General features: G+C 43.7%; 40 protein-coding genes and 1 pseudogene. 31 read left to right on the top strand and 10 right to left on the bottom strand.

All coding sequences use genetic code 11. From position 1 onward, the window contains the following. Positions 1 to 221: 221 nt before the first annotated feature. Together tpiA and AX677_RS02580 are read left to right on the top strand one after the other, a co-directional pair. Positions 222 to 980, top strand: a complete 759-nt coding sequence (gene tpiA, locus AX677_RS02585; RefSeq protein WP_002900651.1) for a triose-phosphate isomerase — start codon at positions 222 to 224, stop codon at positions 978 to 980. A gap of 65 nt (positions 981 to 1,045) precedes the next feature. Continuing rightward, positions 1,046 to 4,603, top strand: coding sequence for a GBS Bsp-like repeat-containing protein (locus AX677_RS02580; protein WP_060976075.1), 3,558 nt, complete (start codon positions 1,046 to 1,048; stop codon positions 4,601 to 4,603). 33 nt (positions 4,604 to 4,636) lie between these two features. Here the strand turns inward: AX677_RS02580 and AX677_RS02575 are convergent, their stop codons facing one another. From AX677_RS02575 to AX677_RS02560, 4 genes are read right to left on the bottom strand one after another with little or no spacing between them, the layout of a single operon-like run. Next, positions 4,637 to 5,872, bottom strand: a complete 1,236-nt coding sequence (locus AX677_RS02575; RefSeq protein WP_060976074.1) for an aminoacyltransferase — start codon at positions 5,870 to 5,872, stop codon at positions 4,637 to 4,639. Between the two features lie 14 nt (positions 5,873 to 5,886). Beyond that, on the bottom strand, positions 5,887 to 7,101 hold the full coding sequence (locus tag AX677_RS02570; RefSeq protein ID WP_060976073.1) for an aminoacyltransferase: 1,215 nt from the start codon (positions 7,099 to 7,101) through the stop codon (positions 5,887 to 5,889). Next, entirely contained in the window at positions 7,101 to 7,910 is an 810-nt protein-coding gene (gene yidA / locus AX677_RS02565) for a sugar-phosphatase (protein ID WP_060976072.1), read from the bottom strand. Before yidA ends, AX677_RS02570 begins: the two co-directional genes overlap by 1 nt. A gap of 1 nt (position 7,911) precedes the next feature. Then, complete coding sequence (locus AX677_RS02560) at positions 7,912 to 9,213, bottom strand: HD domain-containing protein (RefSeq protein WP_060976071.1); 1,302 nt, start codon at positions 9,211 to 9,213, stop codon at positions 7,912 to 7,914. A gap of 115 nt (positions 9,214 to 9,328) precedes the next feature. Between AX677_RS02560 and AX677_RS02555 the strand changes: the two genes are divergently transcribed. The 3 genes from AX677_RS02555 (at position 9,329) to AX677_RS02545 (ending at position 13,577) form a co-directional block, all read left to right on the top strand. Beyond that, positions 9,329 to 9,715 (top strand): DUF1934 domain-containing protein, encoded by a 387-nt coding sequence (locus tag AX677_RS02555; protein WP_060976079.1) that lies wholly within the window; start codon positions 9,329 to 9,331, stop codon positions 9,713 to 9,715. 285 nt (positions 9,716 to 10,000) lie between these two features. Then, positions 10,001 to 12,697 carry a cation-translocating P-type ATPase gene (locus AX677_RS02550; RefSeq protein ID WP_060976070.1) on the top strand — a complete coding sequence of 899 codons (2,697 nt, stop codon included), beginning with the start codon at positions 10,001 to 10,003 and terminating at the stop codon, positions 12,695 to 12,697. An 88-nt stretch (positions 12,698 to 12,785) separates the two neighbouring features. Further along, positions 12,786 to 13,577 carry a DUF2785 domain-containing protein gene (locus AX677_RS02545; protein ID WP_060976069.1) on the top strand — a complete coding sequence of 264 codons (792 nt, stop codon included), beginning with the start codon at positions 12,786 to 12,788 and terminating at the stop codon, positions 13,575 to 13,577. On the opposite strand, the gene AX677_RS02540 is transcribed toward AX677_RS02545, so the two are convergent. After that, positions 13,571 to 14,431, bottom strand: coding sequence for a metallophosphoesterase (locus tag AX677_RS02540; RefSeq protein WP_060976068.1), 861 nt, complete (start codon positions 14,429 to 14,431; stop codon positions 13,571 to 13,573). The genes AX677_RS02545 and AX677_RS02540 overlap by 7 nt on opposite strands. Positions 14,432 to 14,740: 309 nt before the next feature. On the opposite strand from AX677_RS02540, the gene prfB reads away from it, so the two are divergent. From prfB to ftsX, 3 genes are all read left to right on the top strand, one after another. Further along, positions 14,741 to 15,836, top strand: a protein-coding gene (gene prfB / locus AX677_RS02535; protein ID WP_097677707.1) for a peptide chain release factor 2 whose coding sequence is annotated in 2 segments (ribosomal slippage) — positions 14,741 to 14,812 and positions 14,814 to 15,836 — 1,095 coding nt in all. Because the reading frame shifts where the segments join, the coding sequence is not laid out codon by codon here. A 44-nt stretch (positions 15,837 to 15,880) separates the two neighbouring features. Next, a complete protein-coding gene (gene ftsE / locus AX677_RS02530; RefSeq protein ID WP_060976067.1) occupies positions 15,881 to 16,573 on the top strand; it encodes a cell division ATP-binding protein FtsE in 693 nt (230 codons plus the stop codon). Beyond that, a complete protein-coding gene (ftsX, locus tag AX677_RS02525; RefSeq protein ID WP_002934143.1) occupies positions 16,566 to 17,492 on the top strand; it encodes a permease-like cell division protein FtsX in 927 nt (308 codons plus the stop codon). Before ftsE ends, ftsX begins: the two co-directional genes overlap by 8 nt. Positions 17,493 to 17,560: 68 nt before the next feature. On the opposite strand, the gene AX677_RS02520 is transcribed toward ftsX, so the two are convergent. Next, positions 17,561 to 18,199, bottom strand: a complete 639-nt coding sequence (locus tag AX677_RS02520) for an MBL fold metallo-hydrolase (RefSeq protein ID WP_060976066.1) — start codon at positions 18,197 to 18,199, stop codon at positions 17,561 to 17,563. 135 nt (positions 18,200 to 18,334) lie between these two features. On the opposite strand from AX677_RS02520, the gene AX677_RS02515 reads away from it, so the two are divergent. The 9 genes and pseudogenes from AX677_RS02515 (at position 18,335) to AX677_RS02475 (ending at position 30,225) form a co-directional block, all read left to right on the top strand. After that, entirely contained in the window at positions 18,335 to 20,779 is a 2,445-nt protein-coding gene (locus AX677_RS02515; protein ID WP_060976065.1) for a bifunctional DnaQ family exonuclease/ATP-dependent helicase, read from the top strand. Between the two features lie 99 nt (positions 20,780 to 20,878). Beyond that, a complete protein-coding gene (locus AX677_RS02510; RefSeq protein ID WP_082730200.1) occupies positions 20,879 to 21,859 on the top strand; it encodes a YeiH family protein in 981 nt (326 codons plus the stop codon). 12 nt (positions 21,860 to 21,871) lie between these two features. Beyond that, positions 21,872 to 23,104 (top strand): FtsW/RodA/SpoVE family cell cycle protein, encoded by a 1,233-nt coding sequence (locus tag AX677_RS02505; RefSeq protein ID WP_002895877.1) that lies wholly within the window; start codon positions 21,872 to 21,874, stop codon positions 23,102 to 23,104. Positions 23,105 to 23,176: 72 nt separating this feature from the next. After that, complete coding sequence (locus AX677_RS02500) at positions 23,177 to 23,725, top strand: DJ-1 family glyoxalase III (protein WP_060976064.1); 549 nt, start codon at positions 23,177 to 23,179, stop codon at positions 23,723 to 23,725. Positions 23,726 to 23,959: 234 nt separating this feature from the next. Next, positions 23,960 to 24,526, top strand: coding sequence for an HAD-IA family hydrolase (locus AX677_RS02495; protein ID WP_060976077.1), 567 nt, complete (start codon positions 23,960 to 23,962; stop codon positions 24,524 to 24,526). A gap of 12 nt (positions 24,527 to 24,538) precedes the next feature. Beyond that, entirely contained in the window at positions 24,539 to 26,488 is a 1,950-nt protein-coding gene (gyrB, locus tag AX677_RS02490; RefSeq protein WP_002895870.1) for a DNA topoisomerase (ATP-hydrolyzing) subunit B, read from the top strand. A gap of 86 nt (positions 26,489 to 26,574) precedes the next feature. After that, positions 26,575 to 28,299 carry a septation ring formation regulator EzrA gene (gene ezrA / locus AX677_RS02485; RefSeq protein ID WP_060976063.1) on the top strand — a complete coding sequence of 575 codons (1,725 nt, stop codon included), beginning with the start codon at positions 26,575 to 26,577 and terminating at the stop codon, positions 28,297 to 28,299. 150 nt (positions 28,300 to 28,449) lie between these two features. Next, positions 28,450 to 29,097, top strand: a complete 648-nt coding sequence (gene serB / locus AX677_RS02480) for a phosphoserine phosphatase SerB (protein ID WP_060976062.1) — start codon at positions 28,450 to 28,452, stop codon at positions 29,095 to 29,097. A 9-nt stretch (positions 29,098 to 29,106) separates the two neighbouring features. Next, positions 29,107 to 30,225, top strand: a pseudogene (locus tag AX677_RS02475) (glycerate kinase). On the opposite strand, the gene AX677_RS02470 reads toward AX677_RS02475, so the two are convergent. Further along, positions 30,222 to 30,560: a nuclear transport factor 2 family protein gene (locus AX677_RS02470; RefSeq protein WP_060976076.1), complete on the bottom strand. Its 339-nt coding sequence runs from the start codon at positions 30,558 to 30,560 to the stop codon at positions 30,222 to 30,224. The pseudogene AX677_RS02475 and the gene AX677_RS02470 overlap by 4 nt on opposite strands. 1 nt (position 30,561) lies before the next feature. After that, a complete protein-coding gene (locus AX677_RS02465) occupies positions 30,562 to 31,011 on the bottom strand; it encodes a YueI family protein (RefSeq protein WP_060976061.1) in 450 nt (149 codons plus the stop codon). A gap of 208 nt (positions 31,012 to 31,219) precedes the next feature. Between AX677_RS02465 and eno the strand changes: the two genes are divergently transcribed. Then, a complete protein-coding gene (eno, locus tag AX677_RS02460; RefSeq protein ID WP_060976060.1) occupies positions 31,220 to 32,524 on the top strand; it encodes a surface-displayed alpha-enolase in 1,305 nt (434 codons plus the stop codon). Positions 32,525 to 32,873: 349 nt separating this feature from the next. Continuing rightward, a complete protein-coding gene (gene mgtE, locus AX677_RS02455) occupies positions 32,874 to 34,214 on the top strand; it encodes a magnesium transporter (protein WP_060976059.1) in 1,341 nt (446 codons plus the stop codon). A gap of 52 nt (positions 34,215 to 34,266) precedes the next feature. On the opposite strand, the gene AX677_RS02450 is transcribed toward mgtE, so the two are convergent. Then, complete coding sequence (locus AX677_RS02450) at positions 34,267 to 34,452, bottom strand: hypothetical protein (protein WP_060976058.1); 186 nt, start codon at positions 34,450 to 34,452, stop codon at positions 34,267 to 34,269. A 68-nt stretch (positions 34,453 to 34,520) separates the two neighbouring features. After that, positions 34,521 to 35,531, bottom strand: coding sequence for a lactonase family protein (locus AX677_RS02445; RefSeq protein ID WP_060976057.1), 1,011 nt, complete (start codon positions 35,529 to 35,531; stop codon positions 34,521 to 34,523). A 54-nt stretch (positions 35,532 to 35,585) separates the two neighbouring features. Here AX677_RS02445 and AX677_RS09485 point away from each other — a divergent pair, with 54 nt between their 5' ends. From AX677_RS09485 to AX677_RS02385, 12 genes are all read left to right on the top strand, one after another. Continuing rightward, entirely contained in the window at positions 35,586 to 35,777 is a 192-nt protein-coding gene (locus AX677_RS09485; protein ID WP_060976056.1) for a hypothetical protein, read from the top strand. Beyond that, positions 35,774 to 36,046: a hypothetical protein gene (locus tag AX677_RS02435; protein WP_002895853.1), complete on the top strand. Its 273-nt coding sequence runs from the start codon at positions 35,774 to 35,776 to the stop codon at positions 36,044 to 36,046. Before AX677_RS09485 ends, AX677_RS02435 begins: the two co-directional genes overlap by 4 nt. Before the next feature lie 28 nt (positions 36,047 to 36,074). Beyond that, positions 36,075 to 37,340 carry an efflux RND transporter periplasmic adaptor subunit gene (locus AX677_RS02430; RefSeq protein ID WP_060976055.1) on the top strand — a complete coding sequence of 422 codons (1,266 nt, stop codon included), beginning with the start codon at positions 36,075 to 36,077 and terminating at the stop codon, positions 37,338 to 37,340. Then, positions 37,327 to 38,001: an ABC transporter ATP-binding protein gene (locus AX677_RS02425; protein WP_002895848.1), complete on the top strand. Its 675-nt coding sequence runs from the start codon at positions 37,327 to 37,329 to the stop codon at positions 37,999 to 38,001. The genes AX677_RS02430 and AX677_RS02425 overlap by 14 nt, the downstream gene beginning before the upstream one ends. 12 nt (positions 38,002 to 38,013) lie before the next feature. After that, positions 38,014 to 39,231 (top strand): ABC transporter permease, encoded by a 1,218-nt coding sequence (locus AX677_RS02420; protein WP_002897806.1) that lies wholly within the window; start codon positions 38,014 to 38,016, stop codon positions 39,229 to 39,231. Between the two features lie 21 nt (positions 39,232 to 39,252). Continuing rightward, positions 39,253 to 39,909, top strand: a complete 657-nt coding sequence (locus AX677_RS02415) for a response regulator transcription factor (protein WP_002897805.1) — start codon at positions 39,253 to 39,255, stop codon at positions 39,907 to 39,909. Further along, positions 39,906 to 41,279, top strand: a complete 1,374-nt coding sequence (locus AX677_RS02410) for a HAMP domain-containing sensor histidine kinase (RefSeq protein WP_060976054.1) — start codon at positions 39,906 to 39,908, stop codon at positions 41,277 to 41,279. The genes AX677_RS02415 and AX677_RS02410 overlap by 4 nt, the downstream gene beginning before the upstream one ends. A 170-nt stretch (positions 41,280 to 41,449) precedes the next feature. Further along, entirely contained in the window at positions 41,450 to 42,628 is a 1,179-nt protein-coding gene (locus AX677_RS02405; RefSeq protein ID WP_060976053.1) for an AI-2E family transporter, read from the top strand. Beyond that, positions 42,615 to 43,844 carry a tetratricopeptide repeat protein gene (locus tag AX677_RS02400; protein ID WP_082730198.1) on the top strand — a complete coding sequence of 410 codons (1,230 nt, stop codon included), beginning with the start codon at positions 42,615 to 42,617 and terminating at the stop codon, positions 43,842 to 43,844. Before AX677_RS02405 ends, AX677_RS02400 begins: the two co-directional genes overlap by 14 nt. A 150-nt stretch (positions 43,845 to 43,994) precedes the next feature. Beyond that, positions 43,995 to 44,714: an acetolactate decarboxylase gene (gene budA, locus AX677_RS02395; RefSeq protein WP_002906825.1), complete on the top strand. Its 720-nt coding sequence runs from the start codon at positions 43,995 to 43,997 to the stop codon at positions 44,712 to 44,714. 72 nt (positions 44,715 to 44,786) lie between these two features. Next, a complete protein-coding gene (locus AX677_RS02390; RefSeq protein WP_060976051.1) occupies positions 44,787 to 45,275 on the top strand; it encodes a flavodoxin family protein in 489 nt (162 codons plus the stop codon). A gap of 180 nt (positions 45,276 to 45,455) precedes the next feature. Beyond that, positions 45,456 to 49,122 (top strand): CshA/CshB family fibrillar adhesin-related protein (locus AX677_RS02385; protein ID WP_156445974.1); only part of this gene is annotated, 3,667 nt, incomplete at its 3' end.

The following is a 49,122-nucleotide window of genomic DNA, read 5'->3' as shown; positions in this document are numbered from 1 at the left end:
TAAGAAGCGTCAAGATTAATTGATATTAAAAAAAGAGCTAGGATGATGTCCTAGTTTCTTTTTTTGATTTACTAATGAGAGACTTATGTTAAGATGAGAAAAAGTGTGGTATTGCTTATATAAGATGTTTCAATTTGATGAAATTCTGTGGATAACCTTTATTATTTCATCAAATTGTGTTACAATGATACAGATAAATAAAATAGAAGAGGTATGTGAATATGTCACGTAAACCATTTATTGCTGGTAACTGGAAAATGAACAAAAATCCTGAAGAAGCTAAGGCTTTTGTAGAAGCGGTTGCTGCTAAGCTACCTTCTTCAGATTTAGTAGAAGCTGGTATCGCTGCTCCAGCACTTGATTTGACAACTGTTTTGGCAGCAGCTAAAGGAAGCAATCTTAAGGTTGCAGCGCAAAATGCTTACTTTGAAGATGCAGGTGCTTTCACTGGTGAAAACAGCCCTAAAGTTCTTGCAGAAGTTGGAGTTGACTACATCGTTATCGGTCACTCAGAACGCCGCGATTATTTCCATGAAACAGACCAAGACATCAACAAAAAAGCGCACGCTATCTTCCGCAATGGTCTGGTGCCAATCATCTGCTGTGGTGAATCGCTTGAAACTTACGAAGCTGGTAAAGCTGTAGATTTCGTTGGTGCTCAAGTATCAGCTGCTTTGAAAGACTTGACAGCTGAGCAGGTTGCATCATTGGTTATCGCATATGAGCCAATCTGGGCTATCGGTACTGGTAAGTCAGCAACTCAAGACGACGCTCAAAAGATGTGTAAAGCAGTTCGTGACGTTGTAGCAGCTGACTTTGGTCAAGAAGTAGCGGACAAGGTTCGCGTTCAGTACGGCGGTTCTGTAAAACCTGAAAATGTTGCGTCTTACATGGCTTGTCCAGATGTTGACGGTGCTCTTGTTGGTGGTGCGTCACTTGAAGCTGAAAGCTTCTTGGCATTGCTTGATTTTGTAAAATAAAAAAATACAGACTTAAAACTTGTCCTCCCAAAGATGGCAAGTTTTTTAAAAGTTGGAGAGAAAAGTTGAAATCGAAAGAATTGGTTTATTTGGCGAGTACGGCTATTTTGTTGGCAGCGACTGCCAATGTTACAAAAGCCGAGGAACATACTGTCGCTGAGTCAGAAGTTTTAAAAACAGAAAGGTCTGTTAGTTCCCAGAATCAAACAGTCAATGTGCCCGCAACACAAACATCTAATCAGCCGACTGTAGCAGTATCATCTGTAGAACAGTCAGTTCAAGCTGTTAAGCAAGAGGAGCAAGTAACGAACGCTGCAGGAACAGCTGTTGAGTCTGGAGGAGCAGCTCAATCAGCTATAGTGCAAACTCAGGTAGCTCCTGATAAGCTAGAAGGGCAAAGTCAGTCAGAAGCAAATGCTTCTAATCAGAATAAAACTGCAGCTGATCAGTCAGCAAAAGCAAGCTCTTCTGTTGCAGATTCTGCTACTGCCTCAGAGCCAAAGACTAGTCCTGCAGTAGCATCAGCACCAAAAGCTAATAATGCTGGAAAAACTGTATTTTATAATGCTGGGTCAAAGGCTCAGGCAGCCCGCGGGAATTCCCAAGCGGAGATTAAAGGCACTTCCTTTGTAGATGTCAGCAGCCACAATGGCCATATCAGCGTAGACGACTATCGTAAATTAGCCCAGCAAGGGGTTGGCGGTGTTGTTGTCAAACTGACAGAAGGAACCCATTACACTAATCCATTTGCTGAGTCTCAGGTGAGAAATGCGCAGGGAGCTGGTTTACAAGTATCGACCTATGCCTTCTCGCACTATACCAGTGATGAAGAAGCGAGAGCTGAAGCGCGCTATTACGCTGCCTTTGCCAATAGACTAGGTCTGCCTAAAAATACAGTTATGGTTAACGACATGGAAGATCCTAAAATGCAAAATGGGATTAACCAGCATACCCAGGCTTGGGCGGATGAGATGCGCAGACTGGGTTATTCTAACCTGATGTACTATACCAGTGCCAGCTGGCTGGATCAAAATAATCTTCGCAGCAAGGGACCGGTTAATACATCGCAATTTGGCTATAGCAACTTCTGGGTGGCCCAGTATCCGTCTTCTAATTTAAATCTTGATGGAGCTAAATCTCTCAAATACAATAGTGGCGCTGGAGCATGGCAGTTTACAGCTCAGGCTCAGCTGTTAGCTGGTAAGCATGTATTTGACCATAGTGTTGATTACATTGGAAGATTTACCCAACAGTCTGCTCTTGCTAAGCAGCCTTTAAAGGGTAATATCAGTATTCAGAATAAGAATAATGTCAACGGCAGCTTTGATGTTGTGATTTCAAACGTTTCTGCTCCTTATGGAGTGTCTGTTGTTAGTGTTCCGGTTTGGTCTGAAGCTAATGGTCAAGACGATATTATCTGGTACACAGCGACTCAGCAGGCCAATGGTACTTATAAAGTTTCTGTTGATTCTAGCAGACATAAGGATTCAGTTGGCAAGTACAATGTCCATCTCTACTATGTCCGCAACGATGGCCAATTAGTCGGTGTCGGCGGTACTACAACTAATGTATCTGTCATCAAGCCACAGGGTAAAATCAGCATTCAGAATCGCAACAGCGAAACTGGTGATTTCGATATTGTTGTTTCAGGTATTTCATCTCCAGGAGGTCTTAAGACTGTTTCTCTACCAACTTGGTCAGAGCCCAATGGTCAAGATGATATCAAGTGGTACAATGCAGAACGTCAGGCTGACGGCACCTATCGTAAGCGGGTACGCATAAGCGACCACAATAATGTGCAGGGCGAGTACAATGTCCATCTCTACTATGTTCAAAATGACGGCCGCCTGGTTGGTGTAAGCAGTACTAAAACGACCGTTTCTCTTGGCAAACCTAAGGGCACCATCAGTATTCAAAATCGAAACAAAGAAACTGGCGATTTTGATATTGTGGTTTCAGATATCGTATCGCCAGGCGGTCTGAAAGGAGTTTCCTTGCCAACCTGGTCTGAAGCCAACGGCCAAGATGATATCAAGTGGTACAACGCAGAACGTCAGCCGGATGGTACCTATCGTAAGCGAGTCCGTGTAAATGATCACAAAAATGTTGAGGGCGAGTACAATATTCATCTCTACTATGTGCAAAATGATGGCAAGCTGGTTGGTGCTGGTGGCATAAAAACTAATGTTTCTCTAGGTAAGCCAAAGGGCAACATCAGTATTCAAAATAAGAATAATGTCAACGGCAGTTTTGATGTTGTGATTTCGAACGTTTCTGCCACTTATGAAGTGTCTGCTGTCAGTGTTCCGGTTTGGTCTGAAGCTAACGGTCAAGACGATATTATCTGGTATACAGCTACTCAGCAGGTTAATGGTACCTATAAAGTTACTGTTGAATCTAGTAAACATAAAGACTCAGTTGGTAAGTATCATATCCATCTTTACTATGTCCGTAACGACGGGCAGTTAGTCGGTGTTGGCGGTACTACAACCAATGTGTCAGCAGTTAAACCACAGGGCAAAATCAGTATTCAGAATCGCAACAGCGAAACTGGCGATTTTGATATTGTGGTTTCAGATATTGTATCGCCAGGCGGTCTCAAGACTGTTTCCTTGCCAACCTGGTCAGAGGCCAACGGTCAGGATGATATCAAGTGGTACAACGCGGAACGTCAGCCGGATGGTACCTATCGTAAGCGAGTTCGTGCGAGCGACCATAACAACGTTCAGGGCGAATATAATGTGCATCTCTACTATGTGCAAAATGATGGCAAGCTAGTAGGAGCAGGTGGCATCAAGACCAATGTGTCAATCAGTAAGCCGCAGGGTAAAATCAGTATTCAAAATAAGAATAACGATACTGGAGAGTTTGATATTGTAGTATCAGGTATTGTGGCACCAGAAGGTCTCAAGACAGTTTACCTGCCGACTTGGTCAGAAGCGAATGGCCAAGATGATGTCCAATGGTACACAGCGGATCGTCAGGCTGATGGTACTTATCGTAAGCATGTATATGCGCGTGACCATAAGAATAATGCAGGCGAGTACAATGTTCACTTGTATTACTTAAATAATCAAAATCAGCTGCAGGGAGCTGGTGGAGAAAAGACCTCTATCTCTGTAAACCGTCCTCAGGCAGCTAGTCAGCGAGACCGTGTTCTTGTGGCGGCAGCTGCTATGGTAGGTGTCAGGGGAGGGAGTGCTGAGCATCAGCGCTTGGTCAACGATTATAACAGTGTCAGACCACTGCCAGTTGGCTACGCTGTAAAAAACACAGATGACTGGTGCGACATTTTCACGACGGTTATTTTCCAAAGAGAAGGCTTGAGCGATCTTATCGGCCGTGAGTGTGGTGTAGAGCGCCATATTCATATTTTCCAAAGACTAGGTATCTGGAATGAAGATGGTAATTCGACTCCTAGCGCAGGCGATATCATAACCTTTAACTGGGACAAAGATACCCAGCAAAACGATGGCTGGGCTGATCATATCGGTATTGTCGAAAAAGTTGAAAATGGCATCATTCACACGATTGAAGGCAACAGCAATAACGTAGTTAAACGCAATACCTACCGCATCGGTCATGGAAATATCCGTGGTTTTGCGACACCTCGTTATAGATAAACATACAAAAAAACCAAGGGAAACCTTGGTTTTTTAACGTCTTAGAATTTTCTTTATGAGCTGAAGCAGCTTAAACTTGAGAGGGTTAGGATAATAACGGAAAGTTCCCATTTTTCGGACGATGAAGCCGTTGAAGTTCTGTTTGAAGCGCAGAACACCGTCAGAACCGTCGAAAATTCCCATAATACCTAGGAAATTGTAAAATGGAATGCCTCTCTTGATGCTTTCAGTCATAACGTATTCCTGCAGCAGGGCTGGCGCGTAGAATTTGTTAAACTCAGGATAAGATCCACTGAAAAGATAGGTTGTTTCCTGAGGGGGGTAGATAAAGAGGCTGGCAGCCAGGACTTGGTCTTGGTCGCCGTACTTGTCAATCAGATCTTGGGCCTCTACTTTGCGGGTTTCAAAGCTGTCAAACTGACTAGAAAGCTCTCGCAGCTGATTTTGCTTCTTTTCAGATTGAGGATTGTTTTCCAAGTCCGACTGTAGTTTCTGAATTTTCTGGCCCAGTTTTTCTTGATCCTTTTGTAAGTTCTGAAGATAGTCCTTGAAGTTAAGGCTAGCTATCATGAAGTCCGCCTGCTGACCAAAGCTATCATAAAAATCTTGATAGTAGTCTAGTGGCTTGTCATTATATTGCCGCCGGTCAGAAGTGGCAGCTGTGATGTCTTTGAAAATGCTGAGTTGGTCACGTTCCAGTCTTTTTAGCTTGATACCAAAGGTATTAGCCTTTTTGACGGTCGCCTTGCCGTTTTTACTGAAGGACTTGAGCAAGTCTTTCTCTGTCAGACCAGTTAAGTCTTTGACATAATGCCAATCAGGCTCTCCGCCTGGATAGCCTGTCTGTAGGCCGTCAAAGTCAAAGCCCAAGTCAGTCAGTTGCTGGATATGCTCGACTTTTTCATCAGATGTGGGCTGGCCATTGCTGTCAAAAGTCTGATAAGTCTCATAGGGTTTGATGATGAGCTCTAGGGCGCCTTCTTTTTTAGCGTAAGCCTGCAAAGCTTGGTAGAAAGGAGTCAGGTATTGAGTATCAGTAGAGACAGGACCGCAGTTGATTTCCATATGAAGGCCGCCAGTCATAGGCATGCTGTAGAGGACAGCTGACACCACTACCTGTCCCTGTGGGTCAGTGTAGCCGACATACTGGGTACTGAAGCCCCGCTTGCTCAGCAGCTCTGCCATTTCTACGGTCTGCATGAAAGAGCGTTGGGAGCTAGCTGAGGTATGCTGGATGAATTCTTCTTGGCTGAGAAGTTTAAAGGTCATAGGCTTCCTTTCTGTTAATGCTTGCTGCGCAGTTTCTTTCTGAGTGTGTAGGCCAGATTAGAGAGGTGGTAGAGGGGATTAGTTGGCAGGTTGAACTCACCAGCGAATTCCTCAATGGTCGGATTGAACTTGGATTTAAAGCTATAGAGACCACCCTTGAGATCGTTTTCGATTCCGCCCATATTTTGCCAATCAGCTCCGCGCTCAAAAGCATGTTTGGCCGTTTCGTACCAAGTGATAATGGCTGGCTGGTAACGGCGGTATTCCTCGTCCATTCCGGCATAGATATTTTCAGAGGTTTTGCCGTATTCCAAGACCAGTGTGCCAGACAGGGGAACGACAGTAGCACCTTGGCTGATTTTGTCCTGCAGGAAGTCAATCTCTTCTTGGAGGCGTTTCTGTTCTTGCTGGTTATTCTCAATCTTGCCAGGCTTGGTTTTCTCGGTAAATTTCTCTGCTTCCTTGAGTGTCTTGGTCAGCTGAGCCTGCAAGTCTTCCAATCGTGCCTTTAGATCAATGCTGGATAAGGTGACATAGGAATGCTCAGGATAAGTATCCAAGAGTTTTTGGTAATAGTCTTTTCCACGCAGGTGGATGTTTTTTCTGTTTTCTGTCTTTTTCATCAAGGCTGAAAAGTCATCCAGTAATTCTGCTCCGCCAAATTGGATTTGGATGCCTTTGTTACGGGCTGTGCGAATAGCCTGCCGAGTACTCTTAGAAAGCAGATCCTCGCTGAAATCTTCTTTATGGATATTGGCCTGCAAGCGAGGCTGGATGGTTTCGTCCAGAGACTCAGTCCGTCCGACCCAGACAGTTCCTGCTTCCTGTAACTGTTGAATCAGCTCAACCGTCTCTGTATTGTCTTGCAATTCAGCACCCATCTTGCTTTCTGCCAGAAAGAGGCTAGGGTCAAACTTGACAAAGAGCGCTTTTTTCTCCTTGGCAAATTTCTTGAGCGAGGCCAAAACAAAGGTCAGCAGCTCCTTGTCACCATAGTCCATGATGGGACCGCGAGGGATATAAAGCATGGTCATTCCCAAGGGCAGTGGTTTGATCAAGACACTGGCTGCAGCAACCAAGTGGTCGTCTTTATAGAAGCCCAAGCGCTCATTGGCCCAGTTGTCCTTAATCTGAGCCCAGGCTGAGCTCTGCAGGAGATTGGCCTGCGGATGAGCTGTGACAAAATCGTCGTGTTCCTGAGCTGAAATTCCAATTTTGTAGCTAAACATTATTTTAAAACCCACTCTCTAATGGCGTGTGCTACGCCGGATTCGTCGTTTGATTTGGTGATATATTTGGCGATTCTTTTGAGTTCTTCCTTGCCGTTTTCCATGACAACAGGAGAGCCCACCGCTTCTAGCATGGCGCGGTCGTTTTCTTCATCACCAATAGCCATGGTCTGCTCCTTGCTCAAGCCAAGCTTTTCAGCCAGATGGAGGACAGCAGCCCCTTTATTGACAGTCTTTTTGACAATTTCCAGATAGAAAGGAGCTGACTTAACCAGTGTATATTTTTCGGCTAATTCCGGTGGCAGCTTAGCAATGGCCGCATCCAGAATTTCTGGCTCATCAATATACATGCACTTAACTATTTCTTTATTGGCCATTTCTTCAGGTGTGCGGTAGAAGATAGGCATGCTGACCAGATTGGACTCGTAAACAGTGTACTTGCCGATGTTGCGATTGGCTGTATAAATGCCGTCCTTGGTGATGGCATGCATGTGGACACCTAATTTTCGCCCGAGCAGTTCGATATCCAGATAGTCCTCATAAGTCAATGTTTCTTTGATTAATTCTTCGCCAGTTACAGTATCCTGTACCAGTCCGCCGTTGAAGGTAACTACATAGTTGTCTGGCTGATTAAGCTCTAGCTCCTCGAGAAGCTTTTGAACACCCGCAATAGGACGGCCGGTTGCAATAACGATTTTGACACCAGCAGCCTTGGCATCCTGAACAGCGCTGAAGACTTCAGGAGTGATTTCTTTTTGGTTATTTAAAAGGGTACCGTCAATGTCAACGGCAACTAATTTGATAGACATATTATTCTCCGTAGGTAAATTGGTCGTTTTTGATATAGTGCATAAAGGTCCGGTTTTTTTCGCTGAAAAGTCCGGTCTCAGCCAGCATTTCCTTGGGGAAGTAAAAGCGATTATCACCCTGTCTGGTTCCAGCTAGCGAATGAACGATAGGAGACAGGCTGGACAGTTCTGCTAAGCTGCCATCTTTTTGTAGGATTTCAATCTGGGTCCGAGGTTTTTCAACGTCAGGCCGGTAGAAATCGTAAGGTAAATCAAAATTACGATGGATAGCAGTATAGTAATCAGGGTCAAAACCAACCTGTCCAACTAGGTCTCGCATGATATCCAAATGCGCTTCGTTTTCCTGAGAGAAGACGATAGACTTAAAGACCTTGCGGTTGATAAAACGCTGAGCCAGGTCAGATAAAAACTTGTCTGGACTAGTCATCCAAACTTGGAAATAGGTATTCATAACACCATCATCCAAGGCCAGATAATCCTGCAGGGTCACTCTGTTTTCAAAGAATGGAATGAGATTGGGCGATGACAGCGCAAAATAATCCTTCTGAGCCGGATAGAGAAACTTGGCCCGCTTGAGCAGATTTTGCAGCAGAACTTCCATAGCTCGGCTGGCCGGGTGAAAATAGACCTGCATGTACATCTGGTAGCGGCTGACAACGTAATCTTCTACCGCATGCATGCCATTGCGCTTGAAGGCGATGCCGTTTTCTACTGGACAAATCACTCGTAAAATTCTGGTTAAGTCAAATTGTCCATAGGAAGCACCAGTAAAAAAGGAATCTCGCAAGAGATAATCCATCCGGTCTACATCGATTTGGCTGGAAATCAGCTGGACCACCTGCTTATTGGGATAGGTATGGTTGATGACGCTAGCTACCTTTTCTGGGAAATCCGGCGAAACCTGCACCAAGACCTTATGAATCTCTGTTTCAGGACTGGTGATAATTTGCCGTGTGATGTCCTCGTGATTGGTGTCAAAGAGGCGCTCGAAGGTGTGTGAATAGGCTCCGTGCCCCAAGTCATGCAGGAGAGCGGCTGTCATGGTCAGCAGGCTTTCATGGCTGTCCCAGTTGGCTTGGTATTTTTCATTGAAAATCTTGGTGATGCGCCGAGCAATCTCATAAGCTCCCAGACAATGCGAAAAACGGCTGTGCTCCCCGCCGTGGAAAGTATAGCCGGAGGTACCCAGCTGTTTGATGCGGCGCAGCCGTTGAAATTCTTTAGTATTGATTAAATCATAGATAACCTGATGGTCCACATGAACATAATTATGAACCGGGTCCCGAAATACTTTTTCAATCATGCTACCATTATACCATAAATCATAGTAGGAAAAAAATCAAAGCTGCAACTGAAAGAAGAGCAATTTTGTCCTTTTTTTGATAAAATAGGGAAAGAAAAACAGAAACGAGATGAAGATGCAAATTAGAATAAAAAATCACATCCAGCTGGACGGGCATACCGAGCTAATCGATCAGGTCTACGATACGGACTGGACGCAAAAAGGAGACTTTCATTATCTGCTATACAAAAATGAAGAAGGAGAGAAAGTAGTTCTGAAGTTTCACGATAAAGAGCTGGTTATGACGCGTTTTTCTGAGCCTAAGTCCATCATGCGCTTCATCAGTCAAGGTCAGGCGCTGGTTGGCATCCATACACCTGTGGGCTTCCAGCAGTTTGTGACAGATACTCCTTTCTATAAGGTTAATTTTACAAATCAAGTTCTGCAACTTCATTATCAGCTGAAAACTGTTGACGGAGAGCAGATTTTTGCTAGCTATGAGATGGAGATTAGCTGGGGTTAGCTGCTATTCTCCGAGAAAACTCTTGAAAATCATGATGTTTTCCCTTGCAAAAGCTTGAAAATTTGGTATAATAGTTTCTAACTCAAGGGAGTAGCTAACGGAATAACCGTTACAAGGTCGTCAATACGAAAGAAATTTCCGGCCTTGTATGAAATAGCGAGACTTGTTAATAAACAGGTCTCTTTTTTGTTTCTGACTTTTTGGATATGACTGATTCGGCTTGATATGATGAGTCGTAGTGGTTAGAAAAGTTCAGAAATAAAAGAGGCCAAGAGGAGGAATACATTGTCAAAAGAACAAAAGCGCCAAGCTTTTTACACCCAGAGTCCTGAGGAAATTTTCAAAACTTTGGACGCTTCAGAGCAAGGTTTGTCCAGTCAAGAAGCAGCCAAGCGTTTAGCTGATTATGGCCACAATGAACTGGATGAAGGGGAGAAAAAATCTCTCTTAATGAAGTTTTTGGAGCAGTTCAAGGATTTGATGATTATCATCTTGTTGGTAGCGGCTGTCTTGTCTGTTGTCACATCAGGTGGTGAAGATATTGCAGATGCTTTAATCATCTTAGCTGTCGTAATCATCAATGCCATCTTCGGTGTCTATCAGGAAGGCAAGGCTGAAGAAGCGATTGCAGCTCTCAAATCCATGTCCAGCCCGGCTGCGCGTGTCCTGCGTGATGGCCATATCACAGAAGTAGATTCTAAGGACTTGGTACCTGGTGATATCGTTAGATTGGAAGCCGGTGATGTTGTCCCAGCTGATATGCGACTTTTAGAAGCTAATTCACTGAAAATCGAAGAAGCGGCTCTGACAGGTGAGTCTGTGCCGGTTGAGAAAGATTTGACTGTTGAGGTAGCTGCAGATGCTGGTATTGGCGACCGTGTGAATATGGCCTTCCAAAACTCAAATGTGACCTATGGTCGTGGGGTTGGGTTGGTTGTCAATACAGGGATGTATACAGAAGTCGGCCATATCGCAGGTATGTTGCAGGATGCGGATGAAACGGACACACCTCTTAAGCAAAATCTTAATAGTCTGTCTAAGGTTCTGACCTATGCTATCTTGGTGATCGCTGCGGTGACCTTTGTAGTCGGTGTCTTCATTCAAGGGAAAAATCCACTGGATGAGCTGATGACCTCTGTAGCCTTGGCAGTTGCCGCTATTCCAGAAGGTCTGCCTGCTATCGTTACCATCGTGCTGGCTTTGGGAACTCAGGTTCTGGCTAAGCGGAATTCGATTGTCCGTAAGCTTCCGGCTGTTGAGACTTTGGGTTCAACTGAGATTATCGCTTCTGATAAGACTGGTACCCTGACTATGAATAAGATGACGGTCGAAAAAGTCTTTTATGACGGGGTCCTGAATGAAGCTGGACAAGATATTGAACTTGGCTTGGAGTTGCCTCTTTTACGTTCGGTTGTCTTAGCCAATGATACCAAGATTGACCAAGAAGGGAAGCTGATTGGTGACCCAACGGAAACAGCCTTTATCCAGTATGCTTTAGACAAGGGATATGATGTGAAGGCCTTTTTAGAGAAATATCCTCGTGTAGCTGAGCTACCCTTTGATTCAGACCGTAAGCTCATGTCTACTGTCCATCCATTGCCAGATGGGAAATTCCTTGTGGCAGTAAAGGGAGCACCAGATCAACTCTTGAAACGCTGTGTTGCCCGTGATAAGGCTGGAGATGTTGCAGCGATTGATGATGCTACTTCACAGCTGATTAAGTCTAACAACTCAGAGATGGCTCACCAAGCTCTGCGCGTTTTGGCTGGTGCCTACAAGATTATTGATGCAGTTCCGACTGACTTGACATCTGAAAATCTAGAAAATAATTTAATCTTTACTGGTTTAATCGGTATGATTGACCCAGAACGTGCAGAAGCAGCAGAAGCTGTTCGCGTAGCCAAGGAAGCTGGTATTCGTCCCATTATGATTACCGGTGACCATCAGGATACAGCAGAAGCTATCGCCAAGCGCTTGGGTATTATTGAAGAAGGAGATACTGAAGACCATGTCCTGACTGGTGCAGAGCTCAATGAGCTTTCTGATGCAGAATTTGAAAAGGTTGTTGGCCAATACTCTGTCTATGCCCGAGTTTCACCTGAGCACAAGGTTCGGATTGTCAAAGCGTGGCAAAACCAAGGTAAGGTCGTAGCCATGACAGGAGATGGTGTCAATGACGCACCAGCTCTGAAGACAGCTGATATCGGTATCGGTATGGGCATTACAGGTACAGAAGTATCTAAGGGTGCCTCTGACATGATTCTGGCAGATGATAACTTTGCGACCATCATTGTAGCCGTGGAAGAAGGACGTAAGGTCTTCTCTAATATTCAAAAGACCATTCAGTATCTCCTTTCAGCTAATACAGCTGAGGTGCTGACTATTTTCTTGGCAACCCTCTTTGGATGGGATGTGCTACAGCCAGTTCATCTACTCTGGATCAACTTGGTAACGGATACCTTCCCTGCCATTGCTCTGGGGGTTGAGCCTGCTGAGCCAGGTGTCATGAGTCATAAGCCTCGTGGCCGTAAGTCTAGCTTCTTCTCAGGTGGAGTGATGAGCTCTATCATCTATCAGGGTGTCCTGCAAGGGGCTTTGGTTCTGGCGGTTTATGGTTATGCTATCTCTAATCCCGTCCATGTCGGTGATATCAAGGCTATCCATGCGGACGCTCTGACAATGGCCTTTGCAACCCTTGGCCTCATCCAGCTCTTCCATGCTTATAATGTAAAATCTGTTTACCAATCTATCTTTACAGTTGGTCCATTCAAGTCTAAGACCTTTAACTGGTCTATTCTGGTTTCTTTCATCCTATTGATTTCAACTATTGTAATTGATCCACTGGAAAAGATTTTCCATGTAACCAAGCTGGACTTATCACAATGGACAGTTGTTTTGATTGGTAGCTTTGCCATGATTGTCATTGTTGAAATTGTTAAGTTCATCCAACGTAAATTAGGTATGGACAAGAATGCTATTTAACAGCAAAAAGTCATCTACGGATGGCTTTTTTGCGTACAAGGCGGTATAATCACATTTAAAGAAAGCAACTCGAAAGGACGGTGAAAGTATGTATCAAAACTTACGAAAGAAGTTGGAAGAAGCTTCTCCTTTATATTATGAGGAAGAAATCTTATGGTTACTGGATCATATTGGTCATCCAGAAGCGACAATCCGTGATGAGTTAGTCTTTTCGTCCTTAGCGAGGGGACTTCAGGCTGACCTGTATTCAGCTGAACAGTTTCGTTTCTTGGCTCAAGAAGCAGTCAAAAGACAAGGACTTTTTTTTATGAGTGATAAAAATGGTCAAGCTACCTTAACACGTTCCTTCACGGCTTTACTTTATGCTAATCTCTTAAATTGTGATGGTAAACCAGACTCTTCGTATTATCAGGCTTTATCAGTGCAAGGAAGAAAATACTTACTAGATAAGGGGTTAACCTACTTGTCAGTCGAAAGAGACACAAGGGGTTACTCCAGGAAATACGGTTGGGTTCATGCCTTTGCTCATGGAGCAGACTTATTGACAGAAGTGGCTTGTCATCCGGACTTTCCCTCCAGTAGGATGCCAGAGGTTTTAGAGGTCATTCATCAAGTTTTTAAAAGAGTTTCAGTCCGTTTCGGAAATGATGAGGATTGGCGCTTAGCCCAGGTGCTCTATCAAGCTGTCTTAAAGGAAAAACTGTCGCAGCATGAACTTAGACTGTGGCTTCAATCACAGAGTATTCCATTGGAAAACAACCAAGACTTCATTGCTTTTTCCAATTTTCGCTCCTGCTTATTAGAAGTCTATGTGCAGTTGGACAGCAAAAAGCAGCTCTCAGATGAGCTGAGAGCTGCTATTCAACATTTCCATTACTGAACTTCAATTACTGTTAAAGCATCTCGCAGTTCGTCTGCTAGGTGTTTTTTCTTATAGTCTCGAAATTCGGCTAAATCTTTAACAGCATTATAACGCTTGTGCAGGCGGTACATCTGGGGAATTTTATACTGAGGAAAGTCATTAAAAAAGTTCCGAGTCAGTTCCCATTCGCGGATGTAGCCCAGAGGACGCATATGGTAGCGGACTCCTTCGATAACACGGCTTTGGTGGCGGTGATGAAGATGGCCGAAAATGACTTCTTTCACCCTGTATTTGACAAAGAGTTGATGAAAAGCTTGGCTTCCTAGGAAGGCGTTGAAGCGCTGGAAATAGGGATGATCGTATAGAAAGTCTTGATGGGGAACAAAATGCATAGCAACAATAATGGGACCATCTAAAGTCGCTAGCAGTTTTTCTAACTTTCGCAGCGTCTGAGCCGTAATACTGGGATCGTCGAATTGACGCTCCAATCTGCGGTCAAACCAGAAATTAGTCTTGGTTCTCAGATGCTCTTCCATGCTTTTTTCTGGAACAAAGCTGTAGTCATACCAGCCAGAAAAGCTGACGAGCTTGGTCTGGCCGAACTGTTGAACCTGAAAATCATAGTTTGAAATTTCTTGCTCAGAGAGTCCCAGCATATCGTGATTTCCTAGATTAAAAGAAAGGGGAATCTCTTGCTTCAAAGTTTCAAGAAAGGGCAAACTGATCTTGGTCAGGTCGTTGGACAGGTCCCCAGCGATGTGTAGGTGGTCAATCCCTTCCTCTTTTAAAATCTGGCAAAGAGCTTGCCGCTCAAAATCTCCAAACTGATTGGAGTCCAGATGGAGGTCGCTCATAAATCCGATTCTTGTCATGGTTTTAGTCTAGCATATTTTTCAAAACTTGGAAATGCTTAAGCCCCCATGGAGAGTCTCCCTTTTATCTGAATACCTCATAAATTATCGTAACCATGTATTTCGTTTATCCATGGTCGAGGTCTAGGAGGCTTGAAATAATTCTTCCAACCCCATGTCATTATATTACTTTTCTAACAATTAGGTGACAAGGAGTCGCTTGTCTTGCCTAGCTAGGGAAAATCCGATAAAATGTAAGCTGCTGAATGTGAGATTAGGCAAACTGTTTAATTTATGTTATAATTAAACGATATGTGAAAAGAGGTATTTATGGACATTTCAGAAATTCGTCAAAAGATTGACGCAAATCGTGAAAAATTAGCTTCTTTCAGGGGGTCTCTTTGACTTAGAAGGTCTGGAAGAAGAAATTGCCATCTTAGAAAATAAGATGACAGAACCCGACTTTTGGGATGACAACATTGCAGCCCAGAAGACATCTCAAGAGCTGAATGAACTCAAGCAAACCTATGAAAATTTCCATCAGATGACCGAGCTTTTTGATGAATCGGAAATCTTGCTTGATTTTCTGGCCGAGGATGAGTCGGTTCAGGGTGAGTTGGAAGAAAAGCTGGCGGAACTCGAGAAAATGATGACCAGCTATGAAATGACCCTGCTCCTATCTGAGCCTTATGACAATAACAATGCCATCCTTGAAATTCACCCGGGCTCTGGTGGTACAGAGGCCCAGGATTGGGGAGATATGCTGCTGCGTATGTATACACGCTTTGGCAATGCCAAGGGCTTCAAAGTAGAGGTCTTGGACTATCAAGCTGGTGATGAAGCAGGCATCAAGTCAGTGACTCTTTCATTTGAAGGGCCGCACGCTTATGGCTTGCTCAAGTCAGAAATGGGAGTCCACCGTTTGGTCCGGATTTCGCCATTTGACTCAGCTAAGCGTCGCCATACTTCCTTTACCTCAGTAGAGGTCATGCCAGAGCTGGATGACACCATTGAGGTGGAAATTCGCGATGACGATATTAAGATGGACACTTTCCGCTCGGGAGGAGCCGGCGGGCAAAACGTCAATAAAGTTTCGACTGGTGTGCGGCTGACGCATATTCCTACAGGAATCGTGGTGCAGTCTACCGTTGACCGGACTCAGTATGGAAATCGCGATCGGGCGATGAAGATGCTACAGGCTAAGCTTTACCAGCTAGAGCAAGAGAAACAAGCAGCCGAAGTCGATTCACTCAAGGGAGATAAGAAGGAGATTTCCTGGGGCAGCCAAATCCGCTCTTATGTCTTTACGCCTTATACAATGGTCAAAGACCATCGGACCAGTTACGAAGTAGCACAGGTGGACAAGGTGATGGACGGAGATTTGGATGGTTTCATCGACGCTTATTTGAAATGGCGTTTGAACTAGGAAATGTAAGAGATTAGAATTAGATTGAAAGGAAATTTCAATAGATGTCAATAATTGAAATGAAAGATGTTGTCAAGAAGTATGGCAACGGGACCACTGCTCTGCGTAGTGTGTCTATTAATGTAGAACCTGGGGAGTTTGCTTATATTGTAGGCCCTTCAGGAGCAGGAAAGTCAACCTTTATTCGTTTGCTTTACAGGGAGATAAAGCTGGATAAGGGAAGTCTGAAAGTAGCTGATTTTGACTTAGCTAAGATTAAGAAGCGCGATGTTCCAATGCTGCGCCGTAAAGTGGGAGTCGTCTTCCAAGACTATAAACTTCTTCCTAAAAAGACAGTTTATGAGAATATTGCCTATGCCATGGAAGTTATCGGTGAGCGCCGTCGTAATATTAAAAAGCGGGTTATGGAAGTGCTAGACCTAGTTGGTCTTAAGCACAAGGTCCGCTCATTCCCTAATGAGCTTTCTGGTGGTGAGCAGCAGCGGATTGCTATTGCGCGTGCTATTGCCAATAACCCTAAAGTCCTGATTGCGGATGAGCCGACAGGAAACTTAGACCCAGATAATTCATGGGAGATCATGAACCTGCTGGAGCGGATTAACCTTCAGGGGACAACTGTCCTGATGGCAACCCACAACAGCCAGATTGTAAATACTCTGCGTCACCGCGTTATTGCTATTGAAAATGGCCGTGTGGTACGTGATGAAGCGGAAGGAGAATACGGATACGATGATTAGAAGATTTTTTCGTCATTTGATTGAGTCGCTTAAGAGTCTTACGCGGAATGGTTGGATGACTGTAGCAGCTGTCAGCTCGGTTATGATTACCTTGAGTTTAGTAGCTGTTTTTGCTTCAGTAATTTTGAATACTGCCAAGCTGGCAAATGATATTTCCAATAATGTCCGCGTCATGGTATACATGCGTAAGGATGTTTTCGATAATAGCGAAACGATTGTAAAAGAAGGTCAAACAGTTCAGAATGAGGACTACCATAAGGTCTATGATGCTCTGACTTCTATGAAAAATGTGGATAAGGTTACTTTTTCTAGTAAGGAAGAGCAATATGAGCAGTTAACAGAAACCATGGGTAGTGAGTGGAAAATTTTTGACGGTGATGCCAACCCACTTTACGATGCTTATATTGTTGAGACCAAGGCGCCTAAGTATGTGGAATCTGTTACAAAAGATGCGAGGAAGATCGATGGTGTTTCAGAGGTCCAAAATGGTGGTACCAACACTAAAAAGCTCTTTGCGCTTTCTAATTTTATCCAAACGTGGGGCTTGATTGGTGCAGCACTTCTGATTTTTGTTGCTGTCCTTCTCATTTCCAATACTATTCGGATTACTATTATTTCCCGTAGTCGGGAAATTCAAATCATGCGATTGGTTGGTGCCAAGAATAGCTATATCCGCGGACCTTTCTTGTTTGAAGGGGCGTGGATTGGCTTGCTAGGGGCAACAATTCCAGCGGTTGCAGTGTATTTTATATATAAAATAGCCTTCCAGACTATGAATAAGAGTCTAGTCGGTCAAGGGCTTTCTATGATTGATCCGAAGCTTTTTAGTCCGATTATGATTGCAGCACTATTCGTAGTGGGTATTCTTATCGGATCATTGGGATCTGTCTTCTCTATGAGACGTTTCTTGAAGATTTAATAAATCAAAAAAAATAGAGTTTGAAGAATTTCAAACTCTGTTTTTGTTATAGGTAATTGCTTTAATGGCTACTGAGCTAAAAATGGGTTAAAGATTTTTTCATGTGAAATAGTGGTATCATGACCATGACCAGGGTAAACAGCGTAGTCTTTAGGTAATACCAGAAGTTTCTCGCGAATGGACGTCAGCAATTGCTCCATGTTTCCTGTCGGCAGATCCGTTCGTCCGATGCTTTCCCGAAAGAGGGCATCGCCCGTCAAAACAAGGCAGTCATTAGGAAAGACTAGAGAGATACCTCCGACAGAGTGGCCGGGTGTTGCAAGCACATAGAAGTGAAAGCCTCCAAGATCATAGTCTGTTTCGTAGGAGAAAAACTCTTCTGCTGGTCGACAGATAATATCATCCATATCGGCATGGCGCGCCAGACCAGATAGGTTATCTGTCGGTGTGTAGAGCCAGCTGCTTTCGCTCTCAGCCACATAGACAGGTGGGGCGGCAAAGTGCTCCCGGACCTTTTCTAAACTCATAATGTGGTCATAATGGGTATGGGTCAAGAGAATAGCAATCACAGGCTTGGCGAGTTCCTCTAGCTTGCGCTCAATCTTTTTCCAGTCACTGCCAGGATCGACGACTAGGAGACCCTGGTTATTTTCTAAGATATAGGTATTTTCAAAAGCAATAAGGTTGATAATTTTATGAATCTTCATTTGATTTCCTCGGAAAATGTATTCTGCTATTGAGTGTAACAGAAAAGCGGTTTTTTTGCACAAAATTGCTTTCTAAGCTAGGGCTGAAAATTTTCAGATGTCTCAGAATGGCTTTTATGATATAATCATAGCAGTATGACACAAAATGATTATAAGTATGCCGTTGTGGACTTGGAGGCTACAGGAACGGGTAGCAATGCAAAGATTATCCAGATTGGCATTGTTCTGATTGAGAATGGAATCATTGCCAAGACTTATGAAACAGATGTCAATCCTCATGAGGAACTGGATGAGCATATCAAAGAGCTGACAGGTTTGGACGATGAGCGGCTTGGCCGAGCTCCGGAGTTTTCTCAGGTAGCAGCTGAGGTATATGAGCTGATTCAGGATGCGATTTTTGTCGCTCATAATGTCAAGTTTGACGCTAATTTACTAGCAGAGGCCCTTTTCTGGGAAGGGTTTGACTTGCTGACACCGCGTGTGGACACGGTAGAGTTGGCTCAGGTCTTTTACCCGACCTTTGATAAATATTCCTTGGGTAATCTCTGTAATTTGCTGGATATTTCTTTGGAAAACGCCCATACTGCGCTGGCAGATGCTCAAGCAACGGCTCAGCTATTTTTAAAAATACAAGACAAAATCAAGATCCTACCTAAGGCCTTGGTTGAGAAAATGCTAACTTTGGCGGATAGCATTATCTATGAGTCGCGTCTGGCTATCGAGGAAGTTTATCAGACGATGCCGGATCAGCAAGATAAGGAACTGCAATCCTGCCATGGTATTTTCCTGCGACTTCCCCAAAAGCTGACTTCGGAAAAGAAGCTGTCGCAGGATTTCCTCACCAATCTATACCTGCTGGGCTTAGAAGAGCGGCCAGAACAGCTCAAGTTTGCTCGCTTTATGGAGGAAGCTCTGGACCAGCAGGAGCCTAGTTTTTTAGAGGCGCAGACAGGCTTAGGTAAGACCTTTGGCTACTTGCTGCCCATTCTATCTAGAGGCCGGGAAAAAGTACTAGTGACGGTTCCGACTAAGATTCTGCAGGACCAGCTGCTGCAAAAGGAAGGGCGATTGTTGGAGAAAGTCTTTGGTATTTCCTTACACAGTCTAAAGAGTCCGGAGAATTATCTCAAGCTGGACCATTTCTATCAGACACTGGACAGGGAATATGACAACCGTTTGGTTAATCGCTGCAAACTGCAACTCTTGGTTTGGCTGACAGAAACCAAAACGGGTGATTTGAATGAAATCGGACAGGCTCATCGCTTCTCAAGCTACTTTAATGAAATCCGTCATGATGGCAAGCTAAGCAAACATTCTCTTTTTTATGAGGAAGATTTTTGGCGGTTGGGACAGGTCAAGTCAGCTACTAGTCGAGTCGTGATTACCAATCATGCTTACCTGCTGACGCGTTTAGAGGATGACCAGTCTTTGCTGGACAATCGTATTCTGGTAGTAGATGAAGCTCAGAAGATGTTTTTCGCCTTGGAAAGCTTCTCTCAGGCCAGTATAAATCTGACTAAAACGCTGCAGCAGATAAATCATCTCCTTCAGGAAGAAGGGGAACTTCTGCAGCAACGGCTTTTGCAAAGCATTCAGTTTGAGCTGGCTGATGCCGCAGAGAAGCATCGCAAGAAAGCATCTGAGCTAAGTCCGGAAAAGATTGCCCGACTGCTTCAGGATGTGTCCGAGTTAAAGACTAGTGCACTGCCTGAGCTACAGCACTTGTTCAGTGGCAAATACCAGTATTATTGGTTGGTTGATGAAGTTTTGGCAGATCATCGCTTGATGATTCTGCATGCTGGCCGTTCAGAATTGCTGCATTTCACAGACTTTTTGCCTGAAAGTGCCAAGGTTATCTTGGTTTCGTCTACTCTGGAAATCAGCTCAAAGGTCAATCTGGCGCAGTTGCTAGGCTTTGAATGTTATCACTTTTACAAGCTGAAAAGCAAGAAGAAGCCACTGCAGAAGCTCTTTTTAGATGAAAGTTTTCCAGCAGTAGTGGATTTGTCAACTGAGGATTTTGCTCGAGAGATTGTGGCTTGCCTGCAAGAAGTGGCGGAACTCGGTCTGCCTATCGTCGTCCTCTTCACCTCTAAAGACTTGCTTTTGACTGTTTCGGACTTGCTGGCTCTGCCGCATTTGGCCCAATATAAAAATGGCGATGCCGGTAATATCAAGCGGCGTTTCGATAGAGGAGAAGCAAGTATCCTGTTAGGCTCTGGCAGCTTCTGGGAGGGGACGGATTTTGCTGAGCAAGACCAGATTATTCAGCTGATTACTCGGATTCCATTTGACAATCCCAAGGATTTCTTCGTGCAAAAGATCAACAGCCGCCTGAAAGCGGAAGGTAAGAATGCCTTTTATGATTATCAACTGCCTCTTGCCATCTTACGGCTTAAACAGGCTATTGGCCGGACCCGGCGCAATGAACATCAGAAGTCAGCTGTTATTCTTTTGGACAATCGCATTTCTAGTAAACGCTATGGAAAGCAGATTCAGCATCATCTATCACAATTGGCTTCTTTGGATATTCTGCCAGAGGCAGCCATTATGCAGGATTTACAAGACTTTTTTGACTGAAACTATCTGAAATCAGCTGATTTTTATTGGCTGATTTTTTAGGTTCATTCAGATTTTTGGGACAAAATTTGTTATAATGAGAGGCATAGGAAAGAAGGGGTGTTCGTGAAAAAATATTTACCAGGAATTCTGTTATCCTTTGGCATAGCAGCTGTTTCTATCTTTTTAGGCGGCTTGCTTCCCTTGATAGGCTCTAGTGTTTTGGCTATTGTCTTTGGGATTGTTTTGAACAACAGCATGAAGCTGCCGGCTGTTTTTCAGGAAGGACTCAGCTATTCAGGGAAGAAATTGCTGCAGTATTCCATCATCTTTTTGGGATTTTCCATGTCCATTGGTCAGGTTTCTGAGACAGGGATTTCTTCTCTTCGTATCAGTCTTATTACGATTCTGATAGCCTTTCTGGCGGCCTATCTGGCTGGCCGTTTCTTTAAGATGAATCGTGTCTTGACTATTTTAATTGGTTTTGGAACAGCCATCTGCGGTGGCTCTGCCATAGCGGCTGCTTCACCAATCTTGGAAGCTGATGAAGAGGAAATCGCTCTGTCTATCTCCACTATTTTCTTTTTCAATATTTTAGCAGTATTCATTTTCCCTTTTTTAGGGCATTTGTTGCAGATGTCGGATACCTTTTTCGGGACTTGGGCTGGAACAGCCATCAATGATACTTCGTCAGTAGTGGCGGCAGGCTATACATATAGCCCGTCAGCTGGCGACTTGGCGACCATTGTTAAGCTTAGTCGGGCTCTGATGATTGTACCGGCCTGCTTGATCTTCGCAGCTTATCGCTATATCAAGTCTAAGAAGTCGTCACAAAAGACAAACTTGAAACAGATTTTTCCTTGGTTTATAGCTTGGTTTGTCCTAGCTTCACTTATCAGCAGTCTTGGATTTCTGCCGGCTGCTGTCATCCCTTATACAAAATTCATTTCTCAGTGGCTGATGGCTATGGCCTTGGCAGCTATTGGCGCAAAGGTTTCCTTTAAGCAGTTTAAGCAAGCAGGAGCAGCGCCTTTGCTGACTGGTGCCTTTGCTTGGTTTTGTGTCGCTGTTTCTAGCTTGATTATCCAGTATTTTTTCTAAAAAGGAGGGACTATGCCCTATCAAAGACGGACGTTTGAGTCTCGGATTGATTATAGTTTAATTTTGCCTGTTTTGATGCTGCTTTCAATCGGAGTTGTGGCTATTTACATTGCTGTTAGTCATGATTATCCTGACAATGCCTGGCCCATGGTTGGTCAGCAAATTGCCTGGATTGCGGTGGGTTTCCTGCTCAGCTTTATCCTCATGTTTTTTAATACCAAGTTTCTCTGGAAAATTACGCCTTATCTCTATGTTTTTGGTCTTGGCCTCATGGTCTTACCACTGATTTTTTACAGTGAATCTCTGGTAGCCTCTACTGGTGCTAAAAACTGGATTGCTATTCGTGGGGTGACCCTCTTTCAGCCCTCGGAGTTCATGAAGATTTCATATATTCTCATGCTGTCGCGGCTGGTGGTTCATTTTCTCCAGCAGCACAAGCAGGATGAGCGAACCTTGGCTTTAGACTTTTTTCTAATTCTGAAGCTTGGGCTCTACACAGTGCCTGTTCTGGTTCTGTTAACCCTTCAGAGTGATTTGGGGACGGCTCTGGTTTTTGTTGCTATATACGGCGGCATCGTTCTACTGTCAGGTGTTTCTTGGAAGATTATCCTGCCGGTCTTTCTGACGGGAGTCCTGCTGTTGGGAGGATTTCTCTTTATCTTTATTTCTGATGGCGGTCGTGCCTTTCTGCATAATCTAGGCATGCCAACCTACCAAATCAATCGGATTTTGGCTTGGCTTCATCCCTTTGACTACGCTCAGACGACCACCTTCCAGCAAGCACAGGGACAAATCGCTGTCGGAAGCGGTGGTCTGACTGGCCAAGGCTTTAATGTTTCCAATCTCTTGGTGCCTGTTCGGGAAAGTGATATGATTTTCACCGTCATTGCAGAAGATTTTGGCTTTTTGGGCTCGACCTTGGTTATCATGCTCTATTTACTGTTGATTTATCGCATGCTCAAGATTACAATTAAATCCAACAACCAGTTTTATACCTACATCTCGACTGGCTTTATCATGATGCTGCTCTTCCATATCTTTGAAAATATTGGAGCGGTGACAGGAATTCTACCTTTAACAGGGATTCCGCTGCCCTTTATCTCACAGGGTGGTTCTTCCATCATCAGTAATCTTATCGGTGTTGGTCTCCTGCTGTCCGTCTCCTATCAGAATAGCTTGACGGATGAAAAGAAGGAGCGAATTCCTGCTGTCCGAAAAAAAGTCGTACTGAAGAAATTAAAATAAATATAAAGCAAGTTTTTGTCTCACAAATCAGATGTGATTTTGTGATTGGCTCGTATCAGAAAGGATATTTTCATGAAAAAAGCAGCTTTACTCTTAGCTCCCGGCTTTGAAGAAATCGAGGCCCTGACGGTTGTGGATGTCTTGCGCCGTGCAGGTCTTGTCTGTGATATGATTGGTTTTGATGAATCAGTGACTGGCTCTCATGCCATCACTGTTAAAGCAGATCAGGTCTGGAAGGGCAGACTGGATGACTACGATATGGTCATTTTGCCAGGGGGGATGCCAGGATCGGCCAATCTCCGTGATGATGACCGCCTGATGCAGCTTTTACAGGACTTTCAGCAGGGGGACAAATTCATCGCGGCTATTTGTGCCGCTCCCATTGCTCTTGACCGCGCAGGTATCTTGACTAGTAAGTATTTCACTTGCTATGATGGTGCTCGAGACAATATTGAAAATGGAACTTTCCGTAAAGAAACAGTTCTTGTTGATGGGAAGCTGATCACTAGTCGTGGTCCATCAACTGCCTTGGCTTTTGCCTATGAGCTGGTTCGTCAGCTGGGCGGAGACGCTGACCAGTTGGCTGATGCTATGCTTTATACAGATGTATTTGGAAATTAAAAATAGGCTGGGATTCATAATGTTTCCCAGTTTTTTTGAACCCTTATGCACCTTTGTTATCCTCTATATGGAACGGGTTTAGAGCTGTCGGAAAGGACGAAACCATCATCCATTTTTAAATTTTGGCTTCTTTGAAACATTTTGTTTAGAAAAATGGCTGAAAAAGTCGGAAAAGTGCTGGATTCAGGCAAATATTAGCCCCTTTTTCATGAAAATTATGGTATAATGAAAGGTATGAATTATCAAGATTACATCTGGGATTTAGGTGGAACACTCTTGGATAATTATGAAACTTCGACAGCAGCTTTTGTTCAAACCTTGAAAGAGTTTGGTCTGCAAGCTGGTCACGACGAAGTTTATAAGGCCCTCAAGGTGTCTACGGACTATGCAGTCCAGCAGTTTGCTCCCCAAGAAAAAGACTTTTTAAAGTTTTATAAGGCCAATGAAGCAGAAGAGTTGACTCACCCTGTCTTATTTGACGGCGCGGCAGAGTTGCTTAGGCGGATTGTGGCCAAGGGTGGGCGGAACTTTCTGGTCTCTCACCGGGACAACCAAGTACTGGAAATCTTGGAGAAAACTGCCATTTCATCAGCATTTACAGAAGTGGTGACATCGGCGAATGGTTTTCCAAGGAAACCCTCACCAGACTCCATGCTCTATCTAAAAGACAAGTATCAGATTGTCTCTGGTTTGGTCATTGGTGACCGTCCACTGGATATTGAAGCAGGGCAGGCAGCTGGCTTTGATACCTATCTCTTTGATAATATGCAGCATCTTGAAGAATTTATAGATATTGATTAGAAAAGGAACACTATGACAGAAGAAAAGCAGCAAGATATACAGGCCCAGGAATATGATGCCAGTCAGATTCAGGTCTTAGAAGGCTTAGAAGCCGTTCGTATGCGTCCAGGGATGTATATCGGTTCGACCTCCAAGGAAGGTCTTCACCATTTAGTATGGGAAATTGTTGACAACTCAATTGATGAGGCGTTGGCTGGTTTTGCCAGCCACATTCAGGTCTTTATCGAAAAAGATAATTCCATAACAGTAGTGGATAACGGTCGGGGAATTCCCGTTGATATTCAGGAGAAAACTGGCCGCCCAGCCGTGGAAACCGTCTTTACCGTGCTCCATGCCGGAGGAAAATTCGGCGGTGGCGGATACAAGGTATCGGGAGGTCTGCACGGTGTGGGCTCTTCCGTTGTAAATGCCCTGTCCACTCAGCTGGATGTCCGCGTTTATAAGAATGGTCAGATTCATTACCAAGAATACCGTCGCGGTCATGTAGTCGCTGATTTAGAAATCATCGGTGAGACAGACCGTACTGGTACGACAGTTCACTTTACACCAGATCCAGAGATTTTCACTGAAACAGTAGAATTTGACTTTGAAAAGCTCAATAAGCGGGTACAAGAACTGGCCTTCCTCAATCGTGGTCTCAGAATTTCCATCACCGATAAGCGAGATGGAATGGAGCAAGTCAAGGATTACCACTATGAAGGTGGGATTGCCAGCTATGTCCAATACATCAATGAAAACAAGGATGTAATCTTTGAAACGCCGATTTATACCGACGGCGAAATGGACGACATTACGGTTGAAGTAGCTATGCAGTATACGACTGGCTACCATGAAACAGTCATGAGCTTTGCTAATAACATCCACACCCACGAGGGAGGAACGCATGAGCAAGGTTTTCGGACAGCCCTGACACGGGTTATCAATGACTATGCCAAGAAAAATAAGCTTCTCAAAGAAAACGAGGACAATCTGACTGGGGAAGATGTGCGTGAGGGACTGACAGCAGTCATCTCTGTCAAGCACCCTAACCCTCAGTTTGAAGGTCAGACCAAGACCAAGCTTGGTAATAGCGAAGTGGTCAAGATTACCAATCGCCTCTTTAGTGAAGCTTTCTCAGATTTCCTTTTGGAAAATCCTGCGGTAGCTCGAAAAATCGTTGAAAAAGGAATTTTGGCTTCTAAGGCCAGAATTGCTGCCAAGCGAGCTCGGGAAGTAACCCGTAAGAAGTCTGGCTTGGAAATCTCCAATCTGCCAGGTAAATTGGCCGACTGCTCGTCCAACGACCCTCAGGAAACGGAACTTTTCATTGTGGAGGGGGATTCAGCGGGTGGTTCAGCTAAGTCTGGCCGTAACCGTGAATTTCAGGCTATTTTGCCAATTCGTGGTAAGATTCTCAACGTTGAAAAAGCCAGCATGGACAAGATATTGGCCAATGAAGAAATCCGCAGTCTCTTTACTGCAATGGGAACTGGCTTTGGAGCTGACTTTGATGTCAGCAAGGCCCGCTACCAAAAATTAGTCATCATGACCGATGCCGATGTAGACGGAGCTCATATTCGGACCCTGCTCTTGACTTTGATTTACCGCTATATGAAGCCGGTTCTGGAAGCTGGATTTGTCTATATCGCTCAGCCGCCAATCTATGGTGTCAAGGTCGGAAGTGAAGTCAAAGAATACATCCAGCCAGGTGCTAATCAGGAAGAAGAGCTTCAAGCAGCTTTGGCTCGTTACAGTGAAGGCCGCTCCAAGCCAACCATTCAACGCTATAAAGGTCTCGGAGAGATGGATGACCATCAGTTGTGGGAGACAACTATGAATCCTGAACATCGCTTGATGGCACGGGTTTCAGTGGATGATGCAGCGGAAGCTGACAAGATTTTTGACATGCTGATGGGGGATCGCGTTGAACCTCGTCGTGAATTTATCGAAGAAAATGCTGTATACAGTACGCTCGACGTCTAAAAAAATCAGAAAAATCAACCATTATGGGCAAAAATATGATATAATCATTATGTTTGCTTTATAGTAACAATATGAAGGAGTTTTATATGTCTAGTGGACTAATTATTCTCGTTATTGTGGTAGCTCTGCTTTTGATTGTCGGCTATGGTACTGCAGTTCTGATGAGAAAGAGAAATGAAGCTTTACTTCAAAAATTGGAGGAGAGAAAAGAAACACTCTACAATCTCCCTGTAAACGATGAAGTTGAAGCAGTAAAAAATATGCATTTGATTGGACAGAGTCAGGTAGCCTTCCGTGAATGGAATCAAAAATGGGTAGACTTGTCCTTAAATTCATTTGCTGATATTGAAAATAATCTATTTGAAGCAGAAGGTTACAACAATTCTTTTCGTTTCATAAAAGCCAAGCATGCAATTGGCAATATTGAGAGTCAGATTGATTTGATCGAAGAAGATATCAAGATGATTCGAGAAGCCTTGGAAGATCTTAAAGAGCAAGAGTCTAAGAACAGCGGTCGTGTGCTCCATGCCCTGGATTTGTTTGAAAAACTGCAAACCCAGGTGGCAGAGAATGCAGACTCGTATGGGCAAGCTTTAGCTGAGATTGAGAAACAGCTGGAAAATATCCAGTCAGAGTTTTCTCAGTTTGTGACCCTTAATTCTTCAGGTGACCCGGTTGAGGCAGCTGAAATCTTGGATAAAGCTGAGGATCATATCCTTGCTCTGACACATATCGTTGAGAAAGTTCCTGCCATTGTCGAAGAGTTGACTGTGAAGCTGCCAGATCAGTTGGAAGACTTAGAATCTGGTCACCGTAAGCTCTTGGAGTTTGGTTATCACTTTATCGAAACAGATATAGAGTCTCGATTCCAACAGCTCCATGCGAGTCTCAAACGCAACGAAGCTAATATCTCGGCTTTAGAGCTGGATAATGCTGAGTATGAAAATGAGCAGGCTCGAGAAGAGGTCAACGCTCTCTATGAAATTTTTACGCGGGAAATTGAAGCCCACAAAGTAGTGGAGAAGCTGATTAAAAACTTACCTAGCTATCTGGCTCATACAAAGGAAAACAACCAGCAACTCCAAAAAGAGATAGAACGTTTATCTCAAACTTTCCTTCTCTCTGATACGGAAACTTCTCATGTCAAGGAGTTGCAGGCTGAGCTTTCTGCTCAGGAAGATGTGGTGTTGAGCGCGGTAGAAGATTCTTCTGAAACCAAGCAAGCTTATTCAGTGGTTCAGGAAGAGTTGGAAGCTATCCAAGAGCGTTTGAAAGAAATCGAAGATGAGCAGATTTCTCTTGGCGAAGCACTTGCAGAGATTGAAAAAGATGATGCCAACGCTCGTCAGAAAGTCAATATCTATGCTAACAAATTGCATACCATTAAGAGATATATGGAAAAACGCAATTTGCCAGGTATTCCAGACTCTTTCTTAGAAATTTTCTTCTCAACCAGCAACAATATTGAAGAGTTGGTTAAGGAATTGGAAGCTACACGAGTCAATATCGAATCAGTTAACCGTTGGCTTGAAATTCTAGGAAATGATATGGAGCAATTGGAAGAAGAAACCTATCGTATCGTCCAAGATGCTACCTTGACTGAGCAGCTACTGCAGTATTCAAACCGCTATCGTTCCTTTGACGATAACGTACAAGCAGCTTTCAACAAGTCCTTGTATGTCTTTGAACATGATTACGACTATGCTCAATCCTTGGAAATCATTTCAAAAGCTTTGGATCTTGTCGAGCCAGGCGTGACAGAGCGCTTTGTGACATCCTACGAAAAAACACGCGAGAATATTCGCTTTTAAAAGAAGTTCCTTCGGGAACTTTTTTCTTTTGCAAAGCGAACGCTAGATAACAGTCAGTTACAAGGATTCCGAGACTTCAATTTTTCCCAGCTTGTTTTGAAATAGAATTTCCTGTATAATACAAAAAAATAGAAAGAATGAGGTCAGACAATGAAAACAGTCAAAGGCTTGTTAGTCATGGATGTAGACAGCACCTTAATCATGGAAGAGGGGATTGATCTGCTAGGTGAGGAGGCGGGTGTAGGTGCTCAGGTTGCGGCTATTACAGAGCGCGCCATGCGAGGGGAATTGGACTTTGAAGCTGCCTTACGTGAGCGGGTCGGTCTTTTAAAAGGGCTGCCAGAGGATATTTTTACTCAAATTACAGAAAAGATTCACTTCACTCCGGGAGCCGAGGAACTGGTCGATGAGCTGCATAAACGTGGTTATAAAGTAGGCTTGGTGTCAGGTGGTTTTCATGAGACCGTGGACAGACTGGCTGAGCAGCTTGGAATTGACTACGTCAAGGCAAATCGTTTGGAAATTCAACAGGGGCTTTTGACAGGCCGAGTCTTAGGAGAGATTGTCACTAAGGATACCAAGCTTGCCATGTTAAAAGCATGGGCAACTGAAAACAAGTTGGAATTAAATCGAACAATTGCTATGGGAGATGGAGCCAATGATCTGCCTATGATTCAGGCGGCAGGGATGGGAATTGCCTTTATGGCCAAGCCAATCGTGCGCGATCAAGCTCCTTACCAGATTCAAGAATGCAATCTCTATCGGGTCATTGATCTTTTAGACAATAGAAAAGAGTAGGAGAGAAGCATGCATATTCTAATTGCACCGGATTCATTCAAGGAAAGTTTGTCAGCTACTCAGGTTGCTCAAGCTCTGCAGACAGGATTTTCTCAGGCCTTGCCAGATGCCAGCTTTGACTTGCTGCCGGTCGGTGACGGCGGCGAGGGGACAATGGCTGCGCTGACAGCAGCCTTGGGCTGGGCTGAATTTTACCACACCGTAACCGGACCCTTTGGCCAGCCAGTAAAAATGCCCTACGCCAGAAATGGTCAGCAAGCGCTTTTTGAAATGGCTGACTTGGTCGGACTCGCGTCTATTCCGCAGGAAAAACGAAATCCCTTGGCCATAGAGACCAAAGGATTGGGAGAATTGATTTTGCATCTGGCTGAAGACGGTGTCAGAAAGATTTTAGTTGGTGTTGGAGGTTCGGCTAGCAACGACGGTGGGATTGGACTAGCAGCGGGCCTAGGCTATGAATTTTTCGATGCGGATAACAATAGGCTGCGCCCCATTGGCTCGTCTTTGGGAAAGGTCGCTCGAATTTCAGCTGAGCAGGTTCCTGCTTTCTTGAAAGAAGTTGAGATTGAGATTTTGACTGATGTAGACAATCCTCTATGCGGAGTGCGCGGTGCGACAACTGTTTTCGGAGGTCAGAAAGGTCTATCTCCCCTACTATTTTCTCAAGTAGACTAAGTCATGGCTGATTTCTATCAGTTGGTCAATTCTCAGGTGATTGATATGGGTGGAGCTGGAGCCGGAGGCGGAATGGCTGCAGGACTGGTTACTTTTGCCGGAGGAAAAATTGTTTCGGGTATTGAAACCTGTCTAGATTTACTGGATTTTGATGACAGAATCAAAAAAGCGGACTTGGTCGTAGTTGGCGAAGGGCGGATGGACCGTCAGTCTTTGGCGGGCAAGGCACCAGTCGGGGTCGCAAGGCGAACACCAGAAGGCATTCCTGTACTGGCTATTTGCGGCAGTCTGGCAGATGATTTACTGGATTTCCCAGTTGAGAATATTCAGGCAGCTTTTCCTATTATTGCACAAGCAGATAGTTTAGATAAGATACTAGAGCAGGCCGAGCAAAATTTGATTCGAACAGCCAGAAATATTGGGCATCTACTGAAGATGAAAAAAAGCGGTTAGTCCGCCTTTTTTAGTAGGTATTCAATTTCTTTGACTATCAATCCTTTTTCAAAGAAAAAGATGTCACAAGACAGTTCACCAAAGTCATTTTCTAGAAGAGTCACAATCCGATTCTGGTCGGGACTAAGCTGATAATAAGTGCAAGAAAATTGGACGGGGTTCTTATGGTAGACTTTTTGAATTTTAGTCAGGTAGTCCGCTTTTCCTTTGATGATTTCGGTTGTGTCACCCTGTAATTCCCAGCTAACATGATCAGAAAGAAAGGTCTGATAGGTGTGCCAATCGCGCTGATTTTCTGCTTCAAAGAAGGCAAAAAGTTTTTCCAAATTTGTCATCTTACCCAAACCATTTTTTCCAAAGGGAGGGCTTTTCTTTTGCAGTTTTTTCTGTTTGCAGAAGGAGGATAGCAAACTGTTGGATCATATCCTTGTCATCTACTTGGACAAGATGGTCGCTATGGACAATCAGGCCAAAAGGAGAAGACAGGTAATCGCCTGAGACGATAGTAGCCTCGCAGCCTAGCTCCTTAGCAGTTTTTAGATAAAAGATTTGATTGCCAGACTCGACTTCTGGGGAAATTTTGACAATTACAGGTTGGTAGTTTTTTATGATGCTGCTCAGCATTTCCTTGAAATGACTACGAATTAGAGAGCTGTTAGCTTGCTCAATAGAGCAGGAAGCCAGCACTCTCTCCTCAAAAGTCCCTAAAAACCTACGCTGTTCATCAGGGTTGAGCTTAGCTCCGCCCTGAGCTTTTTCCATGATTACTTTATTAATATCAGTCATACTAAAATTGTACCATAAAAGGATAAATTCTAAAAGGTCGAATCTTCTTTCTGATTTACCGGAAAAACATTTATATAGTAAGTTTGGAATCGTTTTCTTGTGCAAAAATTCTCAAATTTGCTTAGATTCTCTATTTTTCCTTGAAAAAAAAGCGTTTTTGAGGTATCATAGACTAGTAAATAATTTTAAATAATAAGGAGAGTAAGAAATGTCAATTATTACTGATATTTACGCTCGCGAAGTCCTAGACTCACGCGGTAACCCAACACTTGAAGTAGAAGTTTATACTGAATCAGGTGCTTTCGGACGTGGTATGGTTCCTTCAGGAGCTTCTACAGGTGAGCACGAAGCAGTTGAACTTCGTGATGGCGACAAATCTCGTTACGGTGGTCTTGGTACACAAAAAGCAGTTGATAATGTAAACAACGTTATCGCTGAAGCTATTATCGGTTACGATGTTCGTGACCAACAAGCCATCGACCGTGCAATGATCGCTTTGGACGGTACTCCTAACAAAGGTAAATTGGGTGCGAACGCAATCCTTGGTGTGTCTATCGCTGTAGCTCGTGCTGCTGCTGACTACCTTGAAGTGCCACTTTACAGCTACCTTGGCGGTTTCAACACTAAAGTTCTTCCAACTCCAATGATGAACATCATCAACGGTGGATCTCACTCAGATGCTCCAATCGCATTCCAAGAGTTCATGATCTTGCCAGTTGGTGCTCCAACATTCAAAGAAGCTCTTCGTTATGGTGCTGAAATCTTCCACGCTCTTAAGAAAATCCTTAAATCTCGCGGTTTGGAAACTGCCGTTGGTGACGAAGGTGGATTCGCTCCTCGCTTTGAAGGAACTGAAGATGGTGTAGAAACTATCATCGCTGCTATCGAAGCTGCTGGTTATGTTCCAGGTAAAGATGTATTTATCGGATTTGACTGTGCATCATCAGAATTCTACGATAAAGAACGTAAAGTATACGACTACACTAAATTTGAGGGTGAAGGCGCTGCTGTTCGTACATCTGCAGAACAAATCGACTACCTTGAAGAGTTGGTTAACAAATACCCAATCATCACTATTGAAGATGGTATGGATGAAAATGACTGGGATGGTTGGAAAGCTCTTACTGAACGTCTTGGTAAGAAAGTACAACTTGTTGGTGACGACTTCTTCGTAACAAACACTGACTACCTTGCACGTGGTATCAAAGAAGGTGCTGCTAACTCAATCCTTATCAAAGTTAACCAAATCGGTACTCTTACTGAAACTTTTGAAGCGATTGAAATGGCTAAAGAAGCTGGTTACACTGCAGTTGTATCACACCGTTCAGGTGAAACTGAAGATTCAACAATTGCTGACATCGCAGTTGCAACTAACGCAGGTCAAATCAAGACTGGTTCACTTTCACGTACAGACCGTATTGCTAAATACAACCAATTGCTTCGTATCGAAGATCAACTTGGTGAAGTTGCTCAATACAAAGGTCTTCAAGCTTTCTATAACTTGAAAAAATAATCTAACAAAATATAAGAGGAGCTAGGACTTAGTCCTAGCTTTTTTGACGTGTAAAGATATAACAATGGATATTTTTGATTTAGAATCAACCCTAATTGATGAGAGGGAGATTTATCATCTTTTCCTAGAATATTGCCTAGAAGTAGTGTGTAGGGCTGGTCATGCTCTTTTCCTTGAAAATTAGAGGACAAGATGACAGTTTTTCTTTCGGAAAATATAATCAAGGGATTCCTGCGTTTCCTTGTGACTACATGGTTGAAAAAGTGAGTGATTTACTGAAGATTTTATAGCTTTCTTGTATCAAAACCAGTCTTTTATGGTATACTAGCAAAGTGGAAGGAGGAGTACAATGGAAGAATTATTAAATCAGGTCTTACTATCACAGGATAGGGAAGTTTTCAATCAGATATTTGACGATTACTATCCCATTGATATTGCTCTTTCTTTGGAAGCCTTGGAGGATGAGGAAGGGAATCTCCTCAAAACCTTTACGGAAATGGCTAGTGATGATCAATTGGTAGAGATTTTAAAAGAAGCCGAGCCGGAGTTGCAAAGGCAGATTATCCAATCGATTTCTTTCAAACGTACCAGCACACTTTTTCATCTTATGCCGGATGATGATGTGGTAGATATTTTGGGCTACTTGAGTGTAGACTTGCGTAAGCAATACTTAAGTATGATGAAAAATACCAGTCAAGAGAATTTGAAAGCTATGTTGGCTTACGATCCTCAGACAGCTGGTGGTCTGATGACGACAGAATTCATCACCTTAAAAGAAAATCTAACTGTCTCCGCGACTCTCAATAAATTGAGGGAAATTTCGCCCAATACGGAAGTTATTGATACCTTATTTATTAGAGATGCTCATCATTCGCTAGTTGGCTGGATTGATATTCGTGATTTGTTTATTCATGATGCGGAGATGAAACTCAGTGAATTTATGAATACTCAGATAGTGAGTGTAACGCCAGAGGTTGACCAAGAGGAAGTGGCACAGCTTTCTGCCAAATATAATTTATCTGTCGTACCGGTCGTCAATCATCGGCAGGTATTGCTAGGAATCATCACAATTGACGATATCGTCGATGTTTTGCAAGAAGAGTATCAAGAAGATATCTTGCGGATGGGTGGTGTCCAAGAAAGCGAAGAAATTGGAGGACCTTTTAAAGAATCACTCAAGAAACGCTTACCTTGGTTGATGATTAACCTAGTGACAGCTTTTCTAGCTTCTGCGACAGTAGCACTTTTTGATGATACGATTTCAAAAGTTGTAGCATTAGCAGCGATTAGTCCTATTATCACGGGAATGGGAGGAAATTCTGCCTCTCAGACACTTGCTTTGGTTATCCAGGGAATTGCCTTGGGGAAACTGGATCTGAAAGAAGATCGGAATTTAGTATTCAAAGAAATCGTGCTAGCTTTGGTTAATGGCTTCTTTACTGGCTTGATTGCAGCTGTTGTCATGTTTGTCTTCTATCAAAATTTCTATCTGTCTGTGATTGTGGTATTGGCCATGATGATCAATCTAGCATGTGGTGCTCTATTTGGTTACTTTGTACCGCTGATTATCAAGACACTGAATCAGGATCCGGCTCTAGCCTCGACCATTTTCATTACCACGGCAACAGATGTATTGGGTTATCTAGCTTTTCTAGGCTTAGCTCAGATTTTCTTACCATTGATTTTATAAAAAAGAATACACAAAAAACGCTTGATTTTTCAAGCGTTTTTGTTATGTTTACTTAGAACAAACCTTTAACTTTATCAATTGCACCGCTGGCCATTTCATTTCCAGCTACTAATTTTTTAGCTTGCTCTAAGTATTCACCGAGTTTGTCTTTGTTTTCTTCGATAAACTTTTTAGCGCCATCAAAGTCTTTCTTTTCAATCATTTCTTTTACTTGGTTAAATAAATCTACTGGATTCATAGTTGTTGCTCCTTAGTAATTTTTTATATTATTTAATCAAATTTCTAGTAGAAAGACAAGAAATCTGCTTATTTAAAAGTCACGCAAACAGCTTCAGGAACATAGAAATCGCTGGAGATTTCTGTCAATTTTCCGCTTTCGGCATCGCGTTTGAAGATGGTTGCATTGTCAGAGTCTTGATGGACCGCAATGATATAGTTTTGGTCTGGTGTGATGTTAAAGTCACGTGGATTTTTGCCATTGGTTGCTGCAATCTGAATCAGCTCCAAACTGCCGTCAGCTAAGATTTTGTAAACGGCAAGAGAGTCATGACCACGGTTGGAACCGTAGAGAAACTTGCCATCAGCAGACAGGCGGATAGCAGCTGTTCCATTGGCTCCTTCAAAGTCCTCTGGTAAGGTGGAGACAGTTTGCAGGTGTTCAAAATGGCCGACTCCATCGTAAATTAGGACTTCAATAGTAGAATTAAGCTCACAAATCAAATATGCGATTTTATAATGATGGTGGAAAACGATATGGCGGGCACCAGCTCCAGCGGCACACTTGTAGGTAACCAGAGGAGTAATCTTTCCGTCTTCAGCAACATCATAGGTGGTTACTTCATCGGTTCCCAAGTCGCAGGTGATCAGGTATTGATCTGGTGTAAGGTCAGCATAGTGGACGTGGGCTGAAGCTTGGTTGGCATGCGGTCCTTGACCTTGATGGATAGCTGAGTCAGCCAGTTCCAGTCTGCCATCAGCCAGTCGTCTGTAGACTAGAACTTGCCCTTTATGATAATTGGCACCGTAAACCAAGTCGCGTTCTTCGTCAACTGCCACATAGCAGAGCGGAGCTCCTTCTTCAACGACATGGTTGAGGAGCTGACCTGCCTTGTCAAAGGCTGCAATTCCCCCCTGTCCGTCCTTTGCCCCGACAGAATAGAGATGTCCAGCCTTATCAAAGTCTAGGTAGGTTGGACTGGGCTCTTCAGCAAGCAAGGTCAAGTTTTCTAAAGTTCCTTTGTTAGAATTAAAATCTGCCTTGTAAATTCCCTTGGAATCTCTGCGAGTATAAGTTCCAAAGTAAACTGTTTGTGTCATTCCTTTACCTCTCATATATTTAGATTACTTGCTACTATTATATCATAAAAGCAGATGATAGGTCTTAGAGCGGAGGATTTGCCTGATTTTCAAAAGAATAGTATTGGTTTTGAAAAAACAGATAAAAAACAGATAGCGGGTAGGAAGGGGATAGATGGCTTTGTTAGAATAGAATTGTTCAAAAAAACAATTACTGTCAGGAAGCAACAAACTTCCTGCTTGATAAACAAAGGAGAAATCAAATGAACGTTAAAAAAATTGCTATGCTCGTTGCTCTTATTGGAATGTCAGGATTCTTTTTAGCCGCATGCGGAAATAAAGAAGCTGATAACTCAGAAATTAAAGACGGGAAACAAGTGGACTTCCAGAAGGATGCTGTTGATAAGAAGACCAAGACAGTCGATGGCAAAGAAGTGACAGAATACACAATGCCTGATGGGAACGTTATCCAAATCCCAGCAGATGGTGAGGAAATTCCAGAAGATGGATCAGGATCTAGCTCAGAAGCTGAATAAAGATTAAAACATGTAGGTTGGAGGCAATATGTTTCGAAGAAAAAAAATGAATCGTAAGACCATTCTATTGGGCAGCACGGTCATTCTTGCTTGTGCTGGACTGGGAGGCTATCTGTATTTTAGACAGATCAATCAACAACAGGCCATGAAAATGGTAGATAAGACGATTGATTCGCTGACAGTCCAAGAAGCTGTCAATAACAGCAAAAAAACAAGCCTGGTTTTATCTGGGGAAGTAGTTGCCAACAATAGCAGTAAGGTCAAGATTGACCCATCTAAGGGGGAAGTCAAGGAAGTATTTGTCAAAAATGGTGATACCGTTACACAAGGACAGCCACTCTTTTCCTATGCGACAGAGCAGCAATTGACAGCCCAGTCGGCTCAATATGATGCCCAGTCCAAGGCTAATGGCATCACGGCCGCTCAAAACAGCGCTGCGATTAAATGGGAAACCTATAATCGCAAGCTGGCCAGTCTTAACTCTCTCAAGGACAAATACAATTCCAGTCAGGATGAGTCACTGCTGGAGCAGATAAAGTCAGCTGAAGACGAGCTGGCTCAAGCGCTGAGCGATGCTAAGACTGCGGATAATGAAGTGACGACAGCTCAGATTGAGGCTGAAAAGGCTCAGGTGACAGCTCAGACAGAATCAGACCGAATGAAGTATGATACTGTGACTGCAGATACAGCAGGAACAATTACCTCTATGAATGAAGATTTGCCCAATCAGTCCAAGGCTAAAAAGGAAGAAGAAAACTTTATTGAGATTATGGACAAGTCCAAAACTCTGGTCAAAGGGACTGTCAGTGAATTTGACCGTGAGAAGCTGAGTGTTGGCCAGAAAGTGGAAGTGGTGGATCGCAAGGATCCTAAGAAACGCTGGAGTGGTACGGTAACTCAGGTCGGCAGTCTGACAGCAGAAAATACTTCCAATAATAATGGTGGGAATAAGCAACAGGAAAATCCCAACCAAGGTAAGTATCCTTATACTGTTGAGCTGGATCAAGGTGGTGAAATGCCACTGGTGGGCTCTCATTCCTATGTCAACATCGTGGAAAATGCTCCTGAGGCCGGCAAGGTAGTAGTCAATAAGGCCTATACTTTCAGTAAAAACGGCAAGACCTATGTCTGGAAGGTAGAGGGTAAGACTCTGAAAATGCATGAAGTCAAGACCAAGAAAGTTTCTGACCGTTTGGTGGAGATTACAGAAGGTTTGACTATGCAAGATACCATTTCGACCCCAAGAGCAGGTATGGAAGAAGGGATGGAGGTAGGACAGCATGTTAAAGCTTAAGGATATCCACAAATCTTATCAGCAGGGCAGTCAGGAATTTCCAATTTTAAAAGGAATTGATCTGCATGTGAAAGAAGGGGATTTTCTGGCTATCATGGGACCGTCTGGATCTGGCAAGTCCACTCTGATGAACATTATCGGCTGTCTGGATAAGGCAAGTTCAGGGACTTATCATATTGAAGGGACCGATGTGTCTGAGCTGTCTGACAATCAGCTGTCCGATCTGCGCAATCAGAAGATTGGTTTTGTTTTTCAAAATTTTAACCTCATGCCCAAGTTGACGGCTTGTCAAAATGTTGAACTGCCTCTGACTTACATGAAAATTCCTAAAAAAGAGAGACGGGAACGGGCTCTAGAAATGTTACGATTGGTCGGGCTGGAAGAAAGAAGTGATTTCAAGCCTATGGAGCTGTCCGGTGGTCAAAAGCAGCGGGTAGCTATTGCACGAGCCTTGGTAACCAATCCCAGCTTCATCCTTGGTGACGAACCGACGGGGGCTCTGGATACCAAGACCAGTGTGCAGATTATGGACCTTTTCAAGCAGTTTAATGATGAGGGTAAGACCATTGTCATCATTACCCATGAGCCGGAAGTGGCTCAACTCTGCAAGCAGACTGTTATCCTGCGGGATGGTAATATAGAGAGCAAAGCGATAGGATAGAAAGGAAGCTGTATGGAAGATATTTTTGTAGCTCTGAATTCAATCTTGTCGCATAAAATGCGCTCTATGCTGACCATGTTGGGGATTATCATCGGGATAGGCGCTATCATTGCAATCTTTTCTATCATTGAGGGAAATACGGAAAATACCAAGCGTCAGCTCATCGGCGGCAACAATAACACAATCAAGGTCGTTTATGACAAGAAAAGCGCCATCGATCCAACCATTCCAGAGAAATCTCAAGCTCAGAAGCCTTCTTATATTCCCTTTATGGGAGAGGATGTGCTGAGTAAAATCAAGGAAATCTCTGGGGTCAAGAATGCTCTGCTGACCTATGGTACAGATGAGAAGATTTACTACCTGAGCCAAAAGTCGTCTGGGAAGATTCAGGCTGTTTCTCAGACAGCCGCTGACATCAAGCAGCAACGTCTGCTAGAAGGTGAAGGATTTGACTCAGAAGCCTTTAAAAATCAAGAGCAGGTGACCTATCTGGAAAAGTCACTTTATGACAGTCTTTTTCCAAAAGGTGATGGTATCGGCAAGTATGTGGAAGTCTTAGGCAATCCCTTTAAGGTTATTGGTGTGTTTGAGTCGACTGAGCAGAGTGGCTTAACAGCTGGTGCGGAAAAGGTTGCCTATATTCCCCTGCAGCAGTGGCATCGGATTTTTGATACCATTAATGTCAGTCCAGAAGTGACTGTCCAAACCCACAAGGCCGATGATTTGAAGAAGGTGGCCAAGAAGGTCAGTGATTATCTCAATCAGCAGATGCCACCATCAGACTATATGTTTGGTGTGCTCAACCTGCAGGAATTTGAACGGCAACTGGACAATCTCAATAAGTCTAACTTCGTCTTGCTAGCAGGTATTGCCAGCATCTCTCTCCTAGTTGGTGGTATCGGTGTTATGAATATCATGCTGGTATCAGTGACAGAACGGACTCGTGAAATCGGGATTAAAAAGGCTCTGGGAGCTAGACGGAAAATCATTCTCAAGCAATTCCTGATTGAGGCAGTCATCCTAACCTTGATGGGAGGAATTATTGGCGTGGTGGCTGGTATCGCCTCTGGCTTTGCCATCACCCAGTCTCTAGCCTATCCGTATATTCTATCCCTCTTTTCTGTCTTTGTAAGTTTGCTCTTTTGTTGTATAATAGGAGTAGTATTTGGGCTCCTGCCAGCTGTGAAAGCATCCAAGTTGGATCCGATCGAAGCCCTGCGATTTGAATAGGTAAAGGAGAAAAATCTAAGTATGCACAAGATTCTAGTGGTGGAAGATGATACGACGATTAATCAAGTAATTTGCGAGTTTTTAAAGGAAAGTCAGTATGAGGTAAGGCCAGTATTTGATGGTGGCGATGCCTTGCAGGCTTTTGAAGAAGAGCCCTTCGATCTAGTCATCTTAGATATGATGCTGCCGACCAAGAGCGGTCTGGAAGTGTTGAAGGAAATCCGCAAGACTTCTCAGATTCCGGTCATGATTTTGACAGCACTTGATGACGAGTATACCCAGCTGGTCAGCTTTAACCACCTCATCAGTGATTATGTAACCAAGCCTTTTTCACCGCTAATCTTGGTCAAACGTATTGAGAATATTCTGCGCAGAAATACTGTTGCTTCAGAGATTGCTGTTGGCGATCTGACGGTTTCTATTGACGACTGCACGGTTTACTGGCAGGGTGAGAAAATGCCTCTGACCAAGAAAGAATATGAAATCTTGCAGACTCTGGCTAAGAGAAAGGGCCACTTGGTGACCCGTGATCAGCTGATGAATACCATTTGGGGTTACAGTGAGCTGGATAGCCGGGTACTGGATAATCATATCAAGAATATCCGTAAAAAGATTCCGGGTGTGCCGCTGAAAACCATTACAGGTATGGGCTATCAGCTTGGAGGAGAAGACAAGTGAAAATTGTCAAAAAGAACTTTCTCTTGACCTCGTCCATCATTTTCGTGGTGGTGACTATCGTTCTAGCCAGTCTTTACTTTGCCATGCCGGTATATTATCAGCAGGTTAAGAGCGGAGAAGCTCGGCGGGAATTTGACCAGGTTTCCAAGCAAGTTAAGGGGAAGTCCAGTCAGCAAATCGGCGAGCTGTTGAGTGATTATAGTAAAAAGAGCAATCTGATTTGGTTTACCTTGCTTGCGAAAGACAATACGATTCTCTATCCTTCACTCGAAGCTGGCGATGAAAGCTCTTTGCAGCTGACCATCGTCCCAACAATTGCCAACAGCGACTATGAGAGCAAGAGTTTATCAGAAAGCTTTCGAACTTCAGATGGTAAAGAAGTTGTCCTGAGAGGGGAATATTCCTTACAGCCGGTTTCTGATGCTAGTCGGATTTTGCTCAATCTCTATCCATTTGTCTTGCTTGTATCTCTGAGTCTGGGTGGTCTGGCAGCCTATCTCTACAGCCGGACTTCCAGTCAGCGGATCAAAGCCATCTCTAAGAGCACCCGTCAAATGACGAGTCTGGCTCCAGATGTGACCTGTCAGGTCAAGGGTAGGGATGAGATTGCCGAACTGGCCCAAGACATCAATCACCTCTATGCTAATCTACTGACCAGTATTGAGGCTCTGCGCCTAGAAAATGAAAAGGTTGCAGAAAGTGAGCGGGAAAAGGCAGAGTTTCTGCGGATGACCTCGCATGAGCTCAAGACACCCATTACCAGCATGATGGGAATGATCGATGGCATGATTTATGGTGTTGGAGAGTTCAAGGATCGCGACAAGTACTTGCAGAAGTGCCGAGAAATCCTAGAGGAGCAGTCGGAGTTAGTCCAGTCTATCTTAGCCATTTCTAAACTGGAGATGAAGACTGAAACTGAACAGGAAGTCTTTTCACTCAAGCAGGTCTTGGAGGAAAATCTGAGCACCTATCGAGTTTTAGCAGATGTCAGACACTACCATTTTCAAGTTGAGCTGGCAGAAGCGAAGGTCAAGGGGAACCGCACCTATCTACTCAAGGCTATCAAAAATCTTCTGGACAATGCCTTTCATTATACAGTAGAAGGCGGACAGATTCTACTGAGGCTGGAAGAGCGTAAGCTAGTCATCGAAAATGAGGCGGAACGAGTTTTGAACAAAGACCAAATTCAGCAGATTTTTCAGCCTTTCTATCGGCCAGACTACAGTCGCAATCGCAAGGATGGCGGGACTGGTCTGGGACTCTTTATCGTTCAGCAGATTTTGGACAAGCATGGTCTGCGATATCAGTTTGAAGCTGTTGATGGGCGGAAGATGCGTTTTAGCATTTCTCTGCCGGATGTCGAGAAATAGCCTTGCATTCTAGCTGGCCCTGCAGGAGCCAAAGAGAGAAGTCAGAAGCTGTATTTTACGAAAAATACAAGTCTTCTGTCTCCTCTCTTTTTTTGCTTTTCCCTATAGCTGAGCAGAGAATTTTTCTCTGAAAAATGTTACAATGAAATGACGAGTTAAAGGAGGAGAATATGGAGCACAAAGAGAAAGATTTTAGCCTATCTTGGTTTTTTAAATGGTTTTTAGATAACAAAGCCATTACAGTATTTCTAGTGACCCTTTTGATGGGACTGAATATTTTTATACTTAGTAAAATCAGTTTTATTTTTAGCCCAGTCATTGAATTTTTGGGAGTGATTATGCTGCCAGTTATTTTAGCTGGCCTGCTTTATTATCTGTTAAATCCCATCGTAGACTGGATGGAAAAGCACAAGATTAATCGACTGGTTGCTATTACCATTGTCTTTGTTTTAATTGCTTTTTTGATTATATGGGGCTTGGCTGTTGCTATTCCTAGCTTGCAGCATCAGATCATGGCCTTTGTCAGAAATGTTCCGGCTTATCTGAAACAGGCTGACAAGTTCATCGACGATGTTGTGACCAAGTATATTTCGGCAGATTTCAAGCCGCAGATTGAAGAATACACTAGCAATCTATCTAGCCAGATTACCGATTGGGCCAGCAATTTTTCATCTAGAGCAGTTAATTGGGCGGGGAACTTAATTAGCACAACTTCGCAGATTATCGTGGCTATTATCATCATGCCGTTTATCCTTTTTTACCTGCTGAGAGATGGGAAAAATCTGAAAGGCTATGTGACCCAGTTTCTGCCAACTAAATTCCGCGAATCATTTGGTCAAGTGATGACGGATATCAACAGCCAGCTAGCTAATTATGTGCGAGGTCAGGTGACGGTTGCTATCATTGTAGCTCTGATGTTTATTGTTTTCTTCAAGATTATTGGTCTGCGCTATGGTGTCACTCTTGGAGTAATTGCCGGCGTTCTCAATCTGGTACCTTATCTGGGCAGCTTTTTGGCTATGCTTCCAGCTCTGGCAATCGGTTTGATTGCTGGCGGTCCAGTGATGCTGGCTAAGGTCATTGTCGTTTTCATCGTTGAGCAAACAATCGAGGGGCGTTTTGTTTCTCCCCTGGTCTTGGGCAGTCAGCTCAGCATTCATCCGATTACGATTTTATTCGTATTATTAACTTCTGGTACCATGTTTGGGATTTGGGGCGTTTTCCTGGGAATTCCTGCCTATGCTTCAGCCAAGGTAGCCATTGCAGCCATCTTTAAGTGGTATCAGAAAGTAAGTGGCCTCTATGAAGCCGATTTTGAACAAGAAGGAGAAATCAGTGAGCAAGAGTGAGCAAATGTTGGTAGCTTTACAGGAGCAGGACCTAGCTCTGGCTGATCGCTATTTCGAGCAAGCCCTGACTACAGACAGCGAAGAAGAATTATTGGACTTGGCCGATTACTTAGAGAGTATCGGCTTTTTCCCTCAGGCCAAGCGTATTTTTGAAAAGTTGGCTCCTGACTATCCGGATTCTTATATCAGCTTGGCAGCTATTGCCAGTGATGATGGAGAGTTGGAGCAGGCATTTGCCTATCTGGAGGAGATTCAGCCAGACAGTGACTGGTATGTTGCTGCTCTCTTGGCTAAGGCTGATCTCTATCAGCTAGAGGGGCTTCCTGATGTAGCTCGTGAGAAACTGGCTCAGGCAGCAGAGCTGACTGATGAGCCTTTGGTAATCTTTGGTCTGGCTGAGATAGATTTGGAGCTGGGGGATTTTTCACAGGCGATTAAGGAATACGCCCAGCTGGACAATCGTACAATCTTTGAGCAGACAGGCGTCTCAACTTATCAGCGGATTGGGGTCTGTTATGCCAGCCTTGGAAAATTTGCAGCTGCTATTGAGTTTTTGGAGAAAGCAGTTGAGCTGGAATATGACGATGCTACGGTTTATGAGTTGGCGACTATTTTAGCGGATCAAGAAGAATACCAGAAGGCCAATCTTTATTTTAAGCAATTAGATACTCTTTCGCCGGATTTTGAAGGCTACGAATATGGCTATGCCCTGTCTCTTCATGCGGAGCATCGGACGGCTGAAGCTCTGACTCTTGCCCAGCAGGGCTTGGCTAAGAATCCTTTTGAGACTCGGCTCTTGCTTTTAGCCTCGCGGCTTTCTTATGAACTTCATGATGAGAAAGCGGCTGAACATTATCTCTTGCAGGCTCAGGAAGATGCGGATGATATGGAAGAGATTGTCTTGCGGCTGACCACTCTTTACTTGGAACAGGAGCGCTATGAGGATATTTTAGAATTTGCAGAGCAAGAAGTCGATAATGCCTTGACCCGCTGGAATCTGGCGCGTGCTTATCAGGCTTTGGAAAATCTGGAAAAAGCAGAGGAACTCTATAATCAACTGGCTCATGAACTGCAAGATAATCCAGAGTTTCTGGAACAGTATGTCTATCTTTTGCGAGAACTAGGCAGATTCGAAGAAGCTAAAAGGGCTGCGGATTCTTACTTGAAATTGGTACCTGATGATGCTAGTATGCAGGAACTTTATGAAAGTTTATAAGAGCTGAAGAGGCACTCGCTCAGCCCTTTCCCGCAATTTATGGTATAATGATTGGCGGTAGAAATTCAGTAAGCACATGTAATAAGGATGAAAAAAGCTTAGCTGGATGGGCAATAATATTTTTAGGAAGAGAAAGATTAAGGAAAAAGAATGGCAGAACCAATCAAATTATTTCAATATAATACTTTGGGAGCCTTGATGGCTGGTCTTTACGACGGCAGTATGACTGTTGGGGAGTTGCTGCAGTATGGAGATTTGGGCTTGGGGACATTGGACTCTATTGATGGTGAGCTCATTGTTCTTAATGGTAAGGCTTATCAGGCAAAGGGCTCTGGAGAAGTGCCAGAAGTGGTTGAGGTGTCACCAGATATGACAGTACCTTACGCGGCCGTTGTTCCTCATCAGGCGGAGGTCATTTTCCGTCAGCGCTTTGAGATGGATGACAAGGAGTTGGAGAAGCGGATTGAGTCTTACTATGATGGGGAAAATCTTTTCCGCTCTATCAAGATTCACGGCGATTTCGCCCGCATGCATGTTCGGATGATTCCCAAGTCTACGACAGAGCGGAAGTTTGCAGAAGTAGCGGTCAATCAGCCTGAGTATCGTAAGGAAAATGTCACAGGCACCATCGTTGGTATCTGGACGCCTGAGATTTTCCACGGGGTTAGTCTGGCAGGCTATCATCTGCATTTTGTATCGGATGATCTGACTTTTGGCGGACATGTCATGGACTTTGTCATCAAGGAAGGTTTCGTCGAGTTGGGTGCTGTAGACCAGCTGGATCAGCGTTTCCCAGTACAAGATCGCAAGTATCTCTTTGCTAAATTTAATATGGATGAGATGAAAGAAGATATGGAAAAGTCGGAATAAATAGTAGGGGTGAGCATTGTTTGCTTCCCTCTTTTTTGATATAATTGGAAAAAATAAAGGAGAAAAGAAGCTATGATTTATTTGGTAAACGCCAGCCCGAATAGGAATGGTAATAGTTTTAAGTTGGGGCACTTTTTTCTGCGGGATAGAGATTATGAGGCTCTTCAATTAGTGGATTACCACATTGAGCAATATGGGCAGTCAGCAGAAAACGACCAGTTCTTTCAAGTCTATGAGCAGCTGAGTCAGGCTGATGTGCTGGTCTTTACCAGCCCTATTTATTGGTGGTCTTTTTCAGGTTTGCTAAAAACTCTGTTGGACCGAGTGGCTGATGTACATGAGCCGCAGGAAGCACTTAAGGGCAAAAAGGTATTTTTTCTCCTGCAAGGTTCTCAACCCAGCAAAGAAATTGAAATGCTGGACTACGTGATGAGCCGCTTTTGCCAGAACTGCGGACTCGAATATGAGGGGCTGGCCGTAACCACTCATGAACTGAAAGAAATTGAAGGTTGGGAATTAGCAGCCTTGCAGGGAAAGTTAGATAAGGTTTTATCCAATTGAAGTTTATGGAAGAAGCTGAAATAGCTTCTTTTTTTTAGAGAAAAGTATCATAAAGCAAGCGGATACAATATTATTAAAAAAACATTTAAAACATCTTTAAATATTAAACATTTATATAGCCAAGTTAAAAAAAATGGTGTATAATAACATTTATAATAAAAAATAGTTTAGGAGTTTATTATGGGAAAAGATTTGTTCAATCCCCACTTGCGTAAGTTTTCGATTCGAAAACTGAACGTGGGTGTTTGTTCTGTGCTTTTGTCTACCCTAATTCTTTTGGGTACAGCAGCTCAGGTCAATGCTGATGAAGCAACTGCTTCTAGTGGTCAAAACGAGGCGACTCGAACTGACATTACCAATTCTACAACAACTACGGATGTTGTAACTGCACAACCTTCAGAAAGTGTGACTCCATCAGTTACACCTCAGCCCGTATCTACAGATACTTCAGCTACAGTTTCACCTGAGTCAAATGTTAAGTCAACGAATGACCAGACAAATGCAGATGTTTCTAATTCTCAACCAGCTATTGAGAAGTCTGTTGTTTCTTCTGAAGCTAAGCCTGTTGAGAAGTCTGTTGCTTCTTCAGATGCTAAGCCAGTTGAGAGCGCAACTGTAGCAACTACTGATACTACAGTTCCCCAACCTGCAACTAGCGTGGAAACTTCACAGCCGAGCCGCTCACGTCGTACACGTCGAGAAGCTGCCCCTACTGGTCTTCGAGATGGCGATCCTAATAACACAATTGAGAAACCTACTTTAGCGGATTCAGAGAAGAAGCGCCCTGCTGACTTAGTGAAACAAATCAACTGGTTAGATTTTGGTGATTCTCAAGCATTTAGAGATCTGGATACTGATGGTTCTCTTAAAATAGGAAGTGTTTATGAGAAAGAAATCTCTCCGGGTTATGTTGTTAAATTAACAGTTACGGAGCTAAAACCATTTCATTCTACGGAGATTTATCGTGACCGTGTAGCGGGGACCTCGTTTGAAAATAGCTATGATCCTGATGCCAAAAATACTTGGTTTAGATATGTCCCTGCAGATTATAACCGTCAAGTTAAAGAAGGAGATTCTGCGCGACCAAAAATCATCGGGGCACCGATGAACAAATGGACTGCTTTACGAGATCAGGGTATTGACAGTAATGGCCGGAAAACTCAGTTACAGGTACCTAAAAATGGTGCAAGTTATGGTGTGAAATTTAAGGTTGAAGCTACTTACCTTAACAAGCCTGTTAAAGCAACCGTCGTTATGGCTGATGGTGAAGAAGCTAACCCAGGTGAATATGCTATCTTTACTACTAATGGTCAAGGTTGGGAACATCTAGCAGAATGGAAACGTGTCCTACCAAACGGTAAAGAGATTACAGAAACCTATGCGCCTATGAATCCTAACAGACTTGGCCAGTATATTGGTGATAACGCGACTACTCCAACAATTGACTGGACTAAATTCACTAACCCAGATCAAAGAACTGGGGGCTTAGGATCACAAGTCTTTGGTCCTAACACGTCTAAGGATCACACTGTGCCAATCGTAATGACTCGTGAAGCATCTGAAGTAGGCATTTATATCGCCTCATCTGGTCAACAGGGAGCCATGATTGGATTCATGGTTGTCGATACTGGTGATGCCCCTGAGAGCTTTGGAAATGCTGTCCATACTATTTCTGGATATAACGCAGCGGATGGTACACAAAATCCACAACCTTATCTTGGCCGGAAGCCAGCTGATATTGATACCACTTCAGGCAACGATTGGACGCACGATGATAATACAGATCATGCCGATGAAGGCATCGATCAACTTTTACCAGATGATTTAGTCGGTAAGACCCATGAGCTTTTCCGGGCAGACCGCCTTCGCGATGGTGATTATTCAATTCGTTTCCACGCTTCTGCTAATGGTAATGACAAAGCTTATGTTCGAGCTTGGATCGATTTCAATAACAACGGTGTATTTGATGAAAATGAAGCTAGTGAGTTTACAGAAGTAACCAATGAAGGCGACTACACCGTTACCTTTAGAAATCACCCACCTATGAACGATGATACCGTTAAAAAGTTAGGGATGCGTGTCCGTATTGCTTTGAACCAAGGGGATATCGAGAAACCTACAGGTACTGCGTTTAGTGGTGAAGTAGAAGACTTACAAGTTAACCTCACTTATCCACCGAAAGGTGAGAAGAAGGAAACCAAAGGCTTGCGCGATCAACAACAGCAAACAAGCCTACGCTTTACGTCACGTGGTTTCTCCAAAGACGATGAAAATGCAAGAGCAACTATTGATACTAACAAAGCACCTGTTGTTTTAGACAATGCGGGTACGGTTCTCAGTCCAGACGCAGAGGGTTGGTATACAACGGCAGAGGGACGTTACAAGGTAACACCAAATGGTGATAATGTTGACGTCGTCTTCGTTCCAAAAGCTGGATACGTTGGTACTACCTCAGGAATTAATATCCGTCGTTTTGACAGCAACGGCGCAAGCACCGAATGGACTGCAAAGAACAATTCAGAGCCTGTTGTCAATCAGCCGCTAAATTCCATGGATGCTCGTTACATTCCAAAGGTACTTAACTTTACAGAACATCTTTCAACAGATGCTCAAGGTTTACCGCAAGTAAAAGATATTTTATTTACTGATGGAAATCCAGCTAATACGCCTGTTCAGCCTTCTGAAAGCAATCCAGCTACCTTCCTAGATGCTGATGGCAACCCTGTTTCTGGGACAAGCATTCCTGCGACCTCTGGTGGCAAGGAAGTTGGGACTTTTAGCTTAGACCCAGCTACAGGACGTGTGACCTTCACTCCTAACAAGTCATTCGTTGGGACCGTAGACCCAGTTAACTTGCAAGTGAATGATGCAAATGGTAATGAGCATCGTGCAACTTACCAACCAACTGTTACCCGAGTTGTACCAACAGGTCAGAATGCAAGCTCTGAAGGTATTCAAGGGGCAGAACAGTCCGGCAACCTAGTTTTCAACCCAGGTGATAGCCGAGTGCCAATCGATGAAGCCGTTGCTCCAACATTTGACAATGGTAAATCAACTAAGGAAGTTCCAGGTGTTGGGACTTATACGGTGGATAATACAGGACGTGTAACCTTCCAACCACTTCCTGGCTACACTGGTCGTCCAAATCCTGAAACGGTTAAACGTGTGGATAAGAATGGTACAGAAGTAACGGCTTCTTACCAAGCTGATGTTAAAGCTGCAATTCCATCAGGCCAAGATACTCAGACTACTGGTCCTCAAGGGCAACTTCAAACTAGCCAACTTAACTTTGTGCCAGGTCAAGCAACTGTTAATAATCAAACGCAAACAGTCCCATTAAACCCAGCAGGACCACAATTCGTTGTGGATGGACAAGTTCAACAAGGTAATACCTTGACAGTTAGCGACGCCAGTGGCAAACTACAAGGGACTTATACAGTTAAACCAAATGGAGAAATTAGTTTCCAACCTGCTCCAGATTTCCATGGGATACCTACTCCAGCGCGTCTTCGTGTAACGGATAGCAATGGTTCTACGGCAGAAGCAGTATATCAGCCAACTGTTACGCAAGTAACCCCAACTAGCACCAATGCTGAATCAAGCGGTATCCAAGGTCAGCCTCAGAAGGGAACCCCTACTTTTAATGCTGGTGATCCTGCAGTTCCAATTGATATGGATCGTCCAATGACTTTTGATGATGGTAATACCACGAAGTCAGTTCCAGGTGTGGGTGAATTTTCAATCAATCCAGACGGATCCATTACCTTCACTCCAGACAAGCAGTATGTAGGCACCCCAGATCCAGTAACTGTTAAGCGTGTAGATAAGAATGGTACAGAAGTAACCG

The sequence above is a fragment of the Streptococcus sp. CCH8-C6 genome, from assembly GCF_001557225.1.
GTDB lineage: Bacteria > Bacillota > Bacilli > Lactobacillales > Streptococcaceae > Streptococcus > Streptococcus sanguinis_C.
Note: the sequence above shows the minus strand (reverse complement) of the source record. Positions and strands in the feature narration are given on the sequence as shown.

What these genes read in the sequence shown, in the direction of transcription:
- tpiA (WP_002900651.1), top strand. Translation starts at nt 222, where the DNA reads ATGTCACGTAAACCATTTATTGCTGGTAACTGGAAAATGAACAAAAAT.
- AX677_RS02575 (WP_060976074.1), bottom strand. Translation starts at nt 5,872, where the DNA reads ATGACCTTTAAACTTCTCAGCCAAGAAGAATTCATCCAGCATACCTCA.
- AX677_RS02570 (WP_060976073.1), bottom strand. Translation starts at nt 7,101, where the DNA reads ATGTTTAGCTACAAAATTGGAATTTCAGCTCAGGAACACGACGATTTT.
- yidA (WP_060976072.1), bottom strand. Translation starts at nt 7,910, where the DNA reads ATGTCTATCAAATTAGTTGCCGTTGACATTGACGGTACCCTTTTAAAT.
- AX677_RS02560 (WP_060976071.1), bottom strand. Translation starts at nt 9,213, where the DNA reads ATGATTGAAAAAGTATTTCGGGACCCGGTTCATAATTATGTTCATGTG.
- AX677_RS02555 (WP_060976079.1), top strand. Translation starts at nt 9,329, where the DNA reads ATGCAAATTAGAATAAAAAATCACATCCAGCTGGACGGGCATACCGAG.
- AX677_RS02545 (WP_060976069.1), top strand. Translation starts at nt 12,786, where the DNA reads ATGTATCAAAACTTACGAAAGAAGTTGGAAGAAGCTTCTCCTTTATAT.
- AX677_RS02540 (WP_060976068.1), bottom strand. Translation starts at nt 14,431, where the DNA reads ATGACAAGAATCGGATTTATGAGCGACCTCCATCTGGACTCCAATCAG.
- ftsE (WP_060976067.1), top strand. Translation starts at nt 15,881, where the DNA reads ATGTCAATAATTGAAATGAAAGATGTTGTCAAGAAGTATGGCAACGGG.
- ftsX (WP_002934143.1), top strand. Translation starts at nt 16,566, where the DNA reads ATGATTAGAAGATTTTTTCGTCATTTGATTGAGTCGCTTAAGAGTCTT.
- AX677_RS02520 (WP_060976066.1), bottom strand. Translation starts at nt 18,199, where the DNA reads ATGAAGATTCATAAAATTATCAACCTTATTGCTTTTGAAAATACCTAT.
- AX677_RS02515 (WP_060976065.1), top strand. Translation starts at nt 18,335, where the DNA reads ATGACACAAAATGATTATAAGTATGCCGTTGTGGACTTGGAGGCTACA.
- AX677_RS02505 (WP_002895877.1), top strand. Translation starts at nt 21,872, where the DNA reads ATGCCCTATCAAAGACGGACGTTTGAGTCTCGGATTGATTATAGTTTA.
- AX677_RS02500 (WP_060976064.1), top strand. Translation starts at nt 23,177, where the DNA reads ATGAAAAAAGCAGCTTTACTCTTAGCTCCCGGCTTTGAAGAAATCGAG.
- AX677_RS02495 (WP_060976077.1), top strand. Translation starts at nt 23,960, where the DNA reads ATGAATTATCAAGATTACATCTGGGATTTAGGTGGAACACTCTTGGAT.
- gyrB (WP_002895870.1), top strand. Translation starts at nt 24,539, where the DNA reads ATGACAGAAGAAAAGCAGCAAGATATACAGGCCCAGGAATATGATGCC.
- ezrA (WP_060976063.1), top strand. Translation starts at nt 26,575, where the DNA reads ATGTCTAGTGGACTAATTATTCTCGTTATTGTGGTAGCTCTGCTTTTG.
- serB (WP_060976062.1), top strand. Translation starts at nt 28,450, where the DNA reads ATGAAAACAGTCAAAGGCTTGTTAGTCATGGATGTAGACAGCACCTTA.
- AX677_RS02470 (WP_060976076.1), bottom strand. Translation starts at nt 30,560, where the DNA reads ATGACAAATTTGGAAAAACTTTTTGCCTTCTTTGAAGCAGAAAATCAG.
- AX677_RS02465 (WP_060976061.1), bottom strand. Translation starts at nt 31,011, where the DNA reads ATGACTGATATTAATAAAGTAATCATGGAAAAAGCTCAGGGCGGAGCT.
- eno (WP_060976060.1), top strand. Translation starts at nt 31,220, where the DNA reads ATGTCAATTATTACTGATATTTACGCTCGCGAAGTCCTAGACTCACGC.
- mgtE (WP_060976059.1), top strand. Translation starts at nt 32,874, where the DNA reads ATGGAAGAATTATTAAATCAGGTCTTACTATCACAGGATAGGGAAGTT.
- AX677_RS02450 (WP_060976058.1), bottom strand. Translation starts at nt 34,452, where the DNA reads ATGAATCCAGTAGATTTATTTAACCAAGTAAAAGAAATGATTGAAAAG.
- AX677_RS02445 (WP_060976057.1), bottom strand. Translation starts at nt 35,531, where the DNA reads ATGACACAAACAGTTTACTTTGGAACTTATACTCGCAGAGATTCCAAG.
- AX677_RS09485 (WP_060976056.1), top strand. Translation starts at nt 35,586, where the DNA reads ATGATAGGTCTTAGAGCGGAGGATTTGCCTGATTTTCAAAAGAATAGT.
- AX677_RS02435 (WP_002895853.1), top strand. Translation starts at nt 35,774, where the DNA reads ATGAACGTTAAAAAAATTGCTATGCTCGTTGCTCTTATTGGAATGTCA.
- AX677_RS02430 (WP_060976055.1), top strand. Translation starts at nt 36,075, where the DNA reads ATGTTTCGAAGAAAAAAAATGAATCGTAAGACCATTCTATTGGGCAGC.
- AX677_RS02425 (WP_002895848.1), top strand. Translation starts at nt 37,327, where the DNA reads ATGTTAAAGCTTAAGGATATCCACAAATCTTATCAGCAGGGCAGTCAG.
- AX677_RS02420 (WP_002897806.1), top strand. Translation starts at nt 38,014, where the DNA reads ATGGAAGATATTTTTGTAGCTCTGAATTCAATCTTGTCGCATAAAATG.
- AX677_RS02415 (WP_002897805.1), top strand. Translation starts at nt 39,253, where the DNA reads ATGCACAAGATTCTAGTGGTGGAAGATGATACGACGATTAATCAAGTA.
- AX677_RS02405 (WP_060976053.1), top strand. Translation starts at nt 41,450, where the DNA reads ATGGAGCACAAAGAGAAAGATTTTAGCCTATCTTGGTTTTTTAAATGG.
- budA (WP_002906825.1), top strand. Translation starts at nt 43,995, where the DNA reads ATGGCAGAACCAATCAAATTATTTCAATATAATACTTTGGGAGCCTTG.
- AX677_RS02390 (WP_060976051.1), top strand. Translation starts at nt 44,787, where the DNA reads ATGATTTATTTGGTAAACGCCAGCCCGAATAGGAATGGTAATAGTTTT.